Raw genomic sequence first — 56,183 nt, forward strand, 5'->3', positions numbered from 1 at the left:
GCATAACGTTTGGAAACGTCGTATCTAGTTTTGAGAGAACATAAAAAATGATGAAAATCATTTAAAAAATCTCTTGCAAAAAGCTTTAAAATATAATAAAATTTATCTTGTCCCAACAGGATAAATGATTTTGAGAGTGTTACATAAGTAACTAGGTCCAGTGATGATGGCAAAGAGGTCACACCCGTTCCCATACCGAACACGGAAGTTAAGCTCTTTAGCGCCGATGGTAGTTGGGGGTTTCCCCCTGTTAGAGTAGGACGTCGCTGGGCTAAAATCTCAAAATTCCAACTTAGTTGTGGATTTTTATTACATTATTCCACAGTAGCTCAGTGGTAGAGCTATCGGCTGTTAACCGATCGGTCGCAGGTTCGAGTCCTGCCTGTGGAGCCATTTTTACTTGCTTCCATAGCTCAGCAGGTAGAGTGCTTCCATGGTAAGGAAGAGGTCACCGGTTCGAGCCCGGTTGGAAGCTCCATATCATACTTACTTTTAAAACATACAGTTATGGCCCGTTGGTCAAGCGGTTAAGACACCGCCCTTTCACGGCGGTAACACGGGTTCGAATCCCGTACGGGTCACCATTTTTTATAAATATTTGGAGGATTAGCTCAGCTGGGAGAGCACCTGCCTTACAAGCAGGGGGTCGGCGGTTCGAACCCGTCATCCTCCACCATTTTTTTTGCTTGCCGGTTTAGCTCAATTGGTAGAGCAACTGACTTGTAATCAGTAGGTTGGGGGTTCAAGTCCTCTAGCCGGCACCATGTTTACTTTCATTGATAGTAGACACAGAGCACAACGAAGTGCTTGAAGAGTAACTCTCTTTTTTTATGTGGAGGGGTAGCGAAGTGGCTAAACGCGGCGGACTGTAAATCCGCTCCCTCCGGGTTCGGCGGTTCGAATCCGTCCCCCTCCACCATCTTATGTTTAACGATACAAAAGTTAGACGATACTAATAGAATATGCGGGTGTAGTTTAGTGGTAAAACAAGAGCCTTCCAAGCTCTGGTCGTGAGTTCGATTCTCATCACCCGCTCCATATTATTTCTTCGGGGCTTTAGCTCAGCTGGGAGAGCGCCTGCCTTGCACGCAGGAGGTCAGCGGTTCGATCCCGCTAAGCTCCACCATATACATAATCATTTCACTTCAGGCATCGCCTGAAGTTTTTTTGTTGTTTAGAAGACTTTAAAATACTTCTCGTTTGATAGAGATATTAACTTTTTGGCTGCTAGTGTATAGTGTGATCACGTATACATGTGTCAGTTATGGAATAGGGTTAAGTATGTGCTTCATATTTATTGTTGAACTATGACGATTCGCCGATATAGGAACAAAACTCGCCGTATTATTTGCGAAATATCTAGAATTATTGCTGATATTTCTAGAATTAGCATCACAAATACCCCGAGTGGTATTTGTTTTAGCGGTCTATTTTTCTACTCATGAAACGGGACCTCTAAATATGCCCCATTTCAGTACTGATAAGTTAAACAGAGTTAAGAAAAACGGAAAGAAGATGGCTCGAAGCCATCTTCTTTTTTGTCCTTTCTTATCCGAAACCTTATAAATATGTAACTTAAGGTCGAAAGCGCTTTCTTTTTGGTATATCTATGCAATATTTTGTCCAGTTGAACCATGAAATCCCTTACAGCTACAATAGAGATAGATTTTCATGTTTTATGTGTTTTTCATAAGGGAGGAAGAAAAATGTTGAAAGATATTACAGTAATCGGAGTACCGATGGATTTAGGACAAATGCGCCGTGGTGTAGATATGGGACCGAGTGCGATTCGATATGCGGGTGTTGTTGAACGCCTTGAAAACCTGGATTATCGTGTTGAAGATTTTGGTGATATAGATATTGCTCGTCCAGAAAAACAAAGTATTGAAAACGAAGGTAACCTGAAAAATTTACAAGGTGTTATTGATGCGAGTGAAAAGCTGTCACAAACTGTATCAAATGTAATCTCCAACAAGAAGTTTCCACTCGTGCTTGGAGGAGACCATAGTATTGCGATTGGTACGTTAGCTGGGGTTTCTAAGCACTACGAGAATTTAGGTGTTATTTGGTACGATGCGCATGGAGATCTGAATACTGCCGATACTTCACCGAGTGGAAACATTCATGGGATGCCACTTGCGGTAAGCATTGGTATCGGTCATGAGAGACTTACAAACATTAGTGATTATACACCAAAGATCAAACCTGAAAATATTGTAATCATTGGCGCGCGGTCCTTAGATGAAGGTGAACGTGAGCTGATAAAAGAAAGAGGAATCAAAGTATATACGATGCATGAAGTAGATCGTCTAGGGATGGCGAAGGTTATGGAAGAGACGATTGAATACTTAGCTCACACAGATGGTGTACACTTGAGTCTCGATTTAGATGGTCTTGATCCTCATGATGCACCTGGTGTTGGAACGCCTGTACTTGGAGGGATCAGCTACCGAGAGAGCCATTTGGCAATGGAGATGTTAGCTGAAGCGGAAGTTATAACATCTGCGGAATTTGTAGAGGTTAATCCAATTTTAGACGAAAAGAACAAAACAGCGACGGTGGCTGTAGCTTTAATGGGTTCTTTATTTGGAGAAAAGCTACTATAATAGACGAAGACAAAATAAAAACAGTTGCCTCTTTATAGATGCAACTGTTCTTTTTCATTTATGCGTTGGTATTGGTTAAGCAGGTGATCAATCTCTTGTGAGAGTTCAACTACTTCTTGTGCGATTAGTGGAAGATGTTTTGAGAGTTCGTTCATTTGCTGTCTGGAGTGTTCGATCTGTTCGATTAATAAATCTCTATGCATACAAACTACCCCTTTCTGCCTCAGCATAATATTTTATATGATTAATATTCCCAGGTCTGATTTATTTAAAACGCATTATTTAGAAAAAAATACCTTTTTATTTCGTCAAATTCTGCAACATGATAAAATAAAATAATATGAAAAGATTTGAAACTTATGAAATGCTGGTACGTAAATAAAATCCGAGTGGTGATAAAATAATGGACGCCTTAATAGCGAATATGGTGACCCAAGTTAAAAAAGGGGACCAAGAAGCGTTTGAAGGCATTGTTGACCTTTTTAAAGATAAAATATACCGGCATTGTTTCCGGATGGTCGGCAATGGGCATGAAGCAGAAGATCTAGCACAAGAAACTTTTTTACGAGCTTACCGTAATATAAGTAAGTACAATAGTGAATACAAATTTTCAACCTGGATTTTTCGTATCGCTACAAACCTTTGTATCGACAGGTTAAGGAAAAAGAAACCGGATTATTATCTGGATGCAGAGGTGCCTGGAACAGACGGCGCTACGATGTATAGCCAGCTTTCTAGTGAAGAGCCTTTACCTGAAGAAGTGGTTACAGAGAACGAAGAGTGGAATGAACTTCAGTCAGAAATCATGAAGCTTCCTGAAAAATACAGGACCGCAATTCTTTTAAAATACGTTGAGGATCTATCGTTAGAAGAGATCAGCAAGATTATGGACATACCTGTTCCAACAGTAAAAACTCGTATACATCGAGGACGGGAAGCATTAAAGAAAGTATTTCAAATGGTTGTAAAAACGAGGTGATAATAATGCATTGTGAAGTTTCCGTATATGATGAATTAATGAATAAAGTGCTTGATGGTGATGCAACAAAAGAAGAGGAATTAGACTTTCACAATCATCTTAAAGATTGTGAGACGTGTAGGGAAGAGTTTGAGCTGCTGACTGCGACATTGAAGGATTTGCAGCTGCAATCTCATATGAAGGCACCAGAAGGCTTTACAGAGGCTGTGATGGCTAAATTGCCTAAAGAGAGGCAACAGGTAAAATGGATGCGCTGGATGAAGAGTCATCCTGCTCTAACAGCTGCGGCGATCTTTATGTTTTTTATGGCTGCATCCGTATTTACGAGTTACAATCAGCAAGATTTAGCAGTTGTAAAAGGTGAAGGAAACCTGCAGATCAAAAAGTCTGAACGAGTAGTAGTCGTTCCTGCTGGAGAAACAATTAAAGGCGATCTAGTTGTAGAGAATGCTGATGTTCGAATAGAAGGCAGAGTAGAAGGTGACGTTACGGTCATAAAAGGTGATCAATATCTTGCATCTGCAGGGGAAGTAACGGGTCACAGTCAGGAAATCGGCCAAGTGGTCGAATGGGTATGGTATAAGTTGAAATCTTTAGTTAGTACAAATGATGAAGCAATGAATGATACTCATATAGAAAGCCGTTCTCATACGGCTTTTTTTCATGTGCAAATCGTATAAACACTAATCATCATCCAACCATCATGAGTAAAACATGTGAATGTCATGCCAAGTTTTCTTTACATTGAGGTATGCTATAATAAATGGGTTAAAAATTTTTTCTTGGTAGTGTTTGAAGAAATGGTATTCCATAAGGTTACGCATACAATAACCTGTTTAGCACCACTAAATACTTCAACTTGGAAGACAAACTGGGTTGGGAGGGAATTTATGTTACCAATCGCTGATTTTAATATATTTAATTACATTACACAGATCATAGATATTTTATTAGTGACGTATGTGATCTATAAGCTGATCATGCTGATCAGAGGAACAAAAGCTGTTCAATTGTTAAAAGGGATCACCGTAATCATTGTAGTATGGTTCCTGAGTAGTTCGTTCGATCTTAGAACGATGTCATGGCTGATGGATAAAGTGATTACATACGGGCTTCTTGCTATCATTATCATTTTCCAGCCAGAGTTAAGACGGGCGTTAGAACAGCTTGGTCGTGGGAAGTTCTTTTCTCGTACAGGATTACCTGAAGAGGAAGAAACGGAAAAAGCCATTGCCGCGATCTGTAAGTCAACGAACTATATGTCTAAGCGACGTATAGGTGCGATCATGTCGATCGAGCGCGAAACGGGATTGAGTGAGTATGTGGAAACTGGCATTCCGATTAAAGCGCATCTATCATCAGAACTACTGACGAATATCTTTGTACCGAATACTCCATTACATGATGGAGCGGTCATCATTAAACAAAGTCAGATCTACGCGGCAGGTTGTTACTTACCTTTAACGGAAAGTCCGTTTGTTTCAAAAGAGCTTGGGACAAGACATAGAGCCGCACTAGGAATTAGTGAAGTTACAGATGCTGTAACGGTTATTGTTTCTGAGGAAACAGGTACGATCTCACTTACGAAAAATGGAGAGATCTATCGTAACCTGGACGAAGAGTCATTAAGAAATTTGTTAAACGCAGAATTGATTATTGCCAACAAGTCCACTTCCTCAACTCGCTGGAATTGGAGGGGAAAGAAAAATGGACAAACTCCTTAGTAGTTCATGGTTTGTAAAAATTATTGCTTTCCTTCTTGCCCTCATGATGTATACGATCGTAACGATGGAGACACAGGAAGAAGCAGCAAACAATTCGATATTCTCAAAAATGTACACTGAGAGTGAAACGATCGAGAACGTACAGATCAAACCATACTTTGATGATGATCAATATGTTCTTACTGATATGCCATCATCGGTTGATCTTACTTTAACGGGTTCTAGCCGTTTGATTACAAAAGCGACAAAAGTGGATAAAGAATTCGAAGTCTATATTGATCTAACCAATATGAAACCTGGCAACAAGCGGGTAAAAGTTCAAGTTCAAGGTCTGCCTGAAGGGGTAAAGGCTAAGATTAATCCCGACTATGTGGATGTCATCCTGCATAAAAAAGTAACAAAAGAAATGAATGTGAACGTGGACTTGAAGAATAAGAGAAAACTGCCTGAAGGATATACAGCGGGTGAGGTTGAGTTTTCACCGAGAACGGTCAATGTTACAGGTGCTGAGGGGATGATCGAACAGATCTCATTCATCACAGGATTTGTGGACGTAAGTGATGCAGATGAAGCGATCCAAACCAAAGTTCCTCTGCGTGCGTACAATCAGCAAGGAGATATAATTGATGTTCAGATCAACCCTGGAGTAGCGGAGGTGTCTGTACCGATCAAGAAGCCTAAGAAAACGGTACCGATATCTATCGAAACGAAAGGCGAACTAGAGGAGGGGCTTACCCTTCAATCGATCACATCTGATCCGAGCGAGATCACATTGACAGGTACAACAACTTCTTTAGATAAAATCGATTCATTTAAAGGAATAACGATAGATTTAAGTGACATCAAAAAAGACACGACGCTGACCGTTGATGTTCCCGTACCAGACGGAATTGACGACGTTTCAATAAAAGAAGTGACAGTAGATGTAAACGTTGAAGAAACGGGTAATGAGGCTGAAACCGAAACAGAAGCAGGTACAGAAACAGAAGCAGAACAAGAAACCGATCAAGAGACGACAAAAACGTTCAGTGATGTTCCATTAACGCTGCTTGGAAGGGACGCCGACAAACAAGCAACGATACTAGATCCGGCAGATGGTGTTGTAGATGTAACAGTAAGAGGGAAAAAGAGTGTGCTTAATTCCCTTAAAAAGTCAGATCTGCAGGGAATCGTAGATGTGAGCTCACTTGATCAAGGAACGCATAAAGTGAAGATAGATTGGAAAAATCCAGGGGATGTTGAACTGACAGGTACAGTTCAGGAAGCCAGTGTGGAAATTCAAACAGAAACTAGCAGTCAATAGTTGAAGGAGAGAGCAATAATGGGAAAATATTTTGGTACCGACGGAGTTAGAGGAGTTGCAAATACAGAGCTTACGCCTGAACTAGCATTTAAATTAGGGCGCTTTGGAGGATATGTTCTTACAAAAAATACTGAAAGACCTAAAATCTTAATCGGGCGTGATACGCGTATTTCGGGACAGATGCTAGAGGGTGCTCTTGTAGCGGGACTTCTATCCATCGGTGCGGAAGTAATGCGTTTAGGCGTAATCTCTACTCCGGGAGTTGCTTTCTTAACAAAAGCTTTAGGCGCACAAGCAGGTGTTATGATTTCAGCGTCTCATAACCCAGTAGCAGATAACGGCATTAAATTCTTTGGAGCAGATGGCTTCAAGCTATTAGATGAGCAAGAAGCAGAAATAGAAGCCCTTTTGGATAATGAAACGGATGAACTTCCTCGTCCTGTAGGCGGCGACTTAGGTTCAGTCAGCGATTATTTTGAAGGCGGCCAAAAGTATATGCATTATCTGAAACAAACGGTTCCAGGAGATTTTTCTGGTCTTCATATCGCTTTAGACTGCGCGCACGGAGCTACATCATCACATGCACCACATCTGTTTGCTGATCTTGAAGCAGACATCTCAACGATGGGCACAAGTCCAAACGGTCTAAACATCAATGAAGGTGTAGGAAGTACACATCCTGAAAAGCTTGCTGAACTTGTAAAAGAAAAAGGATGCGACATGGGGCTAGCATTTGACGGTGACGGAGACCGTTTGATCGCGATCGATGAAAAAGGAAACATTGTCGATGGAGACCAAATCATGTTCATCTGTGCAAAGCACCTGAAAGAGCAAGGACGTTTGAAGCAAGATACAGTCGTTTCAACAGTAATGAGTAACTTAGGTTTCTATAAAGCTGTAGAAGCAAACGAGATGAAATCTGCACAAACAGCTGTAGGTGACCGTTATGTAATGGAAGAGATGCGTAAGAACGACTTTAATCTGGGTGGAGAACAGTCTGGTCACATCATCTTCTTAGATTACACAACAACAGGAGACGGACTTCTATCTGGCATTCAGCTTGCTGCCATTCTAAAAGCAACCGGAAAGCCATTATCAGAGCTTGCAGGTGAGATGGCAAAATTCCCGCAGCTTCTTATCAATGTGAAGGTTGCAGATAAGTCTAAACTAAACGGAAATGATGCGATTAATGCCGCGATCGATAAAGTGGAAACTGAGCTTGAAGGAAACGGCAGAGTGCTAGTGCGTCCTTCTGGAACGGAGCCACTCGTGCGTGTAATGGTTGAAGCTCCAACAGAAGAACTCTGCCAAGAGCATGCAGATAAAATCGTAGAAGTAGTAAAGGCTGAGCTCGTTTAAATTAATAAGAAACTGTCCCTCATAAAATAAAAAAGGGCACGAAACATATGCATATGCGGCTCACAGAAAGAGCTGTGTATGCATATTTTTATTATTATGGAACATTATGTTTCAATTTTTTCTCAGTTTGGGAAAGAATAATAATTGACGGTTTTGAAAAACCCGTGTATGATTATTTTTGTTTACTTCAAATAAAAGGAAGGAGTTTACACTTAATCATTCATCCAAAGCGCCTGAACTGCTGACCGGGAAAAGAGCAGTTGACGAGGAAGAGGTTCATCGATATTTCGGCGGATGCCTCTCGGAACATCACTTCCGTAAGCTTTTGTTCAAACCAGGTAAGGTGACTTCCTGTACAAAGACGAAAGCAAGTGAAAAAAATAAAAATAGAGAACATAGGTGGGGTTGTGAGCCCCGCTCACGGCCCCCCTTATGAAAGCCGTCAGCAGAGTGTGATGGCTTTAAGGAGGACGTTTATTTATGTGTGGAATCGTTGGATATATTGGGAATAACGACGCGAAGGAAATTCTTTTACACGGATTAGAAAAATTAGAATACCGCGGATATGACTCAGCTGGTATCGCTGTACTTAATGAAGACGGTGTTCATGTGTTTAAGGAAAAAGGACGTATTGCAAATCTGCGTGAAAACGTAGATCTTGGGGTAGATGCATCCGTTGGAATCGGACATACACGCTGGGCAACACACGGAGTTCCAAGCCGAGTTAACTCTCATCCACACCAAAGTTCAACAGAGCGCTTTACACTTGTACACAACGGTGTAATCGAGAACTATGAACAGGTGAAGAAACAATACATCTCAGGTGTTGATTTGTTGTCTGAAACAGATACAGAAGTTATCGTTCAGCTAGTAGAATACTTTGTGAATGAAGGCATGGAAGTGGAAGAAGCATTCCGCCGTACATTGTCTGAGTTAAAAGGTTCTTATGCGATCGGACTAATCGACAACCAAAACCCTGAAACCATCTATGTTGGTAAGAACAAGAGCCCGTTATTGGTTGGTAAAGGTGAAGGCTTTAACGTTATTGCAAGTGACGCGATGGCAATGCTTTCTCAAACCGATCAATACGTTGAATTAATGGATAAAGAAATCGTAATCGTGACAAGTGACAGCTATACGATCAAGACACTTGACGGTACAGTTGTTGAGCGCGCACCTTATACAGCTGAATTAGATGCAAGCGACATCGAAAAAGGCACGTATCCTCATTTCATGTTAAAAGAAATAGATGAGCAGCCTTTCGTAATGCGTAACATCATCAATCAATACCAAAATGAAAATGGCGATCTTAAGCTGGATGATGATATCCGTGCCGCGATGAAAGAAGCTGACCGTGTTTATATCATCGCTTGCGGAACGAGCTACCACGCTGGTCTAGTTGGGAAACAGCTGATCGAAAACATCGCTAACATTCCTGTTGAAGCACACATCGCGAGTGAGTTTGTTTACAACATGCCGCTTTTATCACAAAAGCCGTTGTTTATCTTCATCTCACAATCCGGTGAGACTGCAGACAGCCGTGCCGTGTTGGTTGAAGTGAAGAGACTTGGACACAAAGCATTAACAATCACAAACGTTCCAGGATCTACACTTTCTCGTGAAGCAAACTACACGCTTAACTTGTATGCTGGTCCTGAGATCGCGGTAGCATCAACGAAAGCATACACAGCTCAAATTGCAGTTCTGGCAATACTAGCTGTTGACTCTGCTCGTGCAAAAGGCATCGAGTTAGACTTCAATCCGCTGCAAGAGCTTGCGATCGTTGCAAACGCGATGGAAGTACTTTGTGACCAAAAAGAAGAGATGGAGAAGATCGCACGCGAGTTCTTAGCTGTAACTCGTAACGCATTCTTCATCGGGCGTGCTGCTGACTTCTACGTATGTTTAGAAGCTGCACTAAAATTAAAAGAAATCTCTTACATCCAAGCAGAAGGTTTTGCTGGAGGAGAATTAAAGCACGGTACGATCGCATTGATCGAAGACGGAACACCAGTTATCGCGCTTGCAACACAAGAGCATGTTAACTTAAGCATCCGTGGTAACGTGAAAGAAGTAGCGGCACGTGGAGCATACACATGTGTGATCTCTATGGATGGTCTGCAAGAAGAAGGCGACCGTGTTGTTCTTCCGAAGATCCACCCATACTTGACGCCGTTAGTATCTGTACTTCCGATGCAGCTGATCTCTTACTACGCAGCGCTTCACCGCGACTGTGACGTAGATAAGCCGCGTAACCTTGCGAAGTCAGTAACAGTAGAATAGATCATTTAATAGCACAAAAACCTCCTGTAGTGATACGGGAGGTTTTTTCATGCTTAAAAAAGTCTGTTTTCGTAAACTTTGTTGTTTTTGGGAGTGTAAAGCAACCACTTTCAAAGATCATACAACGGTGCAGTCATTTTAAATTGTAAGAAAACCTTTTATTCTGTATAATTGAGAATGGATTTCAATTAGTGGTATTTCAATTAAAACAGTAAAGGAGGTCTATACGTGTTAGCTCGCTTTTTTGCTTATTATAGACCCTATAAGTGGTTGTTCATACTTGATTTTTCATGTGCCATTCTTGTTGGAATTTTGGAATTGGCCTTTCCGTTAGCTGTAAACCAAGTGATCGATAAACTTCTTCCTGATGGAAACTGGGAGATTATCTCTTTGGCTTGTCTTGGTTTGTTGCTCGTTTATCTTTTGAATACGTTTCTTCATTTTGTTGTCACGTACTGGGGGCACAAGCTTGGTATCAATATTGAAACAGATATGCGTCAGCAGCTGTTCACTCATATGCAGAAACTCTCGTTCGGCTATTATGATAACAATAAGACCGGTCATAGTATTTCTCGTCTTACGAAAGACTTAGAAGAGATCGGAGAAGTTGCTCACCACGGGCCAGAAGATGTTTTTGTGGCCATTATGACATTGATCGGATCGTTCGGCCTCATGTTAACGATCAATTGGAAGCTCGCTGTTTTGTCTTTTATCGTTATCCCTTTATTGATTGTTCTAGCGATTTACTTTAATAAAAAAATGACGATCACGTTTAGAAAGATGTTTCAAGATGTAGCGGAGATCAATGCAAGAGTAGAGGACAGCATCGGTGGAATACGTGTTGTTCAGGCTTTTGCCAACGAAAAATATGAACAGGAAAAGTTTAGAGAAAACAATAAGAAGTACCGTCTTACAAAGCTTCAATCCTATAAGATCATGGCTCAGAACGTTATGTCAAACTATGTATTAATGAGGTTAGTTACGCTTTTCACCTTATTGTTTGGAACATACTTTGTCATTTCAGGTGAATTAACGTATGGACAGTTTGTTGCTTTTATTCTGTTATCGAACATTTTGATCGGACCGATTCAAAAAATAAACGCTGTGATTGAAAGCTATCCTAAAGGAATTGCCGGTTTTAAGCGGTTCGTTGAAATCATGGATACAGACCCAGATATAGCAGATTCAGAAGATGCTATTGAAGTCGATTTAAAAGGAGCGATTCGTTATGAAGGTGTGACGTTTGGTTATGAAGGTCATAGATCAGTTTTGAATAACATCGATCTATCCATTCGCTCTGGTGAGACTGTCGCGTTTGTCGGACCATCTGGCGCAGGGAAGACAACGCTATGCAGTCTGCTGCCTCGTTTTTATGATGTGCAAAATGGATCGATTACAATAGACGGGATCAACATCCAAGAGATGAAGCTACAATCGTTACGAAAACAAATCGGTATCGTGCAGCAAGATGTTTTTCTCTTTTCAGGTACGATCAAAGAAAATATTGCTTACGGTGACCTAAACGCGACCGATGCTGAAATTATGGAAGCTGCGAAGAGAGCTCGATTGGATGACTTTATTAAAGATCAGCCAGAAGGACTTCAGGCAGTGATCGGCGAAAGAGGAGTCAAGCTTTCGGGAGGTCAGAAACAGAGACTAGCCATTGCTCGTATGTTCTTGAAAAACCCGCCGATCTTGATTCTTGACGAAGCTACATCTGCATTAGATACGGAAACGGAAGTTGCGATTCAAAAAGCATTAGAAGAATTAACAGAAGGAAGAACGACACTCGTAATTGCACATCGACTTGCAACGATAAAAAATGCGGATCGAATAATGGTCGTGACGAATGAAGGAATTGCAGAACAAGGAAACCATCACGATCTGTTAGCATCAAAAGGAATCTATAGCCGTTTACATGCAGCGCAATTTGGATGAGTGGATTACTCCATTCATACGAGTCCCCTTTTCACATAGAGAAGGGGGCTTTTTTATACGATAAGAAAGTATTAGTCCTATAAAAGGAATAAAAGAGATGCTTGAGGAAGAATAAAGGAATATAAAAAAAGAATTGACCATGTGGTGCACAACACGGTTTATGATGAAATAGCAGGCGGTGAATGATACATGTATCGAGTAAGTGAGTTTTCTGAAATGACAGGATTGAGCAAAGAAACCCTTAGATATTATGCAGAAGTGAAGTTATTAGAGCCTGTCTATGTCGATCCTAAGAATAAGTATCGATACTACGATAACGGATCTTACTTAATTGCAATGATCTTAGCTCGTTTGAGAACCTTTAACTTCACCATTCAAGAGATGCTTTCTGTTATTGAAGATGAATCCTTCGAGAATCTTGAGCACATCTTAAACGAAAAAAAGAGAAATATTCAACAAAAGATAGATGAACTATACGGCACGATAGATGAGATCGATCAATTTTTATTATGGGGAAAGGAAGAGGATGAAAAATGCTAACGTGGAAAGAAGAGAGAACGATACCAGTAAACATTGAAAGAGTTTGGGTGCTTTTTTCTGATGAGAATATTCAAAGAATCATGCCGAACGTTGTAGAGCATACCCCGATTGAGAAGAAAGAGGGTGTGGTGGGTTCTACGTACAAGCAGTCCTATAAAGAAGGACGCAGGGTAGAAACGTATATCGTAGAAACGTTGGCATACGAAGATACTGTTAATCGTAAGCATCTGGAAATCGGTTTTAGCTTGGCAAAAGCATTTGAGATTCAAACAGCGTTCACTCTTATTAAAATGGATGAAAATACGACTCAGTTTGTTTATGAAGGGTCAAATAAAGGCATCAACTTTTTAGGGAAAGTGATGTTAAAAATCGCTGGAGACAAAAACAACAATAAAGTCGTTCATGATTTTATGGAGACCGTTGAAAGAGAAAGCCTAACAAATGCGACAGTCTAAAAACTCTCTGTTTCATCTATGTATAACATGATGTTTTATTTTCCATCCTAAAAGGTAGATATAATAGAGCCAAACTTTAAGGAGTGGATGACATGGATAAAGAACAGATGAAAAATAAAGTATTTGAAGTAGTAGACAAAAAACAGACAGGTGTGCTGGCAACGGTAAAGAAGAACAAGCCACATTCTCGCTATATGACCTTCTTCCACGACGAACTCACATTTTACACGCCAACAAGTATCGAGACACATAAAGCGGACGAAATTCAAGATAATCCAAATGTTCACGTACTAGTCGGCTATGATGGAGAAGGATACAACGATCCTTACCTTGAAATCGAAGGAACAGCTACAATTCGAGATGATCAAGGGTTAAAGGAAAAGTTTTGGAACGATCAAATGAAACATTATTTTGAAGGTCCGAATGATCCTAACTATATCTTGCTTGAAATCAAACCAAGCTTGATCCGACTTATGAATGACGGGAAACACGAACCACAAACATTAGAATTATAAAAATAAAGGCCTCTCTTTTGAATAAAAGAGGGGCCTTTGTACGTCTAAATTCTTAAAGAAAGACATTTGTAATAAAAAGGGGGATTAGTTTGAAAAAATGGGGGGCTTTATTTATTGCAGGTGTTCTTCTTACGGGGTGCTCTGAAAAAGAAGCTGAAAAGGAATCGAAGTTCACGATTAAAGATGCGATCAAAAAAGATCATGTGGTCATTCAAAATCTTTCCGAAAAGGAAACTGAACTTATGACAGGCGCGACTAAAACCGAGCATCTTGTTCCAATGTTCACCTTTTTAGATGATGTAAAAGCAGACAAAGAAAGCAAGCTGCAGATAACGGTCTTTTCTAAAAAAGGTGAATCGACAACGAGTGAATTGCACTATGTGAATAAAGATAAAACGATTTTCAGGAACAACAACAAGACATTCGGTATGCCAACTGGTGAGATTGAATGTAGCTATATTTTGGATTCCCCTCAAAACTTGATGGTAGATGGATGTACAACAGAAGTTTCTACACTATTAGTCACCCTATTTAGTCCAAGAGATTTTAATCTAGCAAAAGCGGACTATAAAAGTCAGGAATAGGGGTTTATCATGCCGTATATTTTAAAAGATAGTTTTCTATCAATGGTTCTTTCTGTCGTTGGAATTATTCTATTAGGATCTGTTCCCTATATGTTCAGTGGGATGACATTCAACACTAGCGGTTATTTGGATGGAATAACTGAAATGTTTAGAGTCATGCTGAACCCTGAAGAGATCATGTACTTTGCAGAAAGTGGTCCTTATCCGCTCTTTCCAAGCATGTGGGGAATCTATGGATACTCGGTTACCATTCTGTTTGCTGCATTTTTTATAGCGATTATCGTAGCATTATTGTTTGCTCTATTCATATTCATGCTTCCATCGGGCTTAAAGAATAGAATAAGAGTATTTTCATTTGTTTTTGAATCGATTCCAGATGTATTAATCGCGATCGGTATACAGTTCTTTATCGTATGGTTCTTTAAGAAAACGAACATCTTATTATTTCAGATTGTATCTCTGTACGATCAGAAAACGTATTTTGTTCCAATTTTATGCTTAACCATTTTGCCGACCTTTCTTATTTTGCGGATTCTATTATTAAACATAGAAGAAGAGTATGGAAAGCTTTACGTAGATACGGCAAGAAGTAAAGGAATGGGCCGCTTTCGAATCTTATGGCGCCATGTTCTTCCAAATACGTTGCTAAGTGTATTTCACCAGTCACGAAATATATTATGGTTTATGCTATCCAACCTGCTGATGATCGAATTTTTGTTTAATATTTATGGCATTACATCACTTATCAGGACTAGTGGAAATCCGGCAGTCTTTACGATCTCCATGCTGCTGCTATTTGTTCCGATGTTTCTTTTTTTCACATTGTTACGAGTGATCACGTTTAAGTGGGTTGGTGAAAAATGATAAAAAATATATGGAAAGATCCTTTCTTTATTGTAGGATTCTTGTTTGTGTTTGGCCTTCTGATCGCTAGCTTCTATCATCAAATCGTGCTGGATAATGAAATTTATGAAGAACAGTATATACACGATGAAGAGGGAATGCCCAAAGAAAAGGCGCCTTTTGAACCGTTCAGTCTTTACTGGTTTGGCAGTGACCGGATGGGAGCTGATCTGTTCTCTCAGATTATATCTGGAGCCAAATACACGATTGGTATCGCGCTAGTCGTCAGCTTGCTTAGGGTCGGTCTATCATTCATCGGATCGTTTCTGTTGTGGAGAGCGGGAAGAGTGATGCCGTTTATAAAAGGATTATCTCAATCGTTCTATTACATTCCGTCAGCGTTGTTAATCTTTTTTATTGTAGGACCGATAATACAATTAGAAAACTACACATTTTGGGAGAAAGCATTTTTTGAGATGCTACTTATCATAGCAATCGCTGTTCCGAACACGTCTATTCTAATAAAAGAAGAGATTAACTTGATCGAACAAGAAGAGTTTATTACAAGCGCTAAATTAATGGGGGGTTCAAGAGTAAGAATTCTATCAAAACACATACTGCCCCATCTATGGCCAAAGCTGTTATTGATCTATGTACAACAAGTGATTGCTGTCCTCCTTTTGTTAGCTCACCTAGGAATATTAGGCGTATTCTTTGGAGGAACAACGATGAGGGAATTTACAAACGAATATGAAATACCAGCATCAGACTCCAATGAATGGTCAGGGCTGATAGGAGGGTATTATTATCAGCTTCGTTTAGCACCATGGCTCGTGTTCTTTCCAGTGTTCAGTTTTGCCGCTGTCATATTAGCATTTAATTTTATGGGAGAGGGCATCAAACGGTCAGTGAACAAGCTGCCTATCCCCAAAAAGGTGAAAAGCAGGGGTGAACGAAAGCCAAACATTAGCTTGGTAGAAAGAAAGTCATTTGTATTTTTATCACAAAAGAAGACAAGTTGAACCAGCACATGATTCCAAATTAAAAAGGCAAAGAGCATAGACTCTTGCCTTTTTAACGAATTACTATCTCAACGTCGCACCGATGATGATGAGAAGGATAAATAGCACGACAATTAAAGCGAAAACTCCGCTTCCGCCGCCGTAACCACCATAGCCATAACCACATGGAGTGCAGGAACCATATCCGTAACCTGGATAGCCCCAGTTACGTTGTTGTTTTTGTCTTTTTCCAAACATGCTGTAAGTCCTCCTTCTTTCTTGTGCCTTATGCTTTCATCTTAGTGTATGTCCCAGAAGAAGGAGTGACATGGACAAAATCCTATTAAAGTGAAAAAGTTTAATGAAATGCTAGGAGGACATGTTAATGAGTGAAGTGATTAAGCAGTATAGCAGTTTAGTGAATTGGCTCGATGAACTTAGAAGAATGCCTGAAGAATATTGGTTAGAGCCTATTCATGAAGGTAAGTGGTCTACAGGTGAAATCATCGCCCATCTAAAAGCGTGGGATGTCTTTGTTTGGGATGAAAGACTTTCTTATTTTTTAAAGAAATCGAACACTCCGCCAAAAAAAGGGGATGTAGAAGAAATAAACCGAAATGCTGCCCATGAAGCTAAATCGGGTATCTCTAAGAATGCTTTAATTGATGAAGTGATTGAATGCAGACTCGTTTTAGCTAGGAAACTTCAAGAAGTGCCGACTGCTATATGGGAAGAGAAAATCCAAATGAGTCATTCATGGGTTACATTATGTGAATATATCAAGGGATTGGTTGAACACGACAATCATCACAAACAGCAGATTGAAAAATTCCTTTTGAACAAAGGGATTGAACTATCCAAACAAGAAGTGTAAACAAGTAGGAAATAAAGTCGAATTTCCCCGGAAATTATCTTAGGAAATAATGGTAAACTTTAAAAGAGCTTCTATCAAGACAGAAGTTCTTTTTTTCGTTAACATAAAAGAAAAACGAATTAAAGAGGACCTATGGATACAGTAACTCACACATTGTTTGGTTTAACGTTGTATGGCGCTGCGAATAAAATGAATATGGACAAGTCACACAAGAGGGCTTTGTTGTTTACGACAGTGGTCGGCAGTCAGATCCCTGATATAGATGTGGTCGTAAACCTTACAGAAACGGGCCGCATCATGCAGCAAATGTGGCATAGAGGATTAACACACTCTTTTTTCCTCGTTCCTGTTTGGGGTATTATCATCTATCTTCTTAGCAGGCTTTTATTTAAAGTGAAGGATCGAAGGCTTTTCTACTGGGCGCTTTTGGCCGTGTTTATTCATAATACGAGCGATCTCTTTAACACGTGGGGAACAGGGTATCTAGAGCCTTTTTCAAGCTATCGAGTCACATTTGGTACGATTCCAATCGTTGATTTTGTATATTGGTTCTTGATGCTTGCTGGTTTTATCGTTTCAAGAAAAAAAGAGCCATCCGATCGTTTCAAAGTTTTTCGCGTGGTATGGATTTTGATGGTTGCACATGTTGCGATCCAATCTCTCCAAGGCTATGTGGTCTATAACGAAGCAAAAGAAAAGTATGATGAGGTAGCATTAGCTGCTGGCTTTGTTCCTACCCAGTTTCAAGTGATTGGGAAAAAAGATAGTGAAGTAGAAATTATAAAAGATAGCATTTTTATTGAGCCTGAGATAGAGCATCGATTGGTTTCCAGCGATGAAGCGAATCTAGAGCCGCTGTTTGAAGAGAATCCACGAGCAAAAACACTTTATGATTGGTCTCCATTCGTTGTTGTGGTTGAAGAAGAGGAAAAACTCGGAATCTATGATCCTCGTTTTTATCGTAACGGAGAATCCTTTTTGTATGAGTTTATAGAAAAGTAACCCGCTAAAAGTAGCGGGTTACTTTTTTTACTACTGTGTAGTTGTTGTGCCGGTTGTACCAGCACCAGCTCCTGTTCCCGTACCTGTTCCCGTACCTTCACCATCGTCCGCTGGTGGTGGATCGTTTGGTGGCGGGTCTGTTGTAGGAGGCGGTTCCGTTGGAGGTGGATCTGACACTGTCGGTGGATCCTCAGGTTCAGGATCTGTTCCAGGATCATCCGGGTTGTCATCTTGTGGTGGTGGCGGATCGGCCTCATCTTCTGGTTTTGTTGGAGGAGGCTCTGTTTGTTTTTCGTCTTCTTTCTTTTTCTCGTCTTCCTTAATCTTGTCTGAATCTTTCTTTTCGTCTTTATTTTTATCTTCATCATTCTTGTTACTCTTCGCTCGTTCTTTCTTACCTGCTTTTTTGGTCTTAACCGGAGCAGTCATCTCTTTTAGTGATGTACCTTTTACGATCAATTCTTTTTTGACGTTAGATCCATTATCATTTTTCGTTACATAGCCGGTATCTTTATTAATATAGACTTCCTCAACCGACTTTGGCTTAGAAAATCCTGCAGTCTTTTTATCCTTTGAAACTTCTGAGACGATGGATTTAAAGATGTATTTCGCTATTCTTTGGTCTTCAGGTGTTAGGTAGCTCTGAGCTGTTGTTTTGTCATACCCCGTCCATACGGCTGCAGTATAGTTAGTTGTATAACCTGCGAACCAGGAGTCACTAGAGCCCTTCTCAATGTGATCAAGACCATCAGGCATATTCGTCGTTCCGGTCTTTCCTGCAACCTCTAACCCAGGGATAGCGGCAAGCGTTCCTGTTCCTCGGTTAACAACATCTTTTAGCATATCGGTAATCATATATGCCGTGTAATCATGCATAGCTGCAACAGGCTTAGATTCGTACTTCGTTTCATAACCATCCGGATACTTCACACTACGAAGAGTGGTCGGTTTATGATAGACACCTTGGTTTCCGAATGCCGTATAAGCGCCTGCTAGTTCTAAAGTTGAGGGTCCTTTGCCAAATCCGCCAATCGCATAGGCGGGATGAGCCGTTTTAATCGGAATGCCTAGCTGTTTGGCAAAGCTTACAGCATCTTCTGATCCAACTTCCATAAAGGTTTTGATCGCAGGAATGTTGTAGGAATGAACGAGTGCTTCTCTCATAGAAACATCTCCATGAAATTCATCATCCCAGTTTCCAGCTTCCCAACCGTCAATCTCTAGCTCCTCATCTTTAATCTGTTTATACGTAGACCATTTAAACTTTTCTATAGCTGGACCATAATCCAAGATTGGTTTAATGGTCGAGCCCGGCTGGCGTGTAATATCAGTGGCGTAGTTAAACCCTTTTTCAATGTTTTGGTCACCACTTGTTCGGTTACCGCCTATAGCACGAATAACACCTGTCTTTGTATCGAGCAGTGCGACACCGGCCTTAAATTTGTCATTTGGATAGTTCACATATTCTTCAGTCGATAACACTTTTTCTGTGTGAGCTTGAGCTTTTGGATCAAGCGTTGTATAAATCTTTAATCCGCCTTCATAAATCGCTGTCTCAGATACCCCTTTTTCTTTTAATTCTTTAATCACTTGTTGAATAAAGGCATCGTATTTTAATCGCTTTGCTTTTTCCTTTGAGAGGGAGTCTGTTACGGATGAGTTAACAGCTTCTTCTTTTTGTTCTTTTGTGATAGCGCCATTTTTATACATGAGCTGCAGTACGGTGTTGCGTCTTTCTTCTGCCACTTTAGGGTGAAGAAAGGGGTCATAACTGCTCGGTCTTTGAGGCAGACCAGCTAAAAGAGCCGCTTCAGCAGGTGATAGCTCTTTCAGCGGTTTATTAAAATATGTCTTTGAAGCTGTTGCAACTCCATAAGCACCGCTTCCAAAGTAAATCTTATTGAGGTACATCTCTAAGATTTGATCCTTAGAGTATTTTTGTTCTAACTGAATAGCAAGGTAGGCTTCTTGCACTTTTCGTTCAAGAGTTTTTTCTGATGACAGGACAGAGTTTTTAACAACTTGCTGTGTGATCGTGCTTGCTCCTTCAGCACCGAATCCGTCTTGTACATTTGCAACGGCAGCTCCGGCAATTCGCTTCACATCAATTCCCATGTGATCCTTAAAGCGAACGTCTTCTGTCGAAATAAATGCTTGTTGTATGAGTTCTGGAATGTTATCGATCTTGACATATTCTCGTCGTTCAGAGCCTGTTACATATGTGATGAACTCATCGTTCATGTCATAAATCATCGATGATTGAGGATCTTTTAAGTCATCCGCTGTAAGATTTGGAGTACCGTTCACGTATGCATAGATTAAAGCGCCTCCAAATGTCACGCTGGATAAGAAAAGAATCAATGTAACAATAGCTGTTCGCCGAATCCAGACTGAACGTTTTCTTTTCTGACGAAGTACAGACCTTTTCGCCACAGCACTCTTCCTTTCTCTAAGTTACTACTCCTGATTTACCCAATACTTGTAAATATAAAACAGTTTATTAAGGCACTGGATGGGGGAAAGGTTAAATAGAGGAGTGGTTTTATGAAAATACAGACAAAAGAAAGAGCTCAAATCATTTACTCCATGTTGAAAGAAATTCATCAAAACAAGAACATAAATGAAGAACAAATCAATAAGCTAACGGAAGTCGCTCAACTTTTAAAAGAAGATGTTGAGATCGGAGAAAAAACATCTGGTGTGTTAGATGATATGAGTGAATTTGGAGAGAAGGCTCTTCAGTTATCATCAGAACAACAACTAGACGATTATTTGAAGCAAGAAGATCAAAAAGTAGAAGAGTATTATGATCACTTTAAGATGCTGTTTGAAGAAAAATCATAAAAGTATAAGAAGCTGATATCTTGAATGAACCACTTGATATCAGCTTTTTTATTGATTTTACTAAGCTTTTAGAAACAATCCTGTTTTTGTCGAACGAATATGTTGGCGATTGCATCCTTTATTTTATAAAATTTAATAAAACGACCAGTCGTTTTAAAAGAGGATAGAGGAGTGATTGTGGTGTTAGTCATTAAACGATTTAGTGAGTTAACTTTTAATGAAGCGATTTTGTTATGGAACGAATCGTGGAAGCATTATTTCTCAGATATGACCATGGACCTTAATCGATTCATACTAAAGATTGCTGGTGAAGGGATTTCTTTAGAAAAGTCAGTCGTGGCTGTTTACGATGGCAAGTTAGCAGGGTTTGTGCTGAACAGCTTTCGAACGATCAACGGCAAACGATACGTATGGAACGGTGGAACCGCGATTGCTCCAGCTTTTAGAGGGATGGGTGTAGGTAAGAAGCTTATATCGGTCTGCCTAAAGATATACGAAGAAGAGAAAGTTGAAATTGCAAGGCTCGAAGCCATCAAAGAAAATGAAGCTGCTATTAAACTATATGAAAGTATGGGTTATGTGACGTTCGAAAAGCTGACATATCTTCAGCATGAAGGAGTCATTACCACTTGGAACGATACATGTTCAGATGTAAAGGTCCAGGAAGTATCCATGCATGATATACAACAACTGCCTTTTTTTAAATCTACTACCGCATGGCAGACGCAATTTCAAAGTTTAAAAGATTTTATCTGTGTGATGGGGGTAAATGAAGAAGTACCACTCGGATACGCCGTTTATAAAAGAATCTATAAAGAAACGGGAGAGCTATCTGCTATCCTACTCTATCAATGTGTAATTGATGAGCATGCTTTACAAGAAGACACAGTTAGAGAACTAGTAAAATCGGTATTCGCACCCGCTGAAGGGTCAGTAAAAAGGATGACGATTAATATTCCTAAAAAAGAGGATCACGTAAACCAACTGCTGCGTAAAACAGGGTTTTCTACGTATGTTGAACAAGTACACATGGAACGAGGGATCAGACAAACGAACGACTATCGAGCGGTGAAAACTTTTTCCGAAATAGACTGAAAACTCTGTTATACTTATCAAGGAAGACGTGTCATAAATGGAGGAAGCATCATGCCTAAAGTTTCAGCTGAGTATAAAGAAGAGAAACGCAACCATATTCTTGAGAGCGCCTTAAAATGCTTCAGTGAAAAGGGATATCAAGCTACGATTATTGACGATATAGTGAAAGATTCGAACATTAGTAAAGGTGCGATCTATAACTATTTTGCGAGTAAAGAAGAGATCTATCTTCAGCTGTTAAAAAAGCGTACAGATGAATTTTTTGAAGATATGGAACAAGAGAACGCCTCTCTTAAAAGTGCTAGCAGAAAGCTTGAAAATCTATTCAAACGTTGGAAAAAGCAAGAGTTAAAAGAAGATGATCAGCAGACGATGCGTGTATATATTGAATTCTGGCTCTATGGATCAAGACAAGAAGATCTACGGTCTATTCTTGCAGCACGATACAATCGGTTTATCGATTATATTGTAAAAATCATAGTAGAGGGTCAGGAATCGGGAGAAATCAAAAAAGAGCTGGATCCGCAAAATGTATCACGAATTTTTTGGGCTGTTCGTGATGGTAATGTACTTCATTATTCATTTTTAGGAGAAGAAGAACAGTATCGAATTGCTTGGGATACAATTGAAGAGATGTTTTTAAGCTATGTGAAAACGAAATAAAGAGAAGGCACCATTACTTTGGTGTCTTTTTTATATGTGCTAAGAGATGCTAGAGAGTAGTGAGGGTATTTGAATATACTAAGACATCGAGATATGTCGACTCGCGGATATATGAGAAAAACTCGCGGGATTAAATCCAAAACTCCATGGTCTTATCATAAATATTTCTTGAATAAACATTCAAAATACCCCGCTACGTATCGATGCTGGTTTGCTTTCTCACCCCAAAATACCACCTATCTTGCTGGAGGCATATTTACTGGCTAGTTTTGTCTAAGGAGTTCCACTTTTGTTGGGATTTATCGACCAAATGGTCCTATCGAGATGATATAAAAAAGAGTAGACTTAGAAGTAACATATTTGTAATGTAACTTTTTATAAGAATATTCGACTACATAAATACATAGAGATAGGGGGCCACCCGAAGTGAAAGAAACGTTTGACCGACTGTATGATGAGTACCATACTGCATTATTTCAATTTATCTTCTATATGGTACGAAATCGTGAATCGGCAGAAGATCTTGTGCAAGAGGTTTATATCCGAGTGTTAAACGCTTACGAAAGTTTCGAAGGCAAAAGTTCAGAGAAAACATGGTTGTATTCCATTGCCAGGCACGTGGCCATTGACTGGCTTAGAAAACAATCAAGACGCAACAAACGGTTCCTATTTTTTGATATAAAAGAAAGTGAGAGTTTATTGCGTGATCAGGATCCCCTTCCAGAAGAGTTAGTTGCAAAAAAAGAGTCTTACAGAGATTTATATACAATGATGAAACGTTGTTCACTCGATCAGCAGCAAGTGCTTGTACTTCGGTACATTCAGTCATTATCGATCTCAGAAACTGCGCAAATATTAAGTTGGACCGAAAGTAAAGTGAAGACCACCCAGCACCGGGCTATAAAAGAATTGCGCAAATGGCTGGATCAGCAACCGGGCCTGGAGGAGGAATTGAAAGATGGAACCAATTAAGTGGGACGAAGAAAAAATTGAACAGCACCTTAAGCATTTGCCCCCGATAAGAGACCGCCGATCCAAGCAGGAGCTCTTCTTAAAGGTTCAGGCAAATATTAATTATAAGGACAATAAGGGAAAGCGGCTTCCTTCATGGAGTCTACCGGCTCTAGCTACAGCTTGCGCACTCGTGATATTTGGTGTTTTTGCCCCAGATCTGATCAAGAACGGTGTGCAGATGGAAAACTCCAAGGTCGCTGAAAACGATAAGATGGAAGGAAAGTCTTTAGATGACTCAGCGGATAAGGATCAAAACTCAGTTGGAATCATGAAAACTGAACCTTCCGTTGCTTATCACGCACCTTATCTGGATAAAAATATTAAAGCAAAAAACAAAGACTGGGTGACTGTAGGTTACTTGGATGAACAAGCACAGCTTGTCATACCTGTAAGTTTTTTAACTGATGCAGATTATTACGTCAATAAAGTAAATAAAGAACTTAAAGCATTCAATCCAAGCGATGTTGGATTAACAAATAGTCCATTAGAAAAGGCTAAAATAACCGAAGAAGAAGAAACGGTCATTGTTGATTTCCCAAAGGATACGATTAACGAAGCAGAAGAACCATTGCTACAAGCACTCATTTCAATGACTTTTGCCAATGAAGGGCAGAAGGCAAAGGTTGAATTTCGTATGAACGGTGAAAATGGCTATGAATTTCCGCGATATGGTACAGTTTCAGAATGGGATCTTCAGGTTCCAGGAGCTCCGCATTTCCGTTATGACGCACCATCAACAGATTCGTTTATCGTAAGTCTGTTTTCAACGGGGGTAGACGCTAATTCAATGCCAAAAGAGTTTACAGATGCGCTTGAGATGATGGATGATGAGCAAAAGCGTGGACTTAAGCCATTGTTACCAAAAGATACAGTATTAGGTGTGAAAATAATTAACAAGGATGATGTAGAGGTTACATTTCCTGACTCTATAAAATTATCAGCAGATGATACGGAAGACCTGATGATGATCGATGCTATTCTATTAACAGCTGAGAGCTACGGTTTTGAGTCTGTGAAGTTTAATAACACGAAACTCGATTCAATTGGCCCTTATCAGCTTGATGAAGAGATTGAAGGAGTGACCGGTGCAAACTTCTATCAATGATATACAATGTTGCTTCCCGATAGTAGTTGATCTCCACTCCAGGTGCTTCGCTTTCCGCGGGGCAGACAGTGAACCACATTCGTACGTTTCACGTATAAGTGTCTCACACCTTCCTCTCCAATCAACTGTCATAGACTGTCGAAAAAGGCTGCAATTTGCAGTCTTTTTTTTATGAAAAGAAAGTAACTTAAATTCTGTGGCCGACGACTAATAGAGTAAAAAGAGTTCATTAAAGAGAGGATGTTATTCATGAAACGTTTACTCGTCGCAGTAGTTTCATTAGGACTCGCAGCTCTGTTGATCTTAGGTGGTGTATCTGCAGCAAAAGCATCTCCATCTTATGATCAAGAAGTGACAGAAACGGCTAAACTCTACAAAGGAGCTCCATTTAAATGGGGTGGCACAACACCAAAAGGATTTGATGCATCAGGGTTTACCACATATATATTCAAAACAACAGTAGTGAAGAAAAGTTTGCCAAGAACGGCCGCTGATCAGTATAAAGGCGGCACATCCGTTGCAAAAGGAAAAGAAAAATTAGGTGACCTCGTATTTTTCAAAACAAATGGTAAAAGCGTCTCATTTGTAGGCATCTATATGGGGAATAAAGAGTTTATCGCAGCTACTTCAAAAGGTGTACGGATACAGTCACTCGATGCTAAGTACTGGAAGGGAACGTATGTAGGTTCTAAAAGATATTTACCTGAGTAGACATGTGAACTGTCCTTGATGTTGAGGGCAGTTTCTTTTATTTGCATTCTTGTTCAATTCATCATATTGGATAAAAACAAAAGCAATAGGGTCATACTGGTAGTGATGAAAAAGAGGTGTGACAGATGACTATAATTAAGCTTGGTTTTGTGGCGATGAGCATGGAGTTAAAAAATGCTTCTCCGTCCAAAACCATGACCTATAAACAATTCAGCCAGCTGCAGAATAGAGAAGCTGGGTTGAGGAAACTTGAGCGCATATCGCTAGCCAATATAACCAATACGCTACGAGTGTTAAAGCATGCAGTGGCTAACGATGTACGGTTTTATCGAATGACCTCTAGAATCATTCCGCTAGCCAATCATAGTGAGCTCTTAGACTGGGATTATATCACTCCTTTACGTGATGCACTCCATGAGATGGGACAATATGCAAAACAACATAATATGAGGCTAGATTTTCACCCGGACCATTTTGTACTGATCAATTCTCCGAAAAAAGAGATTCTTAAAAATTCTCTAAAGACGTTACAGCTTCACTACAAAATACTTAAAAGCATGGGAATCGATACAGAGCATCGTTGTGTGATGCATGTAGGTGGAAACTATAAAGAAACCGATGTAGCACTTGAGCGCTTCGTGCAGAATTGGGGAAGCGTTCCGTTATCGGTTCAAAGAATGATCATGCTAGAGAACGACGATACATCTTTTACAATGGCGGATGCTTTGTACCTATGTGAAAAGCTGCAGATTCCCCTCGTGTTCGATTATCACCATCATCTTGCATACCATCATGACGAGAACTGGATACAGCATTGGCCACGAGTGGTAGAGTCATGGAAAACATCTCCATTGCCATTGAAGATGCATATCTCGAGTCCAAAGAGCGAGAAGCAATTTAGAAATCATGCTGACTATGTGGATGTGAATATGTTTTTTGATTTTTTGAAAGAAGTAAAAGGTAGTGTGGAAGAAATAGACTGTATGATTGAATCCAAGAAAAAAGATTTAGCCCTTTTTCAGCTTATGAGGGAAATAAAAGAAAGAAACGATGTTGAAATCATAGATGGAGCATCGTTTCGGCTAAAGTAAAACCTTTGCTACGGCAGAGGTTTTTTTATTTTCCGGGAAATTTGTCGAAAAATTTGTAAATTAAATCGTTGACGAATGAAAAGAAGTGTCACTATAATAAAAATACTTAGTAAACATAAATGTATAAAAAGTATAAAATATAAATTCAGGAGGAACACGAAATGAAAAAAGTAATCATGATAACAGGAGCTTCAAAAGGTTTAGGTAAAGCGCTTTCTCTATATTTTGCCCGGGAAGGTTATAATTTGGCGATATGCGCAAGAAACGAAGATGCCCTTCAAAGTGTGAAGAGTGAAGCGATTCAGCTTGGAGCAGACGTTCTAGCGATAGAAGCAGATATGTCGAAGTCAAAAGATGTAGAACGATTCGTAGCTCTGACAGAAGAGCGCTTTGGAGTAATAGATGTTTTAATTAACAATGCATCCATCATAGGTCCTAGCCCAATTCCTTATTTACTTGATTATCCAGAACAGGATTTTGAAGAAGTTCTTCGCGTAAATACGATCGGACCATTTTTAGTAACAAGAAGAGTGTTACCGATCATGCTGCAAAAACAACAGGGAAGCATCATTAATATTACATCAGAAGCGGGAGCAACTGGTTATGCAGGTTGGGGAGCATATGGCATCTCAAAATTTGCACTTGAAGGGTTGACCGAAACATGGGCAGATGAAGTTAGTGAATCTGGTGTACGTGTGAACATGGTTGATCCTGGTGAGATGGATACAGACATGCATGCACGTGCTGTACCAGATTGTGATTATGAGCTTGCAAAGCCTGAAGATCTGACGGCTGTTTTTGGATACTTGGCATCAGATGCCTCTTTCCTCATTACCGGCAAGCGATTTGAAGCACAGACGTTTCAGCTTGAGGGGAGTGAGTTTTAATGGAAACAGCGATGAAGTTTGAGGTTCCAGATGAACTAAATGCAATAGAACCACCAGAACGAAGGGGATTACGCAGAGATTATGTGAAAATGATGGTGCTCGACAAAAACACAGGAAAGACAGATCATACACAATTCTACCAACTGGACCGTTATTTGAAAAAAGGTGATCTGCTTGTACTTAACGCGAGCCGAACAGTTCCAGCCGTTTTAAAGAGTCGAAAAGAAGCTGATGGCTCTGAGGTAGAGATCCGACTGGCTCACAGGAAGAATGAATCAATATGGGAAGCACTTCCCGTTAGCGGAACTGTAAAAGAAGGTGATATCATCCGTTTTTCTCCGACATTAACGGCTACTATTATCGAACAGTCAGAAGACACACCTTTTGTATCATTAGCCTTTAATCTATGCTGCTCTTCGCTGTTCAACCAGATCTATGATTTAGGAGAACCCGTCAGGTATGAATACATCCAGAAACCTTGGAATCTAGATTACTATCAAACGGTTTTCGCGACCATTCCAGGGTCTGTAGAGATGCCTTCTGCTGGAAGGGCGTTCAGTTGGGAGCTTCTGTTTCGACTTCAGAAAAAAGGCGTTAAGATCGCTTATATTACGCTTCATACGGGATTAAGTTATTTGCTGGATGATAAGTGGCATAAAGGACCAGATAAAAACTTTGAAAACTATCATATCCCGAATGAAACGGCAGACCTTATTTCTGAAACGAAAAACAATGGAGGTCGCGTCATAGCAGTTGGTACAACAGTTGTAAGAACGCTAGAGACAGTCGCGGAACAAAACGGAAGGGTCCAGGCAGCTAGTGGATGGACGAATCTATATATTACTGAAAATACGAAACTGGCCGTATGTGATGGATTAATTACAGGGATGCATGAACCGGAGGCGAGTCATCTGCAATTGCTTTCTGCATTCGTAGACCGATCCAAGTTATATAAAGCTTACAATGATGCGATTCAAAAGCGATATCTCTGGCACGAGTTTGGCGATATGAATCTAATTTTGTAAGTGAGAAAATCATGATGCTGCATCATATCGGTCTCTACGTAAGTGATATGAAAAAGTCTAGTGAATTCTATGAAAAGATTCTACCTATCGAAAAGAAAGAAAGTTTCATGTGGAACGATACAGAGCTAGGTTTTTTAATAGGGGAAGGATTTCAGCTTGAATTGATGCCTAATTCAGGGAGTCATACGGCATCCGGCCATATCGCATTCAGCGTGACTTCTGTAACGGAAAAAATAAAGGAACTATCTCTTAAGGAAATCTTTCTAACAGAAGGACCTTTTGACCTTCCAAACGGTTGGAGAACTGTTTTTTACGAAGGTCCAGACGGAGAAGAGATTGAATTTATACAAACTACCAACCCTCTAGTACTTCATCCCAAAGAAAATTAGAAAATAATATATAGAATAAGTTAATAGGAGTAATCAAATGATTAAAGGACTTTACGAAGCACATTTACCGGTAAGTAATCTTAAAACATCCATAGACTTTTATAAGAAACTAGATTTAGAAATCGCGTATCAACAAGATAAACTAGTGTTTTTCTGGATTGAGAAAGGAAGAAGTTGGTTAGGGTTATGGGAAACAGACAAGGTTAAAACACCCTATCACCCATCGTTAAGACATATCGCTTTTCAAATAGATAGAGAGGATATGTTAAATATAAAGAGTTGGTTAGAAGAAAGGGCTATAGAAGTCTCTACTAATTTTGGATTTCCACCTGAAAAACAACCTTTAGTATTACCTAATAATCCACAAGCTCACGCAGCCATTTATTTTAAAGATCCAGATGGAAATAGCATCGAATTAATGGCTCCTTTAAGATTGGATGTTAAAGAAGAATTTAATATGATGACATTAGATGAATGGAATCTAACCAAATAAATGATTTCAACTACAAAGAAGCACAGTAATAAATGAGTCGCAAAAAATGAGCTACCTCCTAACCATGAAAAGCTCTCATTAAAAACGGACCATCTGGAACTTCAAGTTCTCTGTAAGTCTTAAACAGATTTGTTTGGTCGTAGGCTACAGATTTAAATTCAATCTTAAGTTCCTTTTCATCTGCGATATAGATGATGGCATAGCGCGCTTCGGCAACCTTATTACATCCTAGTGCGCCAGGATTCACTAAAAGCGTTTGATTTACCTTAAAGTCGTGAAGGATATGATGATGACCAAATCCTATAAAATCATAGGTGAATAAGCCTTTAAAGAGCTCTTTCATCGCTAAAGAATCAGGTTTACTTACAATCGGCATAAAGGGATCTTCAGATATTGGAGATTCCTTTTTTCCTTGTTTATAAGGATAGTGTGTGATGAGAAAGTGAAAACCTTCTTCCTCAAATGCAAGCTCTCGGGGAAGTGCGTTCAATGTATGAGCATATGTATCTTTAAGCTGGTCGGCAATCCATTGATGATGTTGTTTCGCATGCCAGTGACTCTTAGGGTGAGGCAGACCATATTTTAACGCCAAAATCGATTCATCATGATTTCCCGTAACCATCTTAATAGATGGCAAGTTACATAACCGTTCAAGCACCTCGTTTGTAAACGGACCGATCCCAATCATGTCACCGCCACTAATAAAACGAGAGATTCCCATTCTTGTAGCGTCATCAATAACAGCTTGAAGAGCATCTAAATTACCGTGAATATCTGTAAAATAAGCAAAAAGAGGTTTCAACATATTTCCACCTTCAACAAATTATCTTTTATAATGAAATAAGCTTATTCTTGCAAAAAGACCAGGAGGTTAAGGAATTGAGAAAGAAGTTAGGTTTTATTTTTGAATTAGTCTTATTTCTTATTGCCCTATTAAGTATGTTGTACTTTATCTACATAGATGAGTGGAAGAGTATTTATTTCTTAACATTCCTAATCGTAGCTGTTGGTTCTGCTTTGAGGTTATTTAAAAATATTTAAGACGTAGATAGATAGGATTTGTATGAAAGAAAAAATATTGCCCTCACCAATTTTTTATACTAGTTTAAGCTGCTTCTTGCAAAAAGCACTTTATTAATTGTTTGTTGCTTTTAACTCCTTGTCACCTTTGCTATTGATTGGAGTGGAAGGTGCGAGACTCCTACGGGACAGGCGGACAGCTGAGACACTTAAGAGTGAAACGTACGAATGTGGCTCAGCGTCTGCCCCGTGGAAACGAGCAGACTGGAACGGAAATCAACACTTCCAAAAGCAACAAAGTTTTCGAAAACAGCCTTATAAAAAGACTTAGGAGGTTGAGAAAATGAGAGTGAAGCTTGCCTTTATTTTAGATTGTATTATTATTTTAGCTGCTTTGTTAAGCATCTTTTACTTAATCTTCATAGGTGAGTGGAGTAACATATTTTTTATTTCGTGTTTAATCCTAGGTCTTAACTCCATAATTAGCATATCAAAAGAAGTAAAAGAAGGTTTTAAATGAATCTTGATAGACACTAAAAAATATAGCCCCTCACAAGGGGCTATATTTATTTTAAGAATCGCAGCAGATCACCATATATGATTCGATCTGACTGATCAAGTTCCTCTTTTGCCTGCTCAATGTATGACTTGCACTTATCTTCTTCTACTGGTGCTCCAAATGGTTTTACATAACAAGTCTCATTTGTATAAATATAGTTGTCTGTAATGAAGGAGCCATTACGGAGCACGGTTAGTTCATGATGATCTTTTGAAAAAAGATCGGTTCCAAAATGAACGTCATCCTTCGACTCAATTCCAAGCAAGTGTAATAGAGTAGGTTTGAGATCAATCTGTCCGCCAACTGTATCTAACTGCTTCCCTTTTTTCCCTGGAACGTGAATGAATAAGGGTACTTGCTGCAGTTCTACTTGATTGTAAGCGGTAAGTGTTGCTTTGCTCAACACATCTGCCATCGCTTCTTGATGCCGTTCTGATATGCCATAATGGTCGCCATATACGACAACGACTGAATTCTCATATAATCCAGAGCTCTTCAGTTCTTCAAAAAACTGACGCAGTGCTTCGTCCGCGTAGCGAACGGTTGTAAAATAGCGGCTAACCGTTCCATCATCTACAGGGTAAGGCTCAATCCACTGTTCTTTTTCATGAATTAAATATGGATGATGATTGGTTAGGGTAATAAAACGGGCATAAAAGGGCTGAGGCAGCTTTTTTAAATACGGCATGGATTGTTTAAAGAAAGGTATATCTTTAAGTCCATAGTTAATCGAGTTATCGTCCGTTACATGATAATATTCTTCACTATAAAACTTGTCATAGCCCATCGTTTTATAGATAACGTCTCGATTCCAAAAGCTTTTATTATTGCCGTGAAAAACAGCTGAATAATAGCCACTTGATTTTAAAATCTCAGGCATAGCGTTGTATTCATTTAATGGGTGTGTTTGAAAAACAGCACCTCTTGGCAGTGGATATAGGGAATTATCGATTAAAAACTCAGAATCAGATGTCTTTCCCTGTCCTGTTTGATGATAGAAGTTATTAAAATAATAGCTAGATTCAGCAAGTTCATTTAAAAAGGGAGTAACTTCTTTACCGTTTATTTTGTAGTTTAGTACAAAATTTTGGGTGGATTCTAGGGATACCATGATTACGTTTTTTCCTTTTGCAATTCCATAGAGCTCGGGGTTGTTAGCTGTTTCTTTTTTCACATTTGAGAGAATCTCCTCTGCATCCATGTTGCTCGCTAGTGCTTTTTGCATAGAAGACTTCGATTGAAGCATGATGTCGTACAGATGATAATTGAACGTTCCTAAGCTTTTCACAAGTATTTCTCTGTCAAATGTACGGGTTAAAAGCTGTGGTCGGTTTATTTCTGCAAGGATCAAATGAACGGCCAATACAGCCACACCACATAAGAATATTTTTCTGCGATCTACAGGTTTTAATAGATGATCAGCCTTCCATCTTGTCTGCTTTAATAGATATGCTAATAAAAACAAATCAACAAAAAAGAAGATGTCTGTTACATAGACCAGTTCATAAACACTGTTTCCGATATCTCCAACATTCTTGGTTTGAAACAGTACCGGGATCGTAAGGAAGTCCGTAAAGAATCGATAATAGACGACGTTCGCATACAAGATAAAACTATAAATGAAGGACAGCCATAGAATGATTCGACTTCTTTTACCAGGTGAAGCAAGGTTAGCTAAACAAAAATAGAGTACGAGAAAACTGAGCGGATTTAAAAATAATAAAATTTCTTGCAGGAAATGATCGATAGGCAGCGTAAATGAAACTTTATAAACAATATAGGTTTTCAACCAAAGCAAAGAAATAGCCAGGAAGATTGCTGCGTGTTTTGTTTTAGGATTCATAAGTATAACCCTCCTGTAGTGAAACGGAAATCTTTACCATTGTAGGCTATTTCTCGAAAGATTAAAAGTGATAGAGGACCTTTTTTAAGTATAGGAAGAAATAGGAGAAACGATGACACTACCACAAGGCTTCCATCATATCGAAATTAATGTGAAGAATCTGAAGAAAACGAGCGAGTTTTATGAATGGCTGATGCCAGAGTTAGGTTTTTCTCTATATCAGGAATGGGAAAATGGTTTTAGCTACAAGATAGAATCGTCTTATCTTGTTTTTGTACAAACAGAAGAATTGTATATGGACATCCCTTTTCACCGAAAGCGTTCAGGACTTAATCACCTGGCCTTTTGGGCTAAATCACGTGCGCAAATAGAGCACCTTCGTGTACAATTGAAGAAGAAAAATATTTCCTTTTTATATGAGGACAAGTTTCCTTTTGCAGGTGGAGAAAATCATTATGCTTTATTCTTTGAAGATCCAGATCGATTAAAAATTGAAATCGTTGCGCCGAGGTGAATGAAGAAATGATAGAACAAGAAAAAGAAACAAAGCAAAAAAGTGAATGGGTTAGCTGGTTAAAGGCGATTGGATTTGCTTTAGTCTTTGTATTTATCACAAAAGCCTATTTCTTTGCTCCATATATGGTAGAAGGTGCATCTATGTCACCTACTCTTCACGACCAAGAAAAGCTGTATGTTAATAAAATTGTTTATGCGTTTTCTGAGCCCCAAAAAGGCGATATTGTTATTATTAAAGGTGACGATAAGCGGTACGTAAAACGAGTGATAGGTTTAGAAGGTGACGTTATTCAAATGAAGAGTGACAGCCTTTATGTAAATAATAAAAAAGTGAAAGAGTCTTATCTTCAAGAAAATAAATCTGAAGCGAAAAGCTTAGGGGTGTACCTAACGGAGGATTTTGGTCCACTGAAAGTCCCAAAAGGGAAAGTTTTCGTAATGGGCGACAACCGTCTTAATAGTATGGATTCACGAAACGGACTAGGTTTGATCGAAACGAAAGCAATCGAAGGTCGTTCTGAAGTCGTCATCTACCCTTTTTCAGAAATGCGTGCAACCCAATAACAAAAGTGCAGCCAGGCTGCGCTTTTTATTTTTATAAAAGGAGTATGTGAGATGAACCGATGCAAGTGGAGTGAAGAAAGCGAGATGCTGCAACAGTATCATGATAACGAATGGGGTCAGTATGTAGTTGGAGACAATGCCTTATTCGAATGCTTAACACTAGAGCTGTTTCAATCTGGCTTAAGCTGGAAGACCATTCTTCACAAAAGAGAGAACTTCAGGCAAGCCTTTGCGCAGTTTGAGGTAGAAAAGGTCATGCAGTTTGGGGAGAAAGAGATTGAAGCACTACTAAATGATGCTGGGATCGTCAGGCATAGAAAAAAAATCGAAGCGACGATTGAAAACGCGAAGAGAGTTCATGCACTAATAAAAGAGTTTGGCAGTTTTGAAGAGTTTTTAAAACAATTGCCACATGAAACAGCAGAAAAACAAAAAGTGTTGAGAAAAACCTTCAAGCACGTTGGCTTAACAACGGCAGAAAGCTTTTTAGAAGCTACAGGGAGGATACAAGCCTCACATAGTGAGCAATGCTTCATGGTAACCAAATAGAGTCATTTCATAGTTGTCCTGCATAAGCTAAAGCGGGAGGTATGATGATGCCTTATGAGATCTATATTTCAACAACAAGAAAAAGACTAGCCCTCGTAAAAGATGGGAAAGTAATCAAACGCTATCCGATAGGTGTGGGCAAAATCCTGACACCTACGCCAACCGGAACCTATACGATAATTAATAAAGCACCTAATCCAGGCGGACCGTTCGGAGTCATGTGGATGGGACTCTCACGACCTCACTACGGCATACACGGCACAGATACACCATCATCCATCGGCAAAAACGTATCCAAAGGATGTGTGCGGATGCATAATAATCATGTTTTGGAATTATCGCAGATTGTACCTATTGGGACGAAGGTGGTTATAAGGGCATAAAAAAAGAGCTCAATCTTGAGCTCTTTTATTTAACGTATGAAATACTTTTAATGCTTGGAAGTTGATCATTAGCTTCTACTATTGAAGTGCTAGTGAAAGCAACTGCACCTACCAGAACAAGTCCTAAGATAAATTTTTTCAAACTGTTCACCTCCTTATAATATGTTCTTTCTAGCATTGTTAGAAATTCTATAATAGTTACTGGCTTTTTTATATTGTCCTTGGTCAAAATATATATCTGCTAATAATTCAGCATTAGCAGCTAAGTATTCAGTTGTACTTAACTTATCAAAATAAGGAATTGCTTCTTTAGATAAAAATTCTTCTAGGTCTTTGGATATATTCATTGTAGCTTGTTTAATTTGCAATTCAAGTATTTTTAAATGATAGTAGTATTCGTGTTTTAAATCACTTTTAATAATATCATAACCTTTATTTACCCATTCAAGTGATTTAGAGTAATCTTCAATATTAAAATATTCTCTAGCAGCCAAGTAAATTGTTGAAATAACCTGTATATTAATATCATTTAATTCTTGTTTTAATTTATAACTTTTTAAGATGTATTCTATAGCCTTCTTAGACTCATTTTTACATGAAGCGACATAGCCTAAGTTATGAAGAATAATAGCAGTAGTTGACTTATCGTTAAAGGCTTTTGAATATTTTAGAGCATGGTTTAAATGATACTCTGCTTGTGAATAATTTCGAACCCGTCTATTACTGATAGCCAGCAAGATGTGACAATCTGCACTCCTGCTATAGTTGTACTCTTTATCGAAGATTGCTATTGCTTTATATGCGTAATAATTTACTAGTGTAATTCTGTAAAGTTGACCATAATAAACAGCAATCTGGTAATATAGGACTGCTTCTTCACTTTCTTTAAGGTATATCTTTTTAAATAAAGATTCACATTTTTTAATATTATCAAGTGCTTCATTATATTTACTTAAGAAAAAATTATACATTGCCATTACTTGAAAGTAATAATAATCTAATTCAGGAGAAAATTGTTCTTGAATTTGACATAGAGGCTTCAATATTGAATGAGCTTTAGTTAGTTGATCAGTGACTAAGTAAAACCTTGCCAAAAATAAGTCGTACCGTATTAATATCTCAGGGTTAGAAACACTTTTCATTTTTTCATTAAGAGACGGAAAGTAGTCTTTTGCTTCTTCAAATCTGCGATGAACCATCATCATATTCCACTCATTCAACATCTCAAGTATTTCATTATTATCTACTTCCTCAGGCGAAATGCCTAGACGTTCGCAAAGCATATTTATTACTTCTTCACTAGATTTGGCGTCCCCTTTTTCAATTTTACTCAAGTAGGAGACTGAGCAAATTCCCTGTGCCAGCTCTTCCTGGGTTAGGCCTTTGGTTTTTCTATAATATCTTATTCGTTGACCGACCATAAAATCCCCCTTTCAGAACTTGGGAAAATTGTCATGCAAGACCCCCACTAAACAAGTATCTATCCTACCATTTTTCCCAATACAGAATAAATGGAATGTCTGATAAGATAAATATAACAGAAAATACAAAGTTTTTGCTAGAAATTGATAATTTTGAAAAGAACGATTTACATAAATCCTATGTCAGCACCGAGCCGGCGTCAAATTTGAAGGGAGAGAGTACTATGGCTAAAATGTATCAATTATCATCACGAACTGCAGAGAAGAATCAATCGCTGTATGTCTCACGTGATCCTGAAGTGGCCGGAAATATAGTAAGAAATGAGGAAGGCGCTTTTGCCTACTCCGAAGTATTCATGGACAAACAGAAGAATTACTGGTTCTCCAAGAAGAAAGATGATCAGTCAAGGGACCACAAGCTCTTCATCTTTGACCATAAAAACGGCTGCTTGAAATCTCAAGTTATTAAAGGACAACCCAACTTTTATGAATTCGAAACAAGTGTTGTAGTCGCTTGTGAAGGTGATGGTTCAAAAGGCTCAGTCTTAATTTTTTCTAAAGATGGCCCTGAGTTAGTAAAAGAGTGGAAAGTGAATGGCTTCCTGTGGGAAGTAGAGATGAACCAGGATGTTCTCTACATTTCTTCCTATATTGTTGAAGAAGATCAAGCGGTTCTTTACATCATCCGCAACGGGAAGAAAAAGCGTATAAATCTAGGAAGTAACATGGCACCTACTGATATTTTATGTCATGAAGATCTTGTATACGTTTCAGGTGCTCCCGTTCTAAACGGGGACCCAAAGAAGATCATGGTGTTGAATGACAAAGATAAAGTGGTTACAGAATACAAGCTATCCATTTCCCCACGTGCCCTATATCAAGTAGATGATCAACTTTTAGTCTACGAATTGGATCTTGCAACGGGAAAGAGCGAGCGAATCGTATACATCGATATGAAGACAGGTGAACAAAAGGAGCATGATATTCCACATTCGAAGATCGTCGAATGTACGGATGATTCTCTGTCTTTGTTAGAACAAAACAGCAAGACGCTATACACGTGGGATCATTGCAAATGTTGCATTGTGAACACTCAAAAAGTAGCTGAACAAACTAAAGTCATATAGTTTAGTAATTTAACGTCATATAATTGTAGAAAAGTCCTGGCATTCAAGCGCAGGACTTTTTTTTCATGTCCAGAAAATAGCTGTATAAGGGGGAATGGCTATGAAGTGGGAAGGTGCAAGTTGTATTTGTGTGAATGATGGAAAGCTATTGATGGTTTTACAAGGAGCAGCAGATGAGGAGAAGACGTGGAGTGTTCCTTCTGGAGGTAGAGAAGGCAACGAGAGTCTTGAGGAATGCGGCATTCGTGAAGTGTGGGAAGAAACGGGTTATGTCGTAAAAGTTGTTAGAAAGCTACATATTAAAGAAGGAATCTCTCAAAGCATCCATTTTAACGTTCACTATTTTTTAACAGATCTAGTGAGCGGTTCTTCGGTCATTCAAGATCCAGATGGTTTAATACACGATATAAGGTGGGTATCCTTGAAAGAGTTAGAGACGCTTACCTTATCCTTTCCAGAAGACCGAGAACTTTTACAAAGCTATCTGGCACCAACTAAAGAAATAATATAGTGTTTGTTCACATTTTTATAAGGGAACTCTAATGGAGGAGGATGACAGTGAAACCGATATTCGCAGAAAAGGAAGACCTTAACCGTTTGTTGGAATGGTGTAGTGACGCTCCAGAATATCAGAAGAAACTTTCTCAATATTTAGAGGATCGTGATGATACAAGCGTTGTGATAGTAGAAGAACATGAAATATTAGCCATTGCATTGTTAAAGGTACAGGAAACCGAAAAGAAGGGTTATATCTGGATTTATTCAAAGAATAAAAATTTGCAGAGTCATCCTGATATCATGCAATTCTCACTAAACTGGTTAAGAAAACAAGGCGCTAAAGAATATAACGTTATCTAAAAGCGATCATTATATAAAGGATGGATCATTCTATGGAAGAAACAAGTGTTTATAGTTGGAAGTGGCATCGTCATGTGTGTCATGAAGAAACAATTCATGACTTGATCGCAGATACGAAAGGCTGTAAAAATTGGCTGCGTAACATTAAAGAAGATAAGGTCAACTATTTAAGGATTGAAAGAGACAGTGACGGTGATCAAATTGTTCGTGGATCACTTACGTATAAACAGGATCCGGAGAATCAATCTGATTTTAAAGTTTTTCATTTTTATATACGTCCCAAATCCTTAATAACAGTGGGCTTAGACCTTTCAAGTATCCAAGGGGATCACCGTGATTCTTGTGATCATATGATTCTGGAAGAAAAGACACCTGTGGAAGGTTTTTTAATATTACTGGGTGAATTAATTAATCACTTTTTGGACGGTATTGACGCTCTGGAAATTAAGCTCAAGGAGCTGCAACGTGATGTTCAAAGAAACAATCATACCAATCTATTGAACAGCATCTATGATCGACGAATCGAGCTTATTAACTGGAGTGACTTAACACTTCCGGTTCATGAAACGCAGATGGCTATTAAGGAAGCATTTCTGGATGACATTACAGAAACACGAGCGTATAAGCGAATTGAAACTAGGATCGATCGAACAACTTCGCTTCTTTCTCATTACAGACAGGACATCGATACTTTGTTAAACCTTGAAGAAGTTCTTTCTTCTCATCGAGGAAATGAAATAATGAAAACATTAACTGTTTTTACCGTCATTTTCACTCCTGGAATGGTTCTAGGGGCAGTCTGGGGTATGAACTTCAAGAATATGCCAGAACTTGATTGGAAATTTGGTTACCTTTACGCTATGATTTCAATCGTTATCTCCACATTAGGCATATATATCTGGCTAAGAATGAAGGGGTGGACAGGAGATTTATTAAAAGGAAAGAAAAGTAGAAAACATTTTGACTAAATAAACTAAAAATATGAACGATATATAAAAGGAAACAGGCGGATTTTGTCGAACGGTATCAATTGATAAAACGCCTGTTTTTTTATGGCGAATATTACTAGATTTCATTTTGATTTCAACCATAAAAGAAACGAAACAAACAACGAAGAGATATGAAGATTAAATGACTAACGGGAGCGGAAATAAATGAAAAAACTTAGCCTAATTCTTGTTTTTTCACTGGTTATGCTTGTAAATACGCAGTTTGTACAAGCAACGGGGGAGAACACACCAGAAATTAAAAGCGAAAGCGCTGTAATGATCGATGCGAAAACAGGGGATATTTTATATCAAAAAAATAGCTCAGAACAAATGTATCCAGCAAGTATTACGAAAATCATTACAGGGATTCTGGCTATAGAATCAGGCAAGTTGGATGATTCTGTTGTCGTGAGCAGTGATGCTGTAAGAGCTGAGGGGACGCGTGTCTATTTGATGGAAGACGAGCAAGTACCTTTGAAAAAGCTTGTTCAAGGCCTTCTGATCAACTCGGGTAATGATGCAGCTGTTGCGATTGCAGAATACTTGGCAGGGGATGTCGATTCATTCGCTGACCAAATGAACGCATTTGCGAAAAAAGTGGGAGCAGAAAACACTCATTTTGTTAATCCAAACGGACTTTTTGATGAGGAACATTATACAACAGCCGAAGATATGGCGAAGATTACGCAATACGCAATGAAGAATGAAGAATTCCGAGAGATCGTATCCACAAAAGAATTGCCTTGGGTCGGAGAAGGCTGGGAAACCACGTTAAGGAATCACCATCAGCTTTTATGGGATTATCCGGGTACGATTGGTGTTAAGAACGGCTATGTTGATGAATCCAAGCACACTTTAGTTACAGCTGTTTCACGCGATAACCTAGACGTTATCATCGTTACACTAAAAGCTCCTACGAGTCGAGCGGCTTATTGGGATACGATGGCGCTTGGTGATTATGGATTTGCAAACTTCGAAAGACAAACTCTGACTAGTGGTACAAAGATTGAAGCGTTAAACGGAGAAACGTATCCGCTGAAAGAGGACCTGTCCGTTACTTTGCCAAAAGGAGAAGAACCGGTTCAGGAAGTGAGTTCAGATGGAGAGCTTCAACTGAAAGATTCTAACGGAAATGTTCTACTCACGCATACCTTGTTTAAAGAGAGAGAAAAAGAAGCTACGGCGACGATCGATAACAAATCTGTCGAGGAAGTAGATTCAACGTTTATGCAATCTGTTGTAAAGACCGGAATTTTCTTATACAGTGGATTACTGCTATTACTCGCATTTCTAGTTATATTAAGAATGAGAAGCCAAAAACATAAACATAAAAAAATGAGACAAGTTGCTCGCAGTTACGTAAAATAAAACCGTCGTTTGGCGGTTTTTTTGCTTGCATAAAAATAGACATGATGAAGCAAACATGTTTTAAATACGAACAAACTATAGGATAAAAAGCTTTTATAGTATATAATTACATTAAATTACAAAATTCGACAATTGGAGTTTCATTCATGATACGTAATATTAAGCTAGCACAGCTATTTATTGTGGGGAGTGCCTTCATTCAGGCTCTCCATCATTTTTTTATAGAACCAATCGATAATTTCTATCCATTTCTATTCTTATTTTTAATCGGGTTTCTTCCTGCTTGGGGAGTCAACCGCATACAAGAACCATACACAAAATTGGCTTTTATTTTGTGCAGTATATATGTCGTTTCGATTTCCTACTTTTTCGTTACATATCCGATCGTGCAGGCCGCATACTTCTTTTTGCCTGTATCTGCGCTACTTTTAAATGATAAGAGGCTATATTATGTTTCAAGTATAGGTGGATTGAGTTCATATCTCTTGTTATCGAACGAACCACTGAAAGACTATCTGGCGTTTATTTCGATCTATGTAATTTTTTGTTCACTTCTGTTCATGGCTCAACGAATCGTTTATCAGTCCGTTGCAGAAAAAGAAGCGATTCAGCAAGGTGTAAAAGCATTCTCGTTAGCTGTTGAAGCGAAAGATGTTTATACTCAAGGTCATTCAAAAAGAGTAGCGCTTTATGCCATGATTCTTGCCAAACATGGTCAATTTAAAAATGTAGAATGGCAAGAGCTTGAGTTGACAGCTCTCATTCATGATATCGGAAAGATTTCAACGCCAGATGCCGTGCTTTTGAAGAAAGGAAAATTAACACAAGAAGAGTACGAAATTATGAAAAAGCATCCTGTTGATGGGATGATGCTAGCAAAATCTTTTGGATACTCGGACCGTGTTTTAACAGGAATTCTTCATCATCATGAAAGATACGATGGTCTAGGCTATCCACACCGTTTAAAAGGGAAGGATATACCGATCTATTCTCGTATCTTAGCCGTTGCTGATTCTTTTGACGCGATGACGAGTAACCGTGCGTACCGTCAAGGTATGACGCCTTGGGAAGCAAAGAAAGAGATCGAGAATCAATCAGGAAAAATGTACGATCCATTTATCGTGGAAGTCTTTATGCGCGCTTATTACGATATGCTTTTGATCTGTGAAGACCACTCTGAGAATATTTTGATGAGCAACTCCGCACATAATGAGATAGCTTCTGGATTAAACGGAGGAAAAAACGCTTGAGACGAAGAAGTTAATACGAGTAGTTATTTTACATAGCAGGAGGAAAGAAGATATGAATGCAACGGCTTCCTTAACAGAAACATTACTCGAAGAATTGTATGTTGTGGTTCGAACGACCAATCAATTATTAAAAAAAGCAGATCCTTCTGTTTACAATTTTCGCCCTGTTGATAACATGCGCTCTTTTTTAGAATTAGCTAATCATTTGGTTCAGATTCCTCATATTGATTTAGCGATTTTACAGGAAAAATCAGAGCAAGAAATTCGGCAGCTTGAAAAGAAGTTATCTGCAGAAAATGTTACTGAATTAACTCATGTATTAGAAGAAGGTTATCATCTGGCGAAGTCATATTTCCTATCTCTTTCCGAAGACGATTTTTTGAAGAAAGAAACGAAGGCCTTTTATGCTGAGAAGGGTGCTACTCAGGCAAAATGGCTGGTGGAAATTGTCACTCATAGCTATCATCATCGTGGTCAGTTGTTTACTTATTTAAAACAGACCAATCACGATGTAAATATGTTTGATCTTTACTAAAGTAAAAAACCAAAGGATAGAACCAGCTCATAATCGAGTGGGTTCTATCCTTTTTTCTATGTTCAGAAGTTTGAAAAATAATTACTGTTTTAGGGCCAAATTCTCCTTGTGCATTTTTACTTAAATTCGACTTCTTTGCATATTTCCTGTAATATGAGTGGTTCAAATTTAAAAGGTGTTCCTAGTTAAAATAGCTAGCAGGAAAAATATAGTCTTTATTGAATCTTTTATGAGATAAACATTTTGTGTCGTTTAAATACATCCAAGAGGTGATGTTTCCATGTATACCGTTTTCTCTACGTTTGATGTTCCAAACGAAAAAGCAGACGAAGTAATAAATATATATAAGAACCGTTCTAGATCAGTAGATAACGCCGATGGCTTTATTGACTTCTTGTTGCTTCAGAACGATAAGCGCGCAGGTGAGCTGACCGTTCAACTCATATTTGCGTCTAAGGAAGCTTATTTAAAATGGGTAAGAAGTGAGGAGTTTAAGAAGATTCATGATTTAGAAAAGAAGTATCCCGATCAAGAATTAGCAGCTGTCATTCCCACTGTTAAGCAATATAAGGTGGTTGCTAAATGACGGAATTTAACATAAATGATATGGTAGAAAGAATAACAGAAAAAATTTACCAAAAAGATCCTTCTCTTGTCGAAAGATATGGTGACAAGGGGAGAGTGAAGTGCATCGAAGATAATCACCATCACTTTAAGCACTTAGAAACCGCATACGAACTTGATAACAGTGCATTCTTTACGGATTATGCGATCTGGCTAGATGGTATTCTGCGAAAGTTTGGAATGAGTACACAGCTTTTAATGGACAATTTTGATTTAATTATAGAGGTTCTTTTAGAAGAACAGGAAAAGCAAAGAATAGAAAATACCCGTGTCGGTATTTATATCGGATATTTGAAACAAGCAAACGATGTTTTGCGTAGTAAAGTTGAATCACACTAAATTAAAGGAGAGGTCCCATCCATGGCTATTTCAGAAGCTGAAAAACTGGCTCGTCTGTTTTTAGAAGGTAATCATGTTGAGGCATTACGTTTTATTAAACAGCAGCCTGACCAAAATCGAATGGTTTTGTTTCGAGACCTATTTACTCCTGCAATGTATATGATTGGAGACCTCTGGGAAAACAATGAGATTTCAGTCGCTGATGAACATTTAGCGACGGGAGTCTGTGATTTTGTTCTTTCCAGATTATTTCAAGTATCAGCAGATGAAACACCAGGTAAAAAGAAAGCCATGTTTTTGTGCTTGCAAGGTGAACAGCATTATCTTGGAATTAAAATGATCAACAGTATTTTTGAAGAAAAAGGCTGGGAAACGAAATACTATGGAGCAAGCTTGCCGCTGGAATATGCTTTGAAATCTGCTCTGCAATGGAAGCCAGAAGTTATTGGCTTATCCGTTTCCATCGTATACAATCTTCCTGTGTTAAAGAATTATGTTCGGTCGTTAGCCGCGCTGCCCAATAAGCCTGTTATCTTAGTAGGCGGACGACTAACAGAAAAATACGATTTAGAACCATATGTAAATAATCAGGGAATCATTATAAAAAACCTTAAACAGGCAGAAAAATGGCTGGATGAATATACCCAAGAGAGGATCAATGCCTACAAATGAGCAGTGTCTTACCTGTACCGTACGTAAAGATAGATAAGCATGGAGTTATTCACGATCGATCCTCCAAAGCCATTGAAATGTTGGATTTGCAGGCTGAAACAATTCGGGATTGTTTTGATGAAGAAAGTCATAATAAGCTAATGAAGTTTATGATGCCGTTTGAAGGCGAAAAGACATTTGAAGCAAATATAAGAGCTAAAAATCAACCGTTCTTGCTTTGCGACATCTCTATTTGTTGGGAAGGCGAATTCGCGCACATTGTTTTTATTCCAATCGGGAAACACGTCCAAGGGCTTGAAGAAAAACTTTTAGAACTTAGACTCAGGTTATCTTCTACAGATTTTGAGTTATTCGAAAAGAAAGAAGCGTTAGAAGATGCAATGAAACGTCTTGATGAATTGTCTGGACCGTTCATTCCGATCTCAGAAAAGATGGCGTTTGTTCCCTTGTTTGGTGATGTGAATGAGAGCAAGATGATCACCGTAACAGGTAATGCTTTGAAAGCCGCGTACGAAGGTCAATTTGAAGAGATTTTCTTCGATCTATCGGCAACAGGAGAAATTGATGAGGGTGGCGTGCAAAAATTAAGCGAGCTTTTCCGCATGCTTCAATACATGAATGGGAAACCAGTAAAAATCATTGGAGTAAAGCCTAAACATGCTAGGCAGTTGAACGCTTTGGATGTGGATTGGCCTGTCTATTTTGAAACTTCTTTAAAAGATGTCTTGATCGAGCATCTTCAAATAGGAAAAGCACCTCAAACGTGATGAGGTGCTTTTTGTGTTACCATCTTTTTTTCTTACGATGAAGGGAAGCGAAAATGATTGGAGCGAGAGCAGCCCCACCGATTAAACCGAACAGGTGACCCATGACGTTAATCCGTGCATTCATAAACGTGGTGACTAAGCTAATTCCCAATACAACGAGAAGAATCTGTGTGTTGGCTTGATCAATATATTGACGGTGGTTATATAGCATGTAAACATAAATGCCGAACAAACCGAAAATAGCTCCAGATGCACCGATATGAGCGTAAGAAAGTGGAAGCAGCAGTAGAGTAGCAATATTTGCAATTAATCCAGCACCTACATACCCGATAATAAATCGTGCTTTTCCAAGGATTCCTTCAAGTGCAGGACCGAACAAAACAAGTGAGAACGAGTTGAAGATCAGATGACCTGCAGCTTCGTGTGTAACAATAGGGGTAAATAAACGCCAATACTCTCCAGCGGTAATGTAATAGTTAGATCCAACCATAAAATGATACAAAGAGGTAGAAAAAGGGGTAAAATTAATAAGAAGAAACACGATAATATGTGCAGCAACTAAAAAGGTAACAATAGGATAGCGTCTGATAAAGGTCTGAAAGCTTTCATCTCTTATAAACATGGAAATAGTATCACCCTTTTTATATAAAGTGTAGGCTGTTTTTTCGTTGAGTGGAGTTAAAGCCTGCCCCGCAGAAGAACGCGAAGCACATGAAACGAAATCATCTTCATGCAAGAAAAACAAACTTTTAAAAACAGCCCAAATTTAAACATATTTATTCATCTTCCTTAAGTTTACCATGTGATGGTAGATAGGGCGAAAGATATAGCTGTAAAGGAGCTTTTATTTAATGATTGTAGGAACAGGCATCGATATGATCGAACTAAAACGAATCAAACAGGTGGTTTCCCATCAACCCCGTTTTCCGGAGCGTGTGTTAACGCCGTTCGAACAAAAAAGGTTTCAGTCTTTAAATGGGAACAGAAGATTTGAATATCTTGCGGGACGATTTGCAGCAAAAGAAGCAATGGCTAAAGCGCTCGGTGTTGGAATCGGCGCTGAACTTTCGTGGCAGGACATGGAAATTAAATCAGATGAAAAAGGTAAGCCATTTCTTACATCCCCTTACCCATATTTATGTCATCTCTCTATCTCTCATACGAAAGAATACGCGATTGCACAAGTGGTATTAGAAAGCTCGTCAAGCTAGTCTGCATATTGTCCAGGGTTGTCTCATATATTGTAATGCGGTAGAAGGGGTAGTCCTTTGCAAGATGCAGAGAGTTGGTCCCCCTTCAATGTCGAAATTACTTTGGGACAAAGGGGATGGCAAAAAATGAAGAAAACACTGTCAATGATGTTGACGGCGTTCATGATCGTATTGGTTCTGTCGGCATGTGGTGCACAAAGCCAGAACGATGTTTTAGATTCCTTGGAAGAAAGAATGGAATCCATGACAGGCTACAAAGCTGAAGCCAAGATGACATTGAGCACAGGAGAGAAGCCACTGACTTACGATTTAGAAATTTGGCATAAGAAGCCCGATTTTTATCGAGTCAGCTTAAAAAATGCTGAAAAAGATCAAAGTCAGATGATACTGCGTAACAAAGATGGAGTTTTCGTTCTTACGCCAGCTCTGAATAAAAGTTTCCGATTCCAAAGTGACTGGCCAGAAAACAACAGCCAAGTTTATTTGTTCCAATCACTCATTTCGGACATCTTGAACGATACGGACAGAGGATTTAAATCAAAAGAGAAAAGCTATGTTTTCCATACAAAAACTAATTACCAAAACAAAAATCTATATCAGCAGGAGATTACACTAAATAAAGATCTTGATCCTCAACAAGTGCGAATTATGGATCAAGACCAAAAAGAGCTTGTAAGACTGGATTTCTCAAAAGTTAAGTTTAACGCAAAATTTGATAAGAACGCTTTTGATATGGAATCAAACATGAGTAGTGCTCAATTTGAAGTACCTACATTCTCTGGTGCTGGAGAAGAGTTCGAGGTGCTGTATCCGACTTATACAGCTAACTTGAACATCGTAAATGAAAGAGAAGTCGCAGAAGGCAAAGATGATTCCAAAGTGGTATTAAACTATGCTGATGAAGACAAATCTTTTACATTGATGCAGCAGAAAAACACAGCTGTTGAAACAGCTTCCCGTCTCACAATGTCTAGTGGTGAACCTGTTGATCTAGGTTTTACTGTTGGCGCGATGACGGATCAATCGATTACATGGAATTTTAACGGTGTGGATTACTTGCTTGTCTCTAATAACCTCGGTGAAGAAGAGTTGATGGCGATTGCCCGCTCAGTGAGCGGAGAGGCGATTAAATAATTTCTACATTATATATACTAATAGGAAAACAGGCTGGCGATGATGCTAGCCTGTTTTTATTTAATTGTACGGTTATTAGAGGTAGTGGCTAATGTTTACATTGTCGAGGATTGTAGACTCGTGGATAAAGTAGCAAAACTTTTGGATTGAGAACAAAAACTCGTGGATAAACTCTCAAAACTTTTTGATTGTACATACATATTTGTGGATTGAATATTAGGATGCTTACATAAATCACGCTAAGAGGGTAAAATAGAAGGCAGCAATCTAAACAGGGAGGCAAACATCATGGATAAACATCATTATTATCGAGACACGTGGGCGGAAATTGACTTAGACAAGATCAGTCAAAATGTAGAATCATTTAAGAAACATCTCCCTGATCAAAAGATTATGGCTGTTGTAAAAGCAAATGGTTATGGCCATGGCGCTTTTCAAATTGCAGAAGAAGCTTTGAGGTCTGGAGCAGAGTGGCTTGCTGTAGCGATGCTCGATGAAGGATTAGCTTTACGTAAACAAGGAATCTCAGCACCGATTTTAGTTATGAACCGGGTTAGACCAGAATATGCTAATCTTGCGGCAGAAAATGAATTAAGCCTTACCGTCTTTCAAAAAGAATGGCTGATTGATGCGGAACCACATGTTAAAGACACAAATCACCGTGTGAAGGTTCATCTGAAGATCGACACCGGTATGGGGCGAGTAGGGTTTAGAGAAGAAAGTGAGTTGCGAGAAGTAGCGCACTTCATCAAACAATCATCTACGTTTGAAGCAGAAGGTGTATTTACCCATTTTGCAACAGCAGACGAATGGGAATCAGAACTTTTTGAGAAACAGAGAAAGAGCTTTATTAAATATATAGACTTGCTTAACACATGGGGATTGAATCCAGCTCTCATTCACAGTGCCAATAGCGCTGCGGCTCTTAGAAAAGTAGAAGGGCCTTTCAATCTGGTTCGACTCGGAATCAGTATGTACGGATTGGCACCATCTAACGAATTAAAACAAGACTTGCCTTTTCCGCTCCAAGAGGCGTTCAGTCTGCACTCTCAGCTCATTCATGTTAAAAAACTGATGCCTGGGGATACTGTAAGCTATGGAGCTACTTATACAGCAACAAAAGAGGAGTGGGTAGGTACACTTCCAATCGGCTATGCGGACGGCTGGCAAAGAAGATTTTCCCCAGGAGCTTCGGTGCTTATAAAGGGGGAACGAATGCCGATCATCGGCAGAATCTGTATGGATCAATGTATGGTTAGGCTGCCAAAGAGACTAGATGTTGGTGAAGTTGCTACTTTAATAGGAAATCAGCGGTCAGAGAGAATAGAAATGGATGAGATCGCGCGTATCGCAAATACGATAAATTATGAAATTCCGTGCCTCATTTCTGCTCGAGTGCCGAGAGTTTATACGAAAAAGGGTCGAATTTTAGAAAATATGAATGTAATTCTAAATTTTTAGCAGAATATTAGAAGGACTATTAAAAATTTTGTAGAATAAATACTTTGAAATCGCTTTGCAAATGGATTATTGAAGTGATAAGATTAAATGTGGTTAAAAGGAATTTGATCGTAGTATAGCTTTGCGCTGGAGGTGTATGTTGTGTCCGAATTGAACACAAAACGAATAGTGATTAGTCTTCCTCAGAAATTACTAAGTGAGGTAGATCGCGTCATAAAAAAAGAAAATTTGGACCGCAGCGAATTTATCCATCAAGCTACTGAGATGTTTCTTCGTGAGCGGAAGAATAAGCGTCAGTTTCGTGATGAGATGAAACAAGGTTACATGGAAATGGCTAAGATCAATCTAACGATTGCTTCAGAAGCATTTATGTTAGAGGAGGAAGCCGATCATACCTTGGACCGCTTAGTTAGCGGGGTGTAGTCCTTGATAGTCAAACGCGGAGACGTTTACTTTGCAGATCTTTCACCGGTAGTTGGATCAGAACAAGGCGGAATTCGTCCTGTACTGATTATACAGAATGATATCGGGAACCGTTTTAGCCCTACTGTTATCGTTGCAGCAATCACAGCTCAAATTCAGAAAGCTAAACTTCCAACACACGTTGAAATAGATTCAAAAAAATACGGCTTTGAACGGGATTCAGTTATTTTGCTTGAACAGATCAGGACGATTGACAAGCAAAGATTAACAGATAAAATAACACAACTGGATGAAGACATGATGCGCAGGGTAGACGACGCATTGCAGATCAGTACTGGTCTGGTTGATTTTTAATTTTATAACATCATTTAGGAAACTGTCTGACGGGGATGTCTGGCGGTTTTTTATTTTTTTACTGAAGTTAAAAGGATAGTTGGAACACTAGGTACAATTTTCCTATTATGCAAAAAGGATTCATAAGGTGTTTAGAGCGTTATCAGGTATTTTAATGAAAGAAGATAAACTTTAAGTTTTAAGGTTCATATTACTCATTCTCTGACTCAGCAAGGAATGAACCCCTTTTAATGGGAACAAGTATACGAATACTATTTAAATATTTTTGTAAAAAAATACATGTTTAGCTTTTTGAATCTTGGGTTATATATCCAAAGCTAGTAAAAGAGTAAACATTGCACAATATATTCAGAAGTGAAATAATAGAATTGAGACTACATGTAGTGGGGGTGCAAGAAAAATTGGACAACTTGATTGTACAGATGATCAATGAAAATCAAGAAACCCTAAAAAATAATTGGCTTAAAGAAGTTAAGCTTTTTAAAGAAAAAGAACTGATTGGAACAACTTTAAAGTTTAGTGAAGAAACGGACCAACAGTTTTTTGCTATGTTGATTAAGCACATTAATTTTCACGATATTTCTAAAGACGGAACACTTGATGATTTTTTTGATCAAGTTCTTCATACAGGTTTACCATTAAGTTATTTAACACAAGGACTTCAAGCGGCACGTCGTGTCGTTTTAAATCTTTTAGTGGAAACGGAAAACGACAAAGAGAAGGTGTCGGCTGTATACCGTGAGATCGATCGCTGGTTAGATCCGATTCTAAATCGCGTTGTTGAAAACTCCTCTCAGATTTGGGAGAGAACCGTATCCGTTCAAAAAACGGCATTATTAGAGCTTTCTGCTCCATTAATCCCAGTATTCAAAAATATCAGTGTTATGCCTCTTATCGGATCGATTGATACAGAGCGTGCGAAGCTGATTATGGAAAACCTTTTAAACGGAGTGATCAAGTATCGCTCGGAAGTGGTATTGATTGATATTACGGGAGTACCGGTCGTTGATACGATGGTTGCTCATCATATTATTCAAGCAGCAGATGCTGTGCGTTTATTAGGTTCTACGTGTATCCTAGTAGGAATACGTCCTGAAATTGCACAAACGATCGTAAGCTTAGGAATTGATCTAAGTCTGTTCCCGACGAAAAGTACGCTTCAAAAGGGTATGGAAAACGCTCTGGAAATCACAAATCAGCAGTTAATTAGCAATAAATAGGGAGTGAGAGTAAAAAAATGAGAATTCCTATTTTAAAATTGCACGAATATTTATTGATCACCATTCAAGTAGAGATGGATGATCAGACAGCTCTTCAATTTCAAGAAGACTTACTAAATAAAATTCACGATACAGGTGCGAAAGGAGTTGTTATTGACCTAACGTCAGTAGATATGATCGACTCCTTTATAGCTAAGGTTCTTGGAGATGTAGTGAGGATGTCAAAATTAATGGGAGCTCAAGTTGTATTAACAGGAATACAACCGGCAGTTGCTATTACTTTAATTGACCTTGGAATTTCAATGAGGGAAGTTTCGACAGCACTTGACTTAGAACAGGGGCTTGATAAATTGCGTCTGGAACTGGAGGGATGACTATGGACATCCAATCCTGTGTGGAAGTACGCAACGAGTGGGACATCGTAAGTGCCCGTCAACTTGGAAGAAACATGGCGAAAGAGTTAGGTTTCGGAAACGTTGATCAAGCAAGAATAACAACAGCGATATCTGAACTCGCTCGTAATATCTACTTATATGCGGGACGAGGTAAGATTTGCATTGAACCAATCGATCAATTAGGAAGAAAAGGACTGCGAATCGTAGCCTTAGATAATGGTCCTGGAATTCGAGAGATCCGAAAAGTTATGGAAGATGGATATACCACTTCTGGCGGATTAGGAGCTGGGTTACCAGGCGTGAAGCGTTTAATGGATGAATTCTCAATCGAATCCACAGTTGATGTGGGAACGGAGATATCAGCTACTAAATGGCTTCGTTAGGAGGAGAGCTCTTGACTGCAAAAGACGCACTAACGGAACGTTACCAAGATTTATTATCGGTCTATCTAAAAGCTAAAACAGAGACGACCCTCTATAAAGGGCAACAATTCAGCAGGAAGTTATTAGAACAGCAGATATCACCAGAAGATCTTGTCAGTTTACACATTCAAGTGATGGATCAGCTGTTTCCGGATATGTCTGAAGAAATGAGAGATTCTTTTGACTTCCTGCTCGAAGCGATGATCGGCTACGGATTTGCTTACCGCGAGCATCAAAGCTTACGTGATAAGCAACAACAGCTTGAATCAGAGATTGAAGTTGCCGCAAGCATGCAGCAAACGTTACTGCTCAGTGATGTCCCAGGATTTGATCAGTTGGACATAGGGGTTGTCAGTGTTCCAGCGAAAAAAATGAACGGTGATTATTATAATTTTGTTAAGAGCGGCAACAGTTTAAGTGTCGCGGTAGCAGACATCATTGGTAAAGGCATACCCGCTGCACTGTGTATGTCTATGATTAAATACGCGATGGACAGTTTGCCTGAAGAACAGATGAAGCCTCATCTGCTTTTAGAAAACTTAAACCGTGTTGTGGAACAAAACGTTCATAGTAACATGTTCATCACCATGTTTCATGGGGTATATGAACCAGAAAGTCATAAATTTTACTATGCGGGTGCTGGTCATGAACCAGGCTTTTTCTATCACGCTAAGGAAGACGAGTTTCAGGACTTGATCGCAAAAGGTCTTGTACTCGGCGTATCCAGAACAACCACCTACCATCCTTATGAAAAGATGATAGAAGTGGGAGACATGGTGATCCTTCTGTCAGACGGAGTGACTGAGTGCAGAACGAGCAAAGGATTCATCGAAAGAGAAGAAGTTGTTTCTCTTATTCGTAAATATATGGATCTGCCCTCTCAAAAGATTGTTGAGAATGTATTTCAGGAGCTTGATCGCCTTCAAGGCTTTGAGCTCAGAGATGATTTTACTTTAATTATTTTAAAACGACTGGTTTAATCAGTATTTGATTAGGGTAAAGGTACCTTATATGGTTCCATACAAAGCTTGGGGGGAAATAAAATGAATTTGCAAATAAATCAAGATCAAATAAATGAAACATACGAATTAAAGCTAACAGGAGAAGTCGATGCTTATACGGCTCCTAAGTTAAAAGAAGTGATGCTTCCGTTAACAGAGACAAAAGGAAACATCGTAATTGTAGATCTTTCTGGAATTGAATATATGGACAGTACAGGGCTAGGTATTTTCGTGGGAGCTTTAAAATCTTCCAAAGCAAATAGCAGCTCTTTAAAATTAAGAGGCATGACAGAACGCGTTAAGCGCATTTTTGAAATTACTGGATTAACAGAAGTAATGGATATTGAAAGTGGAGTAAAGGGGGAGGCGCTATGAGAACAGCGTCCGACTATATTGAAATGAAGGTCCCTGCAAAACCGGATTATGTGGGCGTCGTCAGGCTAACGATTTCAGGCTTGGCAAACCGCATGGGTTTTGCGTTTGACGAAATTGAAGATATTAAGATTGCAGTATCAGAAGCTGTGACTAACGTTGTAAATCATGCCTATACTGATACCGATGAAGACAAAGGCCAAGTTCGTATTGGCTGTAATATATATGATGACCGCATGGAAATTACGGTTGTCGACCAAGGAAAAAGCTTTGACGTCGAATCTATCTCAAAAAATCTTGGCCCTGTAGATGGTAAATCAGTTGATCAACTGCATGAGGGAGGTTTAGGCCTCTTTCTGATAGACACATTAATGGACAAGGTAGAAATAAGCAGTGAAGCCGGTGTCGTTGTAATGATGACGAAGTATCTTCACAGAGATGAGGTGGAGGAACATGTCGACAGAATCTCACCAGCGCCTTCACAGTAAAGAACAAGTCTATGCTTGGATTGATGAACTGCAGCAAGACCCGAAGAATGAAGAGATTCAGACTAACCTTGTGTTGCAGTATCAAGACTTAGTTCATTCACTAGCTCGGAAGTTTTCTAAAGGCAAAAGCATCCATGACGATTTAGTACAAGTCGGTATGATCGGATTGCTTGCCGCTTTTAGAAGGTACGACAAAACGTTTGGAAGATCATTTGAATCATTTGCTGTTCCTACAATCGTTGGGGAGATCAAACGTTTTATCCGTGATAAAACATGGAGTGTCCACGTACCTCGTCGAATTAAGGAACTAGGTCCAAGAATCAAGAAAGCAGTGGAAGAACTAACTACGCGTTTACAGAGATCACCGAAAATCTTTGAAATTGCAGAGTATCTAGAAGTTTCTGAAGAAGAAGTTTTAGAGACGATGGAGATGGGCAAAAGTTATCAAGCTCTATCCGTGGATAGTTCTATTGAAGCTGATCAAGAAGGAAGTACGGTTACATTACTCGATCTAGTTGGTTCCAATGATGTTGGTTTTGATCAGATTGATAAAAGGATGCTTTTGGAGAAAGCTTTTGCTGTTCTTTCTGAACGCGAACGCGAAATTCTTCAATGTACGTATTTCGAGAATTTAAGCCAAAAGGAAACGGGAGAACGTTTAGATATCTCTCAAATGCATGTGTCACGACTTCAACGACGAGCACTTGAAAAGCTAAAAGAAGCGTTGCGTGTATCACCTTCGGAGGCTCTTAGATGATCGAACACTATCAGTTTAGCAAGGCATCTGTTTCCTCTTATCAAAAACCGAAAAAGGGAAATGATCTTTGCGGAGATAGTTTTTATGTGAAAGAAACGGAAGATTATTTGATTTGTGCAGTGGCGGATGGTCTAGGGAGCGGTAAGATGGCGAAAGAAGCTTCTGGGGCCGCTACTGATATTATCGATCAAAATCATCATGAAACTGTCGAGGGATTAATGCATCTTTGTAATGAAGGGCTTAGACATACTCGTGGGGCCGTGATTGCCATCGTTAAAGTCGATTATCATAATCATACAGCTACTTATTCAGGAGTTGGTAACATCCGTTTTATGATCTCTGCTGAAAGACAAAGAGCGATACACCCTTTACCGAAAGTCGGGTTTCTTGCAGGAAAGCCTGAAAAGTTTAAAGTACAAGACTTTAAATTCGAGAAAGAGTTAACTTTGATGCTTTATTCCGATGGTATGGATATTCATACACAAAGCCGTTCGTTGTTAACGAAAATGATATCACCAAAAGAGTCGGTCCTCTATATTAGTGGATTGCCTCAAGACATCAATGACGATGCAACTTGTCTCGTCGGACAAATAAATTTGATTTCGTAAAACATCACCTTCATTAGTTTGTAGGGTGGTGTTTTTTGTTTTGAATTTCTAAAAGATTATTTCGTTTAATTCCTCGTCTACTTTGACAGTTGATTGGAATGGAAGGTGCGTGCCAGCCACATGAGATACTTCTTGCAAGGCATGCGACGAGGAAGCTTACTACGGAGTATTAACTTTTAGACGCAGGAGCAAGGAACTTCTAAAGGTGGGCCGCCCTTAAAGTGGAAGTGGCTCACCGCCTGCCCCGCGGAAAGCGAGCAACCTGGAATGGAAATCAACGACTTACAAGAAAATGGTCTACAAACTCAGATATAACCAATGCAATTTTTACGCCACCACTTCCTTGGTTTATAATAGTACTAATTGATTGAAAAAGGAGTGTTCTTATTGGGACAACCTATTAGTGAACAAGCGTTGAAAACAATGGAAACAGAATTGAACGTAAAAGGAAAACAAATCAACCAGGTTATTGCTCTTTTAGAAGAAGGGAACACGGTCCCGTTTATCGCGCGTTATCGAAAAGAATTAACGGGTGGTTTAGATGAAGTACAGATCAAAGATATTATGGACCGATGGACATATCTGCAAAACTTAGCTTCACGTAAAGAAGAGATTCTTCGTTTAATAGAAGAACAAGGAAAACTGACTGAAGAATTAACAGCAGCAATTGCAAAAGCCCAAAAGCTTCAAGATCTAGAAGATATCTATCGTCCATATAAACAAAAGAGAAGAACGAAAGCGACTGTAGCGAAAGAAAAAGGTCTCGAACCGCTAGCTTTATGGCTGTTAGAGCAAAGAAATGATGACCCACTAACTGAAGGTGCGGCATACATAAATGAAGAAAAAGAAGTGCATTCTGCTGAAGATGCATTGACAGGTGCCAAAGATATCATCGCTGAAATGCTGTCTGACAATGCTGATATGCGAAAATGGATTCGGGAAGACACATTTTCAAAAGGTGAGATCAAAACAGATGGTAAGAACACGGAATTGGATGAGAAGAAAGTGTTCGAAATGTACTACGAATATCAAGAACCCATCCGTAAGATTGTTCCCCATCGTGTTTTGGCCGCCAATCGTGGGGAGAAAGAAAATATTTTAAGAGTAGGTATCGCTGCTCCTTCCGAACTGATCGTTTTAAAGATGGAGAGAAAAGTAGTGAAACGCTCGAGCTCACCAGCAGCACCTTTTATTATAGAAGCGATTGAAGATGCATATAAGCGATTGATTGCACCTTCCATCGAACGAGAAATTCGCGCGGCATTAACCGAACAAGCGGAAGAGCGTGCGATTCATATTTTTTCTGAAAATGTAAGAAGTCTTCTATTACAAGCACCTCTAAAAGGAAAAGTTGTTCTAGGTGTTGACCCCGCTTACCGAACGGGTTGCAAACTAGGTGTAGTAGATGAAACCGGGAAAGTGCTTCATATTCAGACGATCTATCCGACACCGCCTCGATCAGAGGTAGAAAAATCGGCAGCAATCGTGAAGAAACTAATCGACCAATATGATATCGAGATCGCTGCAATCGGAAACGGTACGGCATCACGCGAAACAGAACAGTTTATCGCAGAGACGTTAAAGGACTTAGAGAGATCGGTAGCATATGTGATTGTTAACGAAGCGGGAG

General features: G+C 39.1%; 64 protein-coding genes, 8 tRNA genes and 1 rRNA gene (1 of these 73 running past the window's edge). 66 read left to right on the forward strand and 7 right to left on the reverse strand.

The window, feature by feature from the left end:
- Positions 1–156: 156 nt before the first annotated feature.
- The 10 genes from rrf to rocF all read left to right on the forward strand — a co-directional run bounded on the left by rrf (position 157) and on the right by rocF (position 2,606).
- Positions 157–272, forward strand: a 5S ribosomal RNA gene (rrf, locus tag IHV09_RS20790).
- 46 nt (positions 273–318) lie between these two features.
- Positions 319–393: transfer RNA gene (locus tag IHV09_RS20795), tRNA-Asn, on the forward strand.
- 9 nt (positions 394–402) lie between these two features.
- Positions 403–478, forward strand: a tRNA-Thr gene (locus IHV09_RS20800).
- Between the two features lie 31 nt (positions 479–509).
- Positions 510–584, forward strand: a tRNA-Glu gene (locus IHV09_RS20805).
- 16 nt (positions 585–600) lie between these two features.
- Positions 601–676 (forward strand) — tRNA-Val (locus tag IHV09_RS20810).
- A gap of 12 nt (positions 677–688) precedes the next feature.
- Positions 689–764: transfer RNA gene (locus IHV09_RS20815), tRNA-Thr, on the forward strand.
- Positions 765–834: 70 nt separating this feature from the next.
- Positions 835–919: transfer RNA gene (locus IHV09_RS20820), tRNA-Tyr, on the forward strand.
- Positions 920–964: 45 nt separating this feature from the next.
- Positions 965–1,038 (forward strand) — tRNA-Gly (locus IHV09_RS20825).
- A 12-nt stretch (positions 1,039–1,050) separates the two neighbouring features.
- Positions 1,051–1,126, forward strand: a tRNA-Ala gene (locus IHV09_RS20830).
- Positions 1,127–1,706: 580 nt separating this feature from the next.
- A complete protein-coding gene (gene rocF, locus IHV09_RS20835; protein WP_197192151.1) occupies positions 1,707–2,606 on the forward strand; it encodes an arginase in 900 nt (299 codons plus the stop codon).
- 32 nt (positions 2,607–2,638) lie between these two features.
- On the opposite strand, the gene IHV09_RS20840 is transcribed toward rocF, so the two are convergent.
- Positions 2,639–2,809 (reverse strand): aspartyl-phosphate phosphatase Spo0E family protein, encoded by a 171-nt coding sequence (locus IHV09_RS20840; protein ID WP_171005666.1) that lies wholly within the window; start codon positions 2,807–2,809, stop codon positions 2,639–2,641.
- Between the two features lie 200 nt (positions 2,810–3,009).
- Between IHV09_RS20840 and sigW the strand changes: the two genes are divergently transcribed.
- From sigW to IHV09_RS20905, 13 genes are all read left to right on the forward strand, one after another.
- Entirely contained in the window at positions 3,010–3,585 is a 576-nt protein-coding gene (gene sigW, locus IHV09_RS20845) for an RNA polymerase sigma factor SigW (RefSeq protein ID WP_197134246.1), read from the forward strand.
- Between the two features lie 5 nt (positions 3,586–3,590).
- Complete coding sequence (locus tag IHV09_RS20850) at positions 3,591–4,265, forward strand: anti-sigma factor family protein (RefSeq protein ID WP_197265379.1); 675 nt, start codon at positions 3,591–3,593, stop codon at positions 4,263–4,265.
- Between the two features lie 210 nt (positions 4,266–4,475).
- A complete protein-coding gene (cdaA, locus tag IHV09_RS20855; RefSeq protein ID WP_197134253.1) occupies positions 4,476–5,309 on the forward strand; it encodes a diadenylate cyclase CdaA in 834 nt (277 codons plus the stop codon).
- Entirely contained in the window at positions 5,293–6,612 is a 1,320-nt protein-coding gene (locus IHV09_RS20860; RefSeq protein WP_197192152.1) for a CdaR family protein, read from the forward strand. The genes cdaA and IHV09_RS20860 overlap by 17 nt, the downstream gene beginning before the upstream one ends.
- Before the next feature lie 18 nt (positions 6,613–6,630).
- Positions 6,631–7,971, forward strand: coding sequence for a phosphoglucosamine mutase (glmM, locus tag IHV09_RS20865; protein ID WP_197265380.1), 1,341 nt, complete (start codon positions 6,631–6,633; stop codon positions 7,969–7,971).
- 480 nt (positions 7,972–8,451) lie between these two features.
- Positions 8,452–10,254 (forward strand): glutamine--fructose-6-phosphate transaminase (isomerizing), encoded by a 1,803-nt coding sequence (gene glmS / locus IHV09_RS20870; protein ID WP_197265381.1) that lies wholly within the window; start codon positions 8,452–8,454, stop codon positions 10,252–10,254.
- A gap of 228 nt (positions 10,255–10,482) precedes the next feature.
- Positions 10,483–12,192: an ABC transporter ATP-binding protein gene (locus IHV09_RS20875; RefSeq protein ID WP_197265382.1), complete on the forward strand. Its 1,710-nt coding sequence runs from the start codon at positions 10,483–10,485 to the stop codon at positions 12,190–12,192.
- Between the two features lie 189 nt (positions 12,193–12,381).
- The gene (locus IHV09_RS20880) at positions 12,382–12,732 is read left to right on the forward strand and encodes a MerR family transcriptional regulator (protein WP_197134269.1); all 351 of its coding nucleotides are present in this window, start codon (positions 12,382–12,384) and stop codon (positions 12,730–12,732) included.
- Positions 12,726–13,187, forward strand: a complete 462-nt coding sequence (locus IHV09_RS20885) for an SRPBCC family protein (RefSeq protein WP_197265383.1) — start codon at positions 12,726–12,728, stop codon at positions 13,185–13,187. The genes IHV09_RS20880 and IHV09_RS20885 overlap by 7 nt, the downstream gene beginning before the upstream one ends.
- A gap of 92 nt (positions 13,188–13,279) precedes the next feature.
- The gene (locus tag IHV09_RS20890; RefSeq protein WP_197265384.1) at positions 13,280–13,702 is read left to right on the forward strand and encodes a pyridoxamine 5'-phosphate oxidase family protein; all 423 of its coding nucleotides are present in this window, start codon (positions 13,280–13,282) and stop codon (positions 13,700–13,702) included.
- A gap of 89 nt (positions 13,703–13,791) precedes the next feature.
- Positions 13,792–14,286: a hypothetical protein gene (locus IHV09_RS20895; protein WP_197265385.1), complete on the forward strand. Its 495-nt coding sequence runs from the start codon at positions 13,792–13,794 to the stop codon at positions 14,284–14,286.
- A 9-nt stretch (positions 14,287–14,295) separates the two neighbouring features.
- The gene (locus IHV09_RS20900) at positions 14,296–15,150 is read left to right on the forward strand and encodes an ABC transporter permease subunit (protein ID WP_197134278.1); all 855 of its coding nucleotides are present in this window, start codon (positions 14,296–14,298) and stop codon (positions 15,148–15,150) included.
- A complete protein-coding gene (locus IHV09_RS20905) occupies positions 15,147–16,151 on the forward strand; it encodes an ABC transporter permease (protein WP_197265386.1) in 1,005 nt (334 codons plus the stop codon). The genes IHV09_RS20900 and IHV09_RS20905 overlap by 4 nt, the downstream gene beginning before the upstream one ends.
- Positions 16,152–16,214: 63 nt before the next feature.
- Here IHV09_RS20905 and IHV09_RS20910 read toward each other — a convergent pair whose 3' ends face one another.
- Positions 16,215–16,388, reverse strand: coding sequence for a YjcZ family sporulation protein (locus IHV09_RS20910; protein ID WP_197134286.1), 174 nt, complete (start codon positions 16,386–16,388; stop codon positions 16,215–16,217).
- 127 nt (positions 16,389–16,515) lie between these two features.
- Between IHV09_RS20910 and IHV09_RS20915 the strand changes: the two genes are divergently transcribed.
- Together IHV09_RS20915 and IHV09_RS20920 are read left to right on the forward strand one after the other, a co-directional pair.
- On the forward strand, positions 16,516–17,004 hold the full coding sequence (locus tag IHV09_RS20915; protein ID WP_197265387.1) for a DinB family protein: 489 nt from the start codon (positions 16,516–16,518) through the stop codon (positions 17,002–17,004).
- A 132-nt stretch (positions 17,005–17,136) separates the two neighbouring features.
- Positions 17,137–18,006 carry a metal-dependent hydrolase gene (locus IHV09_RS20920; protein ID WP_197265388.1) on the forward strand — a complete coding sequence of 290 codons (870 nt, stop codon included), beginning with the start codon at positions 17,137–17,139 and terminating at the stop codon, positions 18,004–18,006.
- Positions 18,007–18,036: 30 nt separating this feature from the next.
- On the opposite strand, the gene IHV09_RS20925 is transcribed toward IHV09_RS20920, so the two are convergent.
- On the reverse strand, positions 18,037–20,439 hold the full coding sequence (locus IHV09_RS20925) for a transglycosylase domain-containing protein (RefSeq protein ID WP_370569010.1): 2,403 nt from the start codon (positions 20,437–20,439) through the stop codon (positions 18,037–18,039).
- Between the two features lie 111 nt (positions 20,440–20,550).
- Between IHV09_RS20925 and IHV09_RS20930 the strand changes: the two genes are divergently transcribed.
- The 11 genes from IHV09_RS20930 (at position 20,551) to IHV09_RS20980 (ending at position 29,323) form a co-directional block, all read left to right on the forward strand.
- Positions 20,551–20,850 (forward strand): hypothetical protein, encoded by a 300-nt coding sequence (locus IHV09_RS20930; protein ID WP_197265389.1) that lies wholly within the window; start codon positions 20,551–20,553, stop codon positions 20,848–20,850.
- 180 nt (positions 20,851–21,030) lie between these two features.
- Entirely contained in the window at positions 21,031–21,945 is a 915-nt protein-coding gene (locus IHV09_RS20935) for a GNAT family N-acetyltransferase (protein WP_197265390.1), read from the forward strand.
- A gap of 51 nt (positions 21,946–21,996) precedes the next feature.
- Positions 21,997–22,608: a TetR/AcrR family transcriptional regulator gene (locus IHV09_RS20940; RefSeq protein WP_197134304.1), complete on the forward strand. Its 612-nt coding sequence runs from the start codon at positions 21,997–21,999 to the stop codon at positions 22,606–22,608.
- 426 nt (positions 22,609–23,034) lie between these two features.
- Positions 23,035–23,580, forward strand: coding sequence for an RNA polymerase sigma factor SigX (sigX, locus tag IHV09_RS20945; protein WP_197134307.1), 546 nt, complete (start codon positions 23,035–23,037; stop codon positions 23,578–23,580).
- The gene (locus IHV09_RS20950; protein WP_197192164.1) at positions 23,567–24,727 is read left to right on the forward strand and encodes a GerMN domain-containing protein; all 1,161 of its coding nucleotides are present in this window, start codon (positions 23,567–23,569) and stop codon (positions 24,725–24,727) included. The genes sigX and IHV09_RS20950 overlap by 14 nt, the downstream gene beginning before the upstream one ends.
- 249 nt (positions 24,728–24,976) lie before the next feature.
- Positions 24,977–25,438 carry a C40 family peptidase gene (locus tag IHV09_RS20955; RefSeq protein WP_231618444.1) on the forward strand — a complete coding sequence of 154 codons (462 nt, stop codon included), beginning with the start codon at positions 24,977–24,979 and terminating at the stop codon, positions 25,436–25,438.
- 125 nt (positions 25,439–25,563) lie between these two features.
- Positions 25,564–26,529, forward strand: coding sequence for a UV DNA damage repair endonuclease UvsE (uvsE, locus tag IHV09_RS20960; protein ID WP_197265392.1), 966 nt, complete (start codon positions 25,564–25,566; stop codon positions 26,527–26,529).
- Positions 26,530–26,690: 161 nt separating this feature from the next.
- The gene (locus IHV09_RS20965; protein WP_197265393.1) at positions 26,691–27,416 is read left to right on the forward strand and encodes an SDR family NAD(P)-dependent oxidoreductase; all 726 of its coding nucleotides are present in this window, start codon (positions 26,691–26,693) and stop codon (positions 27,414–27,416) included.
- The gene (locus IHV09_RS20970; RefSeq protein WP_197265394.1) at positions 27,416–28,441 is read left to right on the forward strand and encodes an S-adenosylmethionine:tRNA ribosyltransferase-isomerase; all 1,026 of its coding nucleotides are present in this window, start codon (positions 27,416–27,418) and stop codon (positions 28,439–28,441) included. Before IHV09_RS20965 ends, IHV09_RS20970 begins: the two co-directional genes overlap by 1 nt.
- An 11-nt stretch (positions 28,442–28,452) precedes the next feature.
- On the forward strand, positions 28,453–28,830 hold the full coding sequence (locus tag IHV09_RS20975) for a VOC family protein (protein WP_197265395.1): 378 nt from the start codon (positions 28,453–28,455) through the stop codon (positions 28,828–28,830).
- Between the two features lie 37 nt (positions 28,831–28,867).
- Positions 28,868–29,323, forward strand: coding sequence for a VOC family protein (locus tag IHV09_RS20980; protein WP_197265396.1), 456 nt, complete (start codon positions 28,868–28,870; stop codon positions 29,321–29,323).
- 58 nt (positions 29,324–29,381) lie between these two features.
- Here IHV09_RS20980 and IHV09_RS20985 read toward each other — a convergent pair whose 3' ends face one another.
- Positions 29,382–30,128: a metallophosphoesterase family protein gene (locus IHV09_RS20985; protein ID WP_197265397.1), complete on the reverse strand. Its 747-nt coding sequence runs from the start codon at positions 30,126–30,128 to the stop codon at positions 29,382–29,384.
- A 74-nt stretch (positions 30,129–30,202) separates the two neighbouring features.
- Between IHV09_RS20985 and IHV09_RS20990 the strand changes: the two genes are divergently transcribed.
- The gene (locus IHV09_RS20990; RefSeq protein WP_197265398.1) at positions 30,203–30,364 is read left to right on the forward strand and encodes a hypothetical protein; all 162 of its coding nucleotides are present in this window, start codon (positions 30,203–30,205) and stop codon (positions 30,362–30,364) included.
- Between the two features lie 545 nt (positions 30,365–30,909).
- Here the strand turns inward: IHV09_RS20990 and IHV09_RS20995 are convergent.
- Positions 30,910–32,745, reverse strand: a complete 1,836-nt coding sequence (locus IHV09_RS20995) for an LTA synthase family protein (RefSeq protein ID WP_197265399.1) — start codon at positions 32,743–32,745, stop codon at positions 30,910–30,912.
- Positions 32,746–32,857: 112 nt separating this feature from the next.
- On the opposite strand from IHV09_RS20995, the gene IHV09_RS21000 reads away from it, so the two are divergent.
- From IHV09_RS21000 to IHV09_RS21015, 4 genes are read left to right on the forward strand one after another with little or no spacing between them, the layout of a single operon-like run.
- A complete protein-coding gene (locus IHV09_RS21000) occupies positions 32,858–33,259 on the forward strand; it encodes a VOC family protein (protein WP_197265400.1) in 402 nt (133 codons plus the stop codon).
- A gap of 8 nt (positions 33,260–33,267) precedes the next feature.
- Positions 33,268–33,825, forward strand: a complete 558-nt coding sequence (gene lepB / locus IHV09_RS21005; RefSeq protein ID WP_197134340.1) for a signal peptidase I — start codon at positions 33,268–33,270, stop codon at positions 33,823–33,825.
- Positions 33,826–33,876: 51 nt separating this feature from the next.
- A complete protein-coding gene (locus IHV09_RS21010) occupies positions 33,877–34,374 on the forward strand; it encodes a DNA-3-methyladenine glycosylase I (protein WP_197192175.1) in 498 nt (165 codons plus the stop codon).
- Positions 34,375–34,418: 44 nt separating this feature from the next.
- Positions 34,419–34,757: a L,D-transpeptidase gene (locus tag IHV09_RS21015; RefSeq protein WP_370569013.1), complete on the forward strand. Its 339-nt coding sequence runs from the start codon at positions 34,419–34,421 to the stop codon at positions 34,755–34,757.
- A gap of 155 nt (positions 34,758–34,912) precedes the next feature.
- On the opposite strand, the gene IHV09_RS21020 is transcribed toward IHV09_RS21015, so the two are convergent.
- Complete coding sequence (locus IHV09_RS21020) at positions 34,913–36,178, reverse strand: helix-turn-helix domain-containing protein (protein WP_197265402.1); 1,266 nt, start codon at positions 36,176–36,178, stop codon at positions 34,913–34,915.
- Between the two features lie 224 nt (positions 36,179–36,402).
- Here IHV09_RS21020 and IHV09_RS21025 point away from each other — a divergent pair, with 224 nt between their 5' ends.
- The 11 genes from IHV09_RS21025 to IHV09_RS21075 all read left to right on the forward strand — a co-directional run bounded on the left by IHV09_RS21025 (position 36,403) and on the right by IHV09_RS21075 (position 44,707).
- Positions 36,403–37,305 (forward strand): hypothetical protein, encoded by a 903-nt coding sequence (locus IHV09_RS21025; protein ID WP_197265403.1) that lies wholly within the window; start codon positions 36,403–36,405, stop codon positions 37,303–37,305.
- Positions 37,306–37,405: 100 nt separating this feature from the next.
- Positions 37,406–37,816 (forward strand): NUDIX hydrolase, encoded by a 411-nt coding sequence (locus IHV09_RS21030; protein WP_370568861.1) that lies wholly within the window; start codon positions 37,406–37,408, stop codon positions 37,814–37,816.
- A 47-nt stretch (positions 37,817–37,863) separates the two neighbouring features.
- Positions 37,864–38,163, forward strand: coding sequence for a hypothetical protein (locus IHV09_RS21035; RefSeq protein ID WP_197134352.1), 300 nt, complete (start codon positions 37,864–37,866; stop codon positions 38,161–38,163).
- Positions 38,164–38,195: 32 nt separating this feature from the next.
- Positions 38,196–39,131, forward strand: coding sequence for a magnesium transporter CorA family protein (locus IHV09_RS21040; RefSeq protein WP_197265404.1), 936 nt, complete (start codon positions 38,196–38,198; stop codon positions 39,129–39,131).
- A gap of 186 nt (positions 39,132–39,317) precedes the next feature.
- A complete protein-coding gene (locus tag IHV09_RS21045; protein WP_197265405.1) occupies positions 39,318–40,520 on the forward strand; it encodes a D-alanyl-D-alanine carboxypeptidase family protein in 1,203 nt (400 codons plus the stop codon).
- Positions 40,521–40,666: 146 nt separating this feature from the next.
- Positions 40,667–41,770 carry an HD-GYP domain-containing protein gene (locus IHV09_RS21050; RefSeq protein WP_197265406.1) on the forward strand — a complete coding sequence of 368 codons (1,104 nt, stop codon included), beginning with the start codon at positions 40,667–40,669 and terminating at the stop codon, positions 41,768–41,770.
- Between the two features lie 52 nt (positions 41,771–41,822).
- Positions 41,823–42,305: a DinB family protein gene (locus tag IHV09_RS21055; protein WP_197265407.1), complete on the forward strand. Its 483-nt coding sequence runs from the start codon at positions 41,823–41,825 to the stop codon at positions 42,303–42,305.
- Between the two features lie 280 nt (positions 42,306–42,585).
- The gene (locus IHV09_RS21060; protein ID WP_197265408.1) at positions 42,586–42,891 is read left to right on the forward strand and encodes an antibiotic biosynthesis monooxygenase family protein; all 306 of its coding nucleotides are present in this window, start codon (positions 42,586–42,588) and stop codon (positions 42,889–42,891) included.
- Positions 42,888–43,268 carry a hypothetical protein gene (locus IHV09_RS21065; protein WP_197265409.1) on the forward strand — a complete coding sequence of 127 codons (381 nt, stop codon included), beginning with the start codon at positions 42,888–42,890 and terminating at the stop codon, positions 43,266–43,268. The genes IHV09_RS21060 and IHV09_RS21065 overlap by 4 nt, the downstream gene beginning before the upstream one ends.
- Before the next feature lie 21 nt (positions 43,269–43,289).
- Positions 43,290–43,940 carry a cobalamin B12-binding domain-containing protein gene (locus IHV09_RS21070; RefSeq protein WP_197192184.1) on the forward strand — a complete coding sequence of 217 codons (651 nt, stop codon included), beginning with the start codon at positions 43,290–43,292 and terminating at the stop codon, positions 43,938–43,940.
- Entirely contained in the window at positions 43,937–44,707 is a 771-nt protein-coding gene (locus tag IHV09_RS21075) for an STAS domain-containing protein (protein ID WP_197134365.1), read from the forward strand. Before IHV09_RS21070 ends, IHV09_RS21075 begins: the two co-directional genes overlap by 4 nt.
- 16 nt (positions 44,708–44,723) lie before the next feature.
- Here the strand turns inward: IHV09_RS21075 and IHV09_RS21080 are convergent, their stop codons facing one another.
- On the reverse strand, positions 44,724–45,329 hold the full coding sequence (locus tag IHV09_RS21080; RefSeq protein WP_197134367.1) for a rhomboid family intramembrane serine protease: 606 nt from the start codon (positions 45,327–45,329) through the stop codon (positions 44,724–44,726).
- Positions 45,330–45,558: 229 nt separating this feature from the next.
- Here IHV09_RS21080 and acpS point away from each other — a divergent pair, with 229 nt between their 5' ends.
- From acpS to IHV09_RS21150, 14 genes are all read left to right on the forward strand, one after another.
- Positions 45,559–45,918, forward strand: a complete 360-nt coding sequence (gene acpS, locus IHV09_RS21085) for a holo-ACP synthase (RefSeq protein ID WP_197192186.1) — start codon at positions 45,559–45,561, stop codon at positions 45,916–45,918.
- 126 nt (positions 45,919–46,044) lie between these two features.
- Complete coding sequence (locus IHV09_RS21090; protein WP_197265410.1) at positions 46,045–47,052, forward strand: LolA family protein; 1,008 nt, start codon at positions 46,045–46,047, stop codon at positions 47,050–47,052.
- A 288-nt stretch (positions 47,053–47,340) separates the two neighbouring features.
- Positions 47,341–48,513: an alanine racemase gene (alr, locus tag IHV09_RS21095; RefSeq protein ID WP_197265411.1), complete on the forward strand. Its 1,173-nt coding sequence runs from the start codon at positions 47,341–47,343 to the stop codon at positions 48,511–48,513.
- Between the two features lie 141 nt (positions 48,514–48,654).
- Complete coding sequence (locus IHV09_RS21100; RefSeq protein WP_066390801.1) at positions 48,655–48,936, forward strand: CopG family ribbon-helix-helix protein; 282 nt, start codon at positions 48,655–48,657, stop codon at positions 48,934–48,936.
- Between the two features lie 3 nt (positions 48,937–48,939).
- Positions 48,940–49,290 (forward strand): type II toxin-antitoxin system PemK/MazF family toxin, encoded by a 351-nt coding sequence (locus IHV09_RS21105; RefSeq protein WP_066239453.1) that lies wholly within the window; start codon positions 48,940–48,942, stop codon positions 49,288–49,290.
- A gap of 401 nt (positions 49,291–49,691) precedes the next feature.
- Positions 49,692–50,510, forward strand: a complete 819-nt coding sequence (locus IHV09_RS22730) for an STAS domain-containing protein (protein ID WP_305069395.1) — start codon at positions 49,692–49,694, stop codon at positions 50,508–50,510.
- A gap of 17 nt (positions 50,511–50,527) precedes the next feature.
- On the forward strand, positions 50,528–50,884 hold the full coding sequence (locus tag IHV09_RS21115; protein WP_066239455.1) for an STAS domain-containing protein: 357 nt from the start codon (positions 50,528–50,530) through the stop codon (positions 50,882–50,884).
- Positions 50,885–50,886: 2 nt separating this feature from the next.
- The gene (locus IHV09_RS21120) at positions 50,887–51,288 is read left to right on the forward strand and encodes an anti-sigma regulatory factor (protein ID WP_066285716.1); all 402 of its coding nucleotides are present in this window, start codon (positions 50,887–50,889) and stop codon (positions 51,286–51,288) included.
- Positions 51,289–51,299: 11 nt separating this feature from the next.
- Positions 51,300–52,307: a PP2C family protein-serine/threonine phosphatase gene (locus IHV09_RS21125; protein ID WP_197134378.1), complete on the forward strand. Its 1,008-nt coding sequence runs from the start codon at positions 51,300–51,302 to the stop codon at positions 52,305–52,307.
- Between the two features lie 63 nt (positions 52,308–52,370).
- Complete coding sequence (locus IHV09_RS21130) at positions 52,371–52,703, forward strand: STAS domain-containing protein (RefSeq protein WP_191755225.1); 333 nt, start codon at positions 52,371–52,373, stop codon at positions 52,701–52,703.
- The gene (gene rsbW / locus IHV09_RS21135; RefSeq protein WP_197134381.1) at positions 52,700–53,188 is read left to right on the forward strand and encodes an anti-sigma B factor RsbW; all 489 of its coding nucleotides are present in this window, start codon (positions 52,700–52,702) and stop codon (positions 53,186–53,188) included. The genes IHV09_RS21130 and rsbW overlap by 4 nt, the downstream gene beginning before the upstream one ends.
- Positions 53,154–53,945, forward strand: coding sequence for an RNA polymerase sigma factor SigB (gene sigB / locus IHV09_RS21140; protein WP_066390807.1), 792 nt, complete (start codon positions 53,154–53,156; stop codon positions 53,943–53,945). Before rsbW ends, sigB begins: the two co-directional genes overlap by 35 nt.
- On the forward strand, positions 53,942–54,553 hold the full coding sequence (locus IHV09_RS21145) for a SpoIIE family protein phosphatase (protein WP_197134384.1): 612 nt from the start codon (positions 53,942–53,944) through the stop codon (positions 54,551–54,553). Before sigB ends, IHV09_RS21145 begins: the two co-directional genes overlap by 4 nt.
- A 423-nt stretch (positions 54,554–54,976) precedes the next feature.
- Positions 54,977–56,183: the 5' portion of a Tex family protein gene (locus tag IHV09_RS21150; RefSeq protein WP_197265413.1), read on the forward strand. 923 nt of this gene lie beyond the right edge of the window; the window shows 1,207 of its 2,130 coding nt (coding positions 1–1,207); it begins with the start codon at positions 54,977–54,979; its stop codon lies off the right edge, out of view.

The sequence above is a fragment of the Fictibacillus sp. 23RED33 genome (genome assembly GCF_015903925.1).
Lineage (GTDB): Bacteria > Bacillota > Bacilli > Bacillales > Fictibacillaceae > Fictibacillus > Fictibacillus phosphorivorans.

What these genes read in the sequence shown, in the direction of transcription:
- rocF (WP_197192151.1), top strand. Translation starts at nt 1,707, where the DNA reads ATGTTGAAAGATATTACAGTAATCGGAGTACCGATGGATTTAGGACAA.
- IHV09_RS20840 (WP_171005666.1), bottom strand. Translation starts at nt 2,809, where the DNA reads ATGCATAGAGATTTATTAATCGAACAGATCGAACACTCCAGACAGCAA.
- sigW (WP_197134246.1), top strand. Translation starts at nt 3,010, where the DNA reads ATGGACGCCTTAATAGCGAATATGGTGACCCAAGTTAAAAAAGGGGAC.
- IHV09_RS20850 (WP_197265379.1), top strand. Translation starts at nt 3,591, where the DNA reads ATGCATTGTGAAGTTTCCGTATATGATGAATTAATGAATAAAGTGCTT.
- cdaA (WP_197134253.1), top strand. Translation starts at nt 4,476, where the DNA reads ATGTTACCAATCGCTGATTTTAATATATTTAATTACATTACACAGATC.
- IHV09_RS20860 (WP_197192152.1), top strand. Translation starts at nt 5,293, where the DNA reads ATGGACAAACTCCTTAGTAGTTCATGGTTTGTAAAAATTATTGCTTTC.
- glmM (WP_197265380.1), top strand. Translation starts at nt 6,631, where the DNA reads ATGGGAAAATATTTTGGTACCGACGGAGTTAGAGGAGTTGCAAATACA.
- glmS (WP_197265381.1), top strand. Translation starts at nt 8,452, where the DNA reads ATGTGTGGAATCGTTGGATATATTGGGAATAACGACGCGAAGGAAATT.
- IHV09_RS20880 (WP_197134269.1), top strand. Translation starts at nt 12,382, where the DNA reads ATGTATCGAGTAAGTGAGTTTTCTGAAATGACAGGATTGAGCAAAGAA.
- IHV09_RS20885 (WP_197265383.1), top strand. Translation starts at nt 12,726, where the DNA reads ATGCTAACGTGGAAAGAAGAGAGAACGATACCAGTAAACATTGAAAGA.
- IHV09_RS20890 (WP_197265384.1), top strand. Translation starts at nt 13,280, where the DNA reads ATGGATAAAGAACAGATGAAAAATAAAGTATTTGAAGTAGTAGACAAA.
- IHV09_RS20900 (WP_197134278.1), top strand. Translation starts at nt 14,296, where the DNA reads ATGCCGTATATTTTAAAAGATAGTTTTCTATCAATGGTTCTTTCTGTC.
- IHV09_RS20905 (WP_197265386.1), top strand. Translation starts at nt 15,147, where the DNA reads ATGATAAAAAATATATGGAAAGATCCTTTCTTTATTGTAGGATTCTTG.
- IHV09_RS20910 (WP_197134286.1), bottom strand. Translation starts at nt 16,388, where the DNA reads ATGTTTGGAAAAAGACAAAAACAACAACGTAACTGGGGCTATCCAGGT.
- IHV09_RS20915 (WP_197265387.1), top strand. Translation starts at nt 16,516, where the DNA reads ATGAGTGAAGTGATTAAGCAGTATAGCAGTTTAGTGAATTGGCTCGAT.
- IHV09_RS20920 (WP_197265388.1), top strand. Translation starts at nt 17,137, where the DNA reads ATGGATACAGTAACTCACACATTGTTTGGTTTAACGTTGTATGGCGCT.
- IHV09_RS20930 (WP_197265389.1), top strand. Translation starts at nt 20,551, where the DNA reads ATGAAAATACAGACAAAAGAAAGAGCTCAAATCATTTACTCCATGTTG.
- IHV09_RS20940 (WP_197134304.1), top strand. Translation starts at nt 21,997, where the DNA reads ATGCCTAAAGTTTCAGCTGAGTATAAAGAAGAGAAACGCAACCATATT.
- IHV09_RS20950 (WP_197192164.1), top strand. Translation starts at nt 23,567, where the DNA reads ATGGAACCAATTAAGTGGGACGAAGAAAAAATTGAACAGCACCTTAAG.
- IHV09_RS20955 (WP_231618444.1), top strand. Translation starts at nt 24,977, where the DNA reads ATGAAACGTTTACTCGTCGCAGTAGTTTCATTAGGACTCGCAGCTCTG.
- uvsE (WP_197265392.1), top strand. Translation starts at nt 25,564, where the DNA reads ATGACTATAATTAAGCTTGGTTTTGTGGCGATGAGCATGGAGTTAAAA.
- IHV09_RS20965 (WP_197265393.1), top strand. Translation starts at nt 26,691, where the DNA reads ATGAAAAAAGTAATCATGATAACAGGAGCTTCAAAAGGTTTAGGTAAA.
- IHV09_RS20970 (WP_197265394.1), top strand. Translation starts at nt 27,416, where the DNA reads ATGGAAACAGCGATGAAGTTTGAGGTTCCAGATGAACTAAATGCAATA.
- IHV09_RS20975 (WP_197265395.1), top strand. Translation starts at nt 28,453, where the DNA reads ATGATGCTGCATCATATCGGTCTCTACGTAAGTGATATGAAAAAGTCT.
- IHV09_RS20980 (WP_197265396.1), top strand. Translation starts at nt 28,868, where the DNA reads ATGATTAAAGGACTTTACGAAGCACATTTACCGGTAAGTAATCTTAAA.
- IHV09_RS20985 (WP_197265397.1), bottom strand. Translation starts at nt 30,128, where the DNA reads ATGTTGAAACCTCTTTTTGCTTATTTTACAGATATTCACGGTAATTTA.
- IHV09_RS20995 (WP_197265399.1), bottom strand. Translation starts at nt 32,745, where the DNA reads ATGAATCCTAAAACAAAACACGCAGCAATCTTCCTGGCTATTTCTTTG.
- IHV09_RS21000 (WP_197265400.1), top strand. Translation starts at nt 32,858, where the DNA reads ATGACACTACCACAAGGCTTCCATCATATCGAAATTAATGTGAAGAAT.
- lepB (WP_197134340.1), top strand. Translation starts at nt 33,268, where the DNA reads ATGATAGAACAAGAAAAAGAAACAAAGCAAAAAAGTGAATGGGTTAGC.
- IHV09_RS21010 (WP_197192175.1), top strand. Translation starts at nt 33,877, where the DNA reads ATGAACCGATGCAAGTGGAGTGAAGAAAGCGAGATGCTGCAACAGTAT.
- IHV09_RS21015 (WP_370569013.1), top strand. Translation starts at nt 34,419, where the DNA reads ATGATGCCTTATGAGATCTATATTTCAACAACAAGAAAAAGACTAGCC.
- IHV09_RS21020 (WP_197265402.1), bottom strand. Translation starts at nt 36,178, where the DNA reads ATGGTCGGTCAACGAATAAGATATTATAGAAAAACCAAAGGCCTAACC.
- IHV09_RS21025 (WP_197265403.1), top strand. Translation starts at nt 36,403, where the DNA reads ATGGCTAAAATGTATCAATTATCATCACGAACTGCAGAGAAGAATCAA.
- IHV09_RS21030 (WP_370568861.1), top strand. Translation starts at nt 37,406, where the DNA reads ATGAAGTGGGAAGGTGCAAGTTGTATTTGTGTGAATGATGGAAAGCTA.
- IHV09_RS21040 (WP_197265404.1), top strand. Translation starts at nt 38,196, where the DNA reads ATGGAAGAAACAAGTGTTTATAGTTGGAAGTGGCATCGTCATGTGTGT.
- IHV09_RS21045 (WP_197265405.1), top strand. Translation starts at nt 39,318, where the DNA reads ATGAAAAAACTTAGCCTAATTCTTGTTTTTTCACTGGTTATGCTTGTA.
- IHV09_RS21050 (WP_197265406.1), top strand. Translation starts at nt 40,667, where the DNA reads ATGATACGTAATATTAAGCTAGCACAGCTATTTATTGTGGGGAGTGCC.
- IHV09_RS21055 (WP_197265407.1), top strand. Translation starts at nt 41,823, where the DNA reads ATGAATGCAACGGCTTCCTTAACAGAAACATTACTCGAAGAATTGTAT.
- IHV09_RS21060 (WP_197265408.1), top strand. Translation starts at nt 42,586, where the DNA reads ATGTATACCGTTTTCTCTACGTTTGATGTTCCAAACGAAAAAGCAGAC.
- IHV09_RS21065 (WP_197265409.1), top strand. Translation starts at nt 42,888, where the DNA reads ATGACGGAATTTAACATAAATGATATGGTAGAAAGAATAACAGAAAAA.
- IHV09_RS21070 (WP_197192184.1), top strand. Translation starts at nt 43,290, where the DNA reads ATGGCTATTTCAGAAGCTGAAAAACTGGCTCGTCTGTTTTTAGAAGGT.
- IHV09_RS21075 (WP_197134365.1), top strand. Translation starts at nt 43,937, where the DNA reads ATGAGCAGTGTCTTACCTGTACCGTACGTAAAGATAGATAAGCATGGA.
- IHV09_RS21080 (WP_197134367.1), bottom strand. Translation starts at nt 45,329, where the DNA reads ATGTTTATAAGAGATGAAAGCTTTCAGACCTTTATCAGACGCTATCCT.
- acpS (WP_197192186.1), top strand. Translation starts at nt 45,559, where the DNA reads ATGATTGTAGGAACAGGCATCGATATGATCGAACTAAAACGAATCAAA.
- IHV09_RS21090 (WP_197265410.1), top strand. Translation starts at nt 46,045, where the DNA reads ATGAAGAAAACACTGTCAATGATGTTGACGGCGTTCATGATCGTATTG.
- alr (WP_197265411.1), top strand. Translation starts at nt 47,341, where the DNA reads ATGGATAAACATCATTATTATCGAGACACGTGGGCGGAAATTGACTTA.
- IHV09_RS21115 (WP_066239455.1), top strand. Translation starts at nt 50,528, where the DNA reads ATGAGAATTCCTATTTTAAAATTGCACGAATATTTATTGATCACCATT.
- IHV09_RS21120 (WP_066285716.1), top strand. Translation starts at nt 50,887, where the DNA reads ATGGACATCCAATCCTGTGTGGAAGTACGCAACGAGTGGGACATCGTA.
- IHV09_RS21130 (WP_191755225.1), top strand. Translation starts at nt 52,371, where the DNA reads ATGAATTTGCAAATAAATCAAGATCAAATAAATGAAACATACGAATTA.
- rsbW (WP_197134381.1), top strand. Translation starts at nt 52,700, where the DNA reads ATGAGAACAGCGTCCGACTATATTGAAATGAAGGTCCCTGCAAAACCG.
- sigB (WP_066390807.1), top strand. Translation starts at nt 53,154, where the DNA reads ATGTCGACAGAATCTCACCAGCGCCTTCACAGTAAAGAACAAGTCTAT.
- IHV09_RS21145 (WP_197134384.1), top strand. Translation starts at nt 53,942, where the DNA reads ATGATCGAACACTATCAGTTTAGCAAGGCATCTGTTTCCTCTTATCAA.